General features: G+C 41.4%; 40 protein-coding genes and 2 pseudogenes (1 of these 42 only partly in view). 20 read left to right on the top strand and 22 right to left on the bottom strand.

The window, feature by feature from the left end; translation table 11 throughout:
- Positions 1 to 308 precede the first annotated feature (308 nt).
- From PR683_RS19135 to PR683_RS19100, 8 genes are all read right to left on the bottom strand, one after another.
- On the bottom strand, positions 309 to 1,535 hold the full coding sequence (locus PR683_RS19135; protein ID WP_115166486.1) for an SGNH/GDSL hydrolase family protein: 1,227 nt from the start codon (positions 1,533 to 1,535) through the stop codon (positions 309 to 311).
- The gene (locus PR683_RS19130; RefSeq protein WP_109912621.1) at positions 1,507 to 2,676 is read right to left on the bottom strand and encodes an SGNH/GDSL hydrolase family protein; all 1,170 of its coding nucleotides are present in this window, start codon (positions 2,674 to 2,676) and stop codon (positions 1,507 to 1,509) included. The genes PR683_RS19135 and PR683_RS19130 overlap by 29 nt, the downstream gene beginning before the upstream one ends.
- Positions 2,663 to 4,081 (bottom strand): MBOAT family O-acyltransferase, encoded by a 1,419-nt coding sequence (locus tag PR683_RS19125; protein ID WP_117163011.1) that lies wholly within the window; start codon positions 4,079 to 4,081, stop codon positions 2,663 to 2,665. The genes PR683_RS19130 and PR683_RS19125 overlap by 14 nt, the downstream gene beginning before the upstream one ends.
- 511 nt (positions 4,082 to 4,592) lie before the next feature.
- Positions 4,593 to 5,402 (bottom strand): protein bax, encoded by an 810-nt coding sequence (locus PR683_RS19120; protein WP_109912620.1) that lies wholly within the window; start codon positions 5,400 to 5,402, stop codon positions 4,593 to 4,595.
- 491 nt (positions 5,403 to 5,893) lie between these two features.
- A complete protein-coding gene (locus PR683_RS19115; RefSeq protein ID WP_109912619.1) occupies positions 5,894 to 7,039 on the bottom strand; it encodes a DUF4056 domain-containing protein in 1,146 nt (381 codons plus the stop codon).
- Positions 7,039 to 8,184, bottom strand: coding sequence for a BamA/TamA family outer membrane protein (locus tag PR683_RS19110; RefSeq protein ID WP_164528331.1), 1,146 nt, complete (start codon positions 8,182 to 8,184; stop codon positions 7,039 to 7,041). The genes PR683_RS19115 and PR683_RS19110 overlap by 1 nt, the downstream gene beginning before the upstream one ends.
- Positions 8,184 to 9,203, bottom strand: coding sequence for a hypothetical protein (locus PR683_RS19105; protein WP_109912617.1), 1,020 nt, complete (start codon positions 9,201 to 9,203; stop codon positions 8,184 to 8,186). Before PR683_RS19105 ends, PR683_RS19110 begins: the two co-directional genes overlap by 1 nt.
- 236 nt (positions 9,204 to 9,439) lie before the next feature.
- Entirely contained in the window at positions 9,440 to 9,622 is a 183-nt protein-coding gene (locus PR683_RS19100) for a hypothetical protein (protein ID WP_004915146.1), read from the bottom strand.
- Positions 9,623 to 9,875: 253 nt separating this feature from the next.
- On the opposite strand from PR683_RS19100, the gene PR683_RS19095 reads away from it, so the two are divergent.
- From PR683_RS19095 to arnT, 6 genes are all read left to right on the top strand, one after another.
- Entirely contained in the window at positions 9,876 to 11,333 is a 1,458-nt protein-coding gene (locus PR683_RS19095) for a DUF4026 domain-containing protein (protein WP_117163013.1), read from the top strand.
- A gap of 173 nt (positions 11,334 to 11,506) precedes the next feature.
- Positions 11,507 to 11,962 (top strand): regulatory protein RecX, encoded by a 456-nt coding sequence (locus tag PR683_RS19090; RefSeq protein ID WP_004915141.1) that lies wholly within the window; start codon positions 11,507 to 11,509, stop codon positions 11,960 to 11,962.
- A 252-nt stretch (positions 11,963 to 12,214) separates the two neighbouring features.
- Positions 12,215 to 13,573 carry an anaerobic C4-dicarboxylate transporter DcuC gene (dcuC, locus tag PR683_RS19085; protein WP_004915139.1) on the top strand — a complete coding sequence of 453 codons (1,359 nt, stop codon included), beginning with the start codon at positions 12,215 to 12,217 and terminating at the stop codon, positions 13,571 to 13,573.
- Between the two features lie 275 nt (positions 13,574 to 13,848).
- Entirely contained in the window at positions 13,849 to 15,108 is a 1,260-nt protein-coding gene (locus PR683_RS19080; RefSeq protein ID WP_004915136.1) for an aromatic amino acid transport family protein, read from the top strand.
- A 292-nt stretch (positions 15,109 to 15,400) separates the two neighbouring features.
- Positions 15,401 to 16,675 carry a bifunctional O-acetylhomoserine aminocarboxypropyltransferase/cysteine synthase gene (locus tag PR683_RS19075; RefSeq protein ID WP_109912614.1) on the top strand — a complete coding sequence of 425 codons (1,275 nt, stop codon included), beginning with the start codon at positions 15,401 to 15,403 and terminating at the stop codon, positions 16,673 to 16,675.
- A gap of 368 nt (positions 16,676 to 17,043) precedes the next feature.
- A complete protein-coding gene (arnT, locus tag PR683_RS19070; protein WP_109912613.1) occupies positions 17,044 to 18,687 on the top strand; it encodes a lipid IV(A) 4-amino-4-deoxy-L-arabinosyltransferase in 1,644 nt (547 codons plus the stop codon).
- A gap of 65 nt (positions 18,688 to 18,752) precedes the next feature.
- Here arnT and PR683_RS19065 read toward each other — a convergent pair whose 3' ends face one another.
- The 4 genes from PR683_RS19065 to PR683_RS19050 are packed head-to-tail and all read right to left on the bottom strand — an operon-like array spanning position 18,753 to position 23,591.
- Entirely contained in the window at positions 18,753 to 18,929 is a 177-nt protein-coding gene (locus tag PR683_RS19065; RefSeq protein ID WP_164528335.1) for a hypothetical protein, read from the bottom strand.
- Positions 18,926 to 22,030 carry a MexW/MexI family multidrug efflux RND transporter permease subunit gene (locus tag PR683_RS19060; protein ID WP_109912612.1) on the bottom strand — a complete coding sequence of 1,035 codons (3,105 nt, stop codon included), beginning with the start codon at positions 22,028 to 22,030 and terminating at the stop codon, positions 18,926 to 18,928. Before PR683_RS19060 ends, PR683_RS19065 begins: the two co-directional genes overlap by 4 nt.
- 10 nt (positions 22,031 to 22,040) lie before the next feature.
- Entirely contained in the window at positions 22,041 to 23,150 is a 1,110-nt protein-coding gene (locus PR683_RS19055) for an efflux RND transporter periplasmic adaptor subunit (protein WP_109912611.1), read from the bottom strand.
- A 12-nt stretch (positions 23,151 to 23,162) separates the two neighbouring features.
- The gene (locus PR683_RS19050) at positions 23,163 to 23,591 is read right to left on the bottom strand and encodes a DoxX family protein (protein WP_109912610.1); all 429 of its coding nucleotides are present in this window, start codon (positions 23,589 to 23,591) and stop codon (positions 23,163 to 23,165) included.
- Positions 23,592 to 23,690: 99 nt separating this feature from the next.
- Here PR683_RS19050 and soxR point away from each other — a divergent pair, with 99 nt between their 5' ends.
- The 5 genes and pseudogenes from soxR to PR683_RS19025 all read left to right on the top strand — a co-directional run.
- The gene (gene soxR, locus PR683_RS19045; RefSeq protein WP_226537987.1) at positions 23,691 to 24,188 is read left to right on the top strand and encodes a redox-sensitive transcriptional activator SoxR; all 498 of its coding nucleotides are present in this window, start codon (positions 23,691 to 23,693) and stop codon (positions 24,186 to 24,188) included.
- Positions 24,189 to 24,530: 342 nt separating this feature from the next.
- Positions 24,531 to 26,177, top strand: coding sequence for a Na+/H+ antiporter (locus tag PR683_RS19040; protein ID WP_004915075.1), 1,647 nt, complete (start codon positions 24,531 to 24,533; stop codon positions 26,175 to 26,177).
- A 378-nt stretch (positions 26,178 to 26,555) separates the two neighbouring features.
- On the top strand, positions 26,556 to 26,888 hold the full coding sequence (locus tag PR683_RS19035) for an AAA family ATPase (RefSeq protein WP_164528337.1): 333 nt from the start codon (positions 26,556 to 26,558) through the stop codon (positions 26,886 to 26,888).
- Positions 26,806 to 27,259, top strand: a pseudogene (locus tag PR683_RS19030) (fimbria/pilus outer membrane usher protein); the annotation flags it as partial. The gene PR683_RS19035 and the pseudogene PR683_RS19030, both read left to right, overlap by 83 nt.
- Positions 27,260 to 27,319: 60 nt before the next feature.
- Positions 27,320 to 27,655, top strand: a pseudogene (locus PR683_RS19025) (adhesin); the annotation flags it as partial.
- A 24-nt stretch (positions 27,656 to 27,679) separates the two neighbouring features.
- On the opposite strand, the gene PR683_RS19020 reads toward PR683_RS19025, so the two are convergent.
- Entirely contained in the window at positions 27,680 to 28,453 is a 774-nt protein-coding gene (locus PR683_RS19020; protein ID WP_272571697.1) for an AraC family transcriptional regulator, read from the bottom strand.
- 192 nt (positions 28,454 to 28,645) lie between these two features.
- Between PR683_RS19020 and PR683_RS19015 the strand changes: the two genes are divergently transcribed.
- The 5 genes from PR683_RS19015 to PR683_RS18995 all read left to right on the top strand — a co-directional run bounded on the left by PR683_RS19015 (position 28,646) and on the right by PR683_RS18995 (position 33,823).
- The gene (locus PR683_RS19015; RefSeq protein WP_196724033.1) at positions 28,646 to 31,063 is read left to right on the top strand and encodes a DMSO/selenate family reductase complex A subunit; all 2,418 of its coding nucleotides are present in this window, start codon (positions 28,646 to 28,648) and stop codon (positions 31,061 to 31,063) included.
- The gene (locus tag PR683_RS19010) at positions 31,060 to 31,698 is read left to right on the top strand and encodes a DMSO/selenate family reductase complex B subunit (protein WP_164528339.1); all 639 of its coding nucleotides are present in this window, start codon (positions 31,060 to 31,062) and stop codon (positions 31,696 to 31,698) included. Before PR683_RS19015 ends, PR683_RS19010 begins: the two co-directional genes overlap by 4 nt.
- Complete coding sequence (locus tag PR683_RS19005; RefSeq protein ID WP_123382763.1) at positions 31,695 to 32,594, top strand: dimethyl sulfoxide reductase anchor subunit family protein; 900 nt, start codon at positions 31,695 to 31,697, stop codon at positions 32,592 to 32,594. Before PR683_RS19010 ends, PR683_RS19005 begins: the two co-directional genes overlap by 4 nt.
- Positions 32,595 to 32,628: 34 nt before the next feature.
- Positions 32,629 to 33,195: a molecular chaperone TorD family protein gene (locus tag PR683_RS19000; RefSeq protein ID WP_004915053.1), complete on the top strand. Its 567-nt coding sequence runs from the start codon at positions 32,629 to 32,631 to the stop codon at positions 33,193 to 33,195.
- Positions 33,196 to 33,400: 205 nt separating this feature from the next.
- Positions 33,401 to 33,823 carry a DoxX family protein gene (locus PR683_RS18995; protein WP_004915049.1) on the top strand — a complete coding sequence of 141 codons (423 nt, stop codon included), beginning with the start codon at positions 33,401 to 33,403 and terminating at the stop codon, positions 33,821 to 33,823.
- An 86-nt stretch (positions 33,824 to 33,909) separates the two neighbouring features.
- Here PR683_RS18995 and PR683_RS18990 read toward each other — a convergent pair whose 3' ends face one another.
- From PR683_RS18990 to PR683_RS18980, 3 genes are read right to left on the bottom strand one after another with little or no spacing between them, the layout of a single operon-like run.
- Entirely contained in the window at positions 33,910 to 34,704 is a 795-nt protein-coding gene (locus tag PR683_RS18990; protein WP_164528341.1) for a nucleotidyltransferase domain-containing protein, read from the bottom strand.
- Between the two features lie 26 nt (positions 34,705 to 34,730).
- Positions 34,731 to 35,957, bottom strand: a complete 1,227-nt coding sequence (locus PR683_RS18985; protein ID WP_117163018.1) for an RtcB family protein — start codon at positions 35,955 to 35,957, stop codon at positions 34,731 to 34,733.
- 3 nt (positions 35,958 to 35,960) lie between these two features.
- Positions 35,961 to 37,079, bottom strand: a complete 1,119-nt coding sequence (locus PR683_RS18980) for a slipin family protein (protein ID WP_196719087.1) — start codon at positions 37,077 to 37,079, stop codon at positions 35,961 to 35,963.
- Between the two features lie 486 nt (positions 37,080 to 37,565).
- Between PR683_RS18980 and rtcR the strand changes: the two genes are divergently transcribed.
- Positions 37,566 to 39,149: an RNA repair transcriptional activator RtcR gene (rtcR, locus tag PR683_RS18975; RefSeq protein ID WP_196724031.1), complete on the top strand. Its 1,584-nt coding sequence runs from the start codon at positions 37,566 to 37,568 to the stop codon at positions 39,147 to 39,149.
- A gap of 60 nt (positions 39,150 to 39,209) precedes the next feature.
- Here rtcR and PR683_RS18970 read toward each other — a convergent pair whose 3' ends face one another.
- The 4 genes from PR683_RS18970 to PR683_RS18955 form a co-directional block, all read right to left on the bottom strand.
- Positions 39,210 to 42,965, bottom strand: a complete 3,756-nt coding sequence (locus PR683_RS18970) for an invasin domain 3-containing protein (protein WP_272571694.1) — start codon at positions 42,963 to 42,965, stop codon at positions 39,210 to 39,212.
- Positions 42,932 to 47,776: an inverse autotransporter beta domain-containing protein gene (locus PR683_RS18965; protein ID WP_272581941.1), complete on the bottom strand. Its 4,845-nt coding sequence runs from the start codon at positions 47,774 to 47,776 to the stop codon at positions 42,932 to 42,934. Before PR683_RS18965 ends, PR683_RS18970 begins: the two co-directional genes overlap by 34 nt.
- A 424-nt stretch (positions 47,777 to 48,200) precedes the next feature.
- The gene (locus PR683_RS18960) at positions 48,201 to 50,369 is read right to left on the bottom strand and encodes an inverse autotransporter beta domain-containing protein (RefSeq protein ID WP_240105832.1); all 2,169 of its coding nucleotides are present in this window, start codon (positions 50,367 to 50,369) and stop codon (positions 48,201 to 48,203) included.
- A gap of 194 nt (positions 50,370 to 50,563) precedes the next feature.
- A complete protein-coding gene (locus PR683_RS18955) occupies positions 50,564 to 52,846 on the bottom strand; it encodes an inverse autotransporter beta domain-containing protein (protein ID WP_196719091.1) in 2,283 nt (760 codons plus the stop codon).
- A 235-nt stretch (positions 52,847 to 53,081) separates the two neighbouring features.
- On the opposite strand from PR683_RS18955, the gene rnz reads away from it, so the two are divergent.
- A complete protein-coding gene (gene rnz / locus PR683_RS18950) occupies positions 53,082 to 53,996 on the top strand; it encodes a ribonuclease Z (protein ID WP_196724026.1) in 915 nt (304 codons plus the stop codon).
- Between the two features lie 42 nt (positions 53,997 to 54,038).
- Here rnz and deoR read toward each other — a convergent pair whose 3' ends face one another.
- Both deoR and deoC read right to left on the bottom strand, forming a co-directional pair.
- Positions 54,039 to 54,818: a DNA-binding transcriptional repressor DeoR gene (gene deoR, locus PR683_RS18945; protein WP_004915016.1), complete on the bottom strand. Its 780-nt coding sequence runs from the start codon at positions 54,816 to 54,818 to the stop codon at positions 54,039 to 54,041.
- A gap of 55 nt (positions 54,819 to 54,873) precedes the next feature.
- The gene (deoC, locus tag PR683_RS18940; protein WP_210782053.1) at positions 54,874 to 55,542 is read right to left on the bottom strand and encodes a deoxyribose-phosphate aldolase; all 669 of its coding nucleotides are present in this window, start codon (positions 55,540 to 55,542) and stop codon (positions 54,874 to 54,876) included.
- A gap of 168 nt (positions 55,543 to 55,710) precedes the next feature.
- On the opposite strand from deoC, the gene rbsK reads away from it, so the two are divergent.
- Together rbsK and fucP are read left to right on the top strand one after the other, a co-directional pair.
- Entirely contained in the window at positions 55,711 to 56,640 is a 930-nt protein-coding gene (rbsK, locus tag PR683_RS18935; protein WP_004915011.1) for a ribokinase, read from the top strand.
- Between the two features lie 108 nt (positions 56,641 to 56,748).
- Positions 56,749 to 57,671: the 5' portion of an L-fucose:H+ symporter permease gene (fucP, locus tag PR683_RS18930; protein ID WP_004915008.1), read on the top strand. Its footprint extends 385 nt past the window's final position; only the first 923 of its 1,308 coding nucleotides appear in the window; the start codon lies at positions 56,749 to 56,751; the stop codon falls past the right edge of the window.

Genomic DNA, 57,671 nt, shown 5'->3' with positions numbered 1-57,671 from the left:
TACTAATTTTATGCAGTGTATATTGATTTAATTAATGGTCACGATTTTTTATGTTTTTTAGAAGGAAAAATAAATTCGAAATTAGTCAGTAGTATTCCGAGAGTGACGTTTTTAATTTGTTGTTTTTATTTGAAATAATTATTTTAGCTTTAAAATTGGAATTGGATTTTTAGAGTGACAAAAAGATAAGTAAGAAAAAAGCTAAAGTGAAATAGCCACTATTAGGCGATAAATATTAAAAATAGTAGTCAATAAAAAGGCAGGGTACGTTGAAAATACCTCTGCCTTATCGTGCATTGAGTCAGTCATTAATTCAATATTTGGCTTAACTGACTATATAAACCTTGAGCACTCTTTTTGTACCCTTCAACAGAAAGGTGAACATTATCTGGGCGGGCTAAATCTTGCGCTGCCCATGTGCGAATTGAACAAGGGCCACCCATAAAGGCTTGCCAGTCCCAAAATAACGTATTTTCCTGAGCAGCAACCGTCTTTTGAATTTGAATCACACTCGTTAAATTTACTGGCATTTGTGCTTGGCAACTCGCTGCATTATTAAATTTAAGTGAATCATTCGGGCCGATAAGTAAAATAACGCTGTTGGGCATTTGTTGGCGAATTAAGCGGATTTTGGCACGTAAATTTTGCTCATAAGCGGCTAAATCTAACGTATCATTAAACGCTTCATTGGTTCCATAAGCTAGAATCACCATATCAGGCGACATTTGAGCTAAAGTTTCGCTCCACTGTGGCTGCCATTTATCAGCCATACTCAATGTTGCACCATTGAGCCCAAGCGCTGAAAGCATCACCCCTGGTTTTTGCGAACGCACTAACCACCCACCGATTTTTAACCCATTACCTTTATTAACAGTAACCTGAGCAGGAAGTTGGGTATTTACAGGGGATGAAAAGACCCACTGGTTCCCCGTGGCGGGTAATGCAACGCTGGGGGAAACAGCTGGAGCGACACGCATTTGTGAATCTCCTGCGCTTTGATAGAGAGTTTGTAGCTGGTAAGCCCCTAGCGCCGGCTGTAAAGGCTTAAGCACCACTTTGCTGTTGGCAGCTTGTGGTTCGGCAATTAGCCCACCAAGTGGGTAGTCAAAGCGCTCATCTTTACGGCTTGAAGCCAGAGACCACTCTTTCTTTTCACTCATACGGTTAATGGTTGCTGTACGTTGTCCCGGTACTGAAATAGGTGGAATGAAGCCTGGGCCCGCATCCCCATAGCGTTGCTGGAACAAGGTTCTCAAATTGCCACTGAAAAAGTCAGCAGCGGTGTGTGAATCACCAATTTGGACGATGTGCACTTGTTGGCTGCCTTGGCGTAGCTTTTTCGCCAGCAGTGGCAAATTAGGCTCTGCGTTATTGATCAACTGCCCTTGTGCAACCGCAGACTGGCCTTTGGGTAGGCTAGTCGTACGTGTTTTGTCTGATGTGTTCTGGCAAGACAATAAGCCCAGCGATAAAAGCGCAATCACGCTACCCGCCAATATTTTGGACTTAGCTTGACACAGTTTGTTCAGTTTCATGAGGTTCCTTTTCTTCCTCTTCTTCGAAATGAATGAGTGAGAATACTTTTTCAGCAATCAATTGTTGGCCTTTTCCGCTGAAATGGATCCCGTCACCACTTCGCAATTTAATTGTACTGCTTGCATCACCGATATAGTCAGAATAGGTATCGCCTTTATATTTAAAGACATCATTGACAGAAAAGTAAATTTCGCCGTTATCCTCAACTTCAGATTGGTAGAGGCTACTCAAGAATTTCATACCATCGGAGAGCGTATTTTTACGCATATTAGGGGGGCCAACCCAAATAACATCAACATTGTGCTGGCGAGCGGTCGATATTATATCACTAATCCGTTCACGGTACACTTTTTCCCAATCTTCACTTTTAAATTTGACGTATTTATAACCCGTTTGTGGTGGCATATCCCAAGGGTCATTAGGTCCTAAAAAAACGACGAGAACCTTAATGTTCGGGTTATCATTCAATGCCTTGGCAATGGTTTGTGGCCAATTGAAAAAGCGTGGATATGCTAATCCTGTACTTTGTTTGCTTAGATTAATGCTATCAATATTATATTTTTTCAAGAGCATGTTTTTAACATGTGGAGCAACACCTTGCATCATGGAGTCCCCCGCAAACAGGACTTGTTGGCCTTTTTCAATATTGGCTACATGTTTTGGCACGATAGGCTGATCTTTTTTGATAGTAAAACCACCAAAGTTAATTTTGGGGTTTTTCTCCCTAGCTTGTGGTCGTTTCAGGCGTTCAGGGAAGGTAATCGATAAGCTTTCAGCTGGATAAATATAGCCATTCACAAAATGAAGGCCAACTTGAAACTCGGTGGGAAAACTGAGTGTTTTGTCTTTATTGGCCAATGCGATTTCTGCCGCTTGCTTGTCTTCTTGCGCTTTTTGCCCTGATGCGTAGTAAGTAAATAGGCTTCCCGCTTCAAGTGCACCATCATGTAAATAAGCTCCATAATCCCAGATAGGATTCCCCGCCATTTTTGCCCATGGGGTATCTTGGTGATATTTCTGCTGCCAAAATCGTTCTAGTGAGCTTTGATTCAACCAAATTAATAATAGGCCGGCAACGAGGACAATAAATAAAATCTGCCCAACCTTGATGAGGGTATTTTTAAACTCAGAAGTTAGCATAAATAAACCCCGGCATACCTGAAGGAGAAAGCATAAACATAATGGTTAGAATAATCGCGAGCGGAATAGGGTAATAATACCAAGGAATAGTTTGGTATTTTTTCGCTACATAATGGTAGGCTTGTACAAAATAAGGGTAGGTAATCAGTAGTAGCCAAAATGCGACTAATAGCCCCAAGCTTGCATTAATAGAAGCGATAAAACCAGGGGCAATGATTTGATTGACCATTAACAGGGCATCATCAAATGAGGCGCTGCGAAAGAAGATCCAAGCAAAACAGACGAAATGGAAAGTAATAATACGCGACACCCAAACTGATAATGTTTTATTAGGGATCACTTGGGTCCATCCTAATTTTTCCATGCATAAATTCTTAAGATTGAGCAATACAATCCCTAATCCATGAATGGCCCCCCATACCACAAATGTCATTGCAGCACCGTGCCATAACCCTGAAATGACCATAGCAAGGAATACATTAGTGTTCATACGACTAAAACCTTTGCGGTTACCGCCAAGGGGAATATAAATGTAGTCGCGAATAAAGGTTGATAAGCTGATATGCCAGCGAGCCCAAAACTCTTTTAAATTTGCAGCTAAATAAGGCGCATTAAAGTTAACAGGAACTCTAAACCCTAATAATAACGCGATGCCTGTCACCAGATTGGTATAACCAGAGAAGTTAAAGTAAATATTCCAAGCATACGCATAGGTTGCTATTAGAATCTCTCCCGCACTGTAACCCACAGGGGCATCAAAGACAGGGTTTACAAAATTTTCAGATAAGTAAGAGCTAAATAAAAACAATTTCACCAGTGCTAATGAGATAAGCAATATGGCTTTTCGAGGATCTAAAACCTCACGGCTTTCAGCTTGTATTTGAGGAAGAAAGTTCTTCGCACGGTTGATTGGCCCCGCGACGATGCTGGGAAAAAATGCAAGATATAGTGTCACGTCAAAGAAATCGGCTTTGGGAATTTCTTTGCGACAAACCGATACCGTATAGCTTACCGAGTGGAATACATAAAATGAGAGGCCAAGAGGTGCGAGTATCTCCAATATAGGAAGACCAACACTAAAGCCAAATTTGTCGAGTGTTTGTTGGATAGTCTCTTGAAAGAATGAGTAATATTTAAAGGTGGTAAAGAAAACAATAATGACGGCGGTAAGAATACCGTATATCCATCGACTAGAGAGCCAATTAGTTGCCACATTGGTAAGCAAATAAATGATCAGTGTGTAGCTAAATAAAATATAAGCAAAGTCAGGGCTAAATGAATAAACAAAAAAATAGCTAGCAGTGATTAATAAGCCATTCTGTAGTTTTGCACTGGGCTGACAACCCCAATAAATAAGAAAAAAAATTAAGAAAGAGCCAAGAAACTCAAAAGAGAAGAAATTCATATTAGACTCAAAGATGTTAATTATTTTGTTAGAAGGTGAGGGTATATGATATTTGATCTCTTTTTCTATGCAATCAGAATATTGCTCGTCATATTTCGAGCGGTGACTTTGTTGGCTACGTTCAGCTACCCTAGTCACATACTTATGTATGCTCCTAGGGATAGCCTCTCTTGCCGCCTCGCCACCACTCGAACTATTTAGAGCAATAGCGCCAATCTAAAATAATGAATAAAAATCATCAAAAAACAAGTAATGCATTTGATTGGTAGTAGGGGCCCTCTCTTGCCGCCTCGCCACCATTCGAACTATTTAGAGCAATAGAGTCAATCTAAAATAACGAATAAAAACCATCAAAAAAACAAGTAATGCATTTAATTGGCTGTAGGGAGCCTCTCTTGCCACCTCGCCACCATTCGAACTATTTAGAGCAATAGAGTCAATCTAAAAAACAATAAAAAAATCCACTTAACGAAGTGGATTTTTTTTATGTCTTGTACCTGGTGATACAAAATTAAATGCGAGTGGCTGCTCTTTGTTGAGCTTGTGTAATCAATTCTTCATTACTCGCGTACATCTCTTGTAAATAGCGGTTATAGGTTGAACCTAACTCTGAGTACCCTTTCATATCATTGATTAGCTTTTTAGTATCTAGCTCATCTTTTGATAGGCGTTGCTTTGCTCGTGAAGTACGCAGTGACTCATAAGCATTATGGGTATTCATGTTCTTCATATAAGCAGTCACAGTATCTTCTACAGAAGTATAGGAAGAATAGCCTTTGACTTTACCTTTCTTAGTTTGGCAGCCGCTACCGCAGCGCATACCAAATAAATTACCGTTTTGCAGAGCAAGTTGTGAAGTACCCCAGCCAGACTCTGTTGCTGCTTGTGTTGCAACTAAGTGCGTTGGCATGATGTCGACACGACTCAATAGTTTGTCCCAATTTAAACGTTTTGGGTTACTACACTTCATACCATAACTATTACAGATTTGCTCAAGACGGCGCAATTCTTGGGCGCTCCATTTCTTGTTAGCTCGTACTGATAACAACCAAGTACGTTCAGCCATGATCTGCTTATTCACTTTTTCTATAACAGGGACAACCGTTTTCAAAAATGCTTTCTTTCGAGGTGTACCAGAAGGGTATTTACGTAAATCAGGGAGTGAGGTTTTAGCCTGACTTACATTCTGTTGCACAGTTTTATTAGTATACTCTTTATTGAGCATTGTGCTGGTACTGGTGGAGCCCATACTCAGGCTCGAAAATAAAAGTAAAAATAAGAAAGCGAAGACGGCGTTTGTCCTCATCGTTCGAGAGGGCATTTGCTTCTCCTAAGTATCTCTGAACAAAATTCGAGCGAATATTAGCAGATTAATTTTTTACGAGCTACATTTATCCGGGTGACATTAGGGAAATTTCTGTATTATTTTGTAGACTTTTTTATATTATTATGAATGAACTGATTTTAAATGGTGTAAAGTTTCTATTGGTATATTTTCATATGAAGAATAATAAATTAAACTGTTCATTTTTGTGGTGACTGAGCTTCGCTTAAGTTAAATTTGAGTAAAAAGCATACAGTTCATGTAGTTATTATAGGGTTATTTTGTCTGAAAAATAAGCAGTTGATAGGCTGTTTTTTAACCAAAATGAGATCTCCATCGTTTTATTAAAGCCTATCGAGGTGACAAAAGTGAAATAAAATTATTATCTGTAAATGAGTAAAAAGTGATATTTAGCTTAAATTTTAAGTACGGTAATGTCAGGGCAAAGATTTATTGAGTGATTAATATGGATATCATAAATAGGTCTTTTAAGGTTTTAAAATTTGTTGCAGTAAATCTTGTTGTTTCGCATCGTCCGCTAGCTGTTGAAAATCTGACACCGTCCAATAAGAAGTTGGTTTGGGGAGCAGTTTCATATCATCAGTAGGGAGCAAACGCAGTTGTGCGAGCAATGACAAATCATATTTGAGATAGCGATCAGGCAACGTTAAAAATAAGCCTTCAGACGGCATAATTTGTGGAGGCATCAGAGGGTAACGTTGGTCACTTGTTTGGTAATCTCTTGTTAAAACAAGAAATTTCTCCGGAACTCTACGGTAACTGTTCCACCATAAACCATCAACGCTATCAAATATTTTTCGCGTGGTTTTTCTATCTTTGCTACCGAGCTGGTGAAGTGCCAGTGGAAGAATATTTTCCATTGATTGAGAATAAGTGGCTAAAGAGTCTGCTCGGCCTTGTAGTATCAAAGTTAAAGCGAGGCGGGAACCCAGTAAATTTGAGTACAGGTCTTCAGGGGAAAATGCGGAAATCCCTTCGGAAAATCCTGGTACAGATTGATAACCATACCACTGGGCAATTTCATGCCATACCGCGAGCTGGAAAGCCAATTTTGCGGCTAAGTAGGCGCTTAGGGTATAACGTTGTTTGGCAGATTGTGGTGGTTCAAATGCACTGAAATGAATTTGTCTATCCGCTAACTCTTCACTAAGTGACAGCGACCATTGTTGACCAAGGCGTGGGTAAATTTGGCTAAATAAGTAAAAAGTATAATCTGCAGTATCTCTGACATGGGAAATATCAATAAACCCGCTTTTATCTGTATAGAGTAAGCCTATTTTTTCATTACTGAGCCCCATTAATGCAGCAGAGGCACCTAAAAAGCTGTCATTATAATGATGTTCACCGAGGCTATCTGCTTCAACGATATTATCGATAGTGTAAAACGGGACAGGTAATCCCCACAGTTCAGCTTGCAAGTTGTAGCCAAAAGCGCAGCAAGCGCGCAAACCTTGTGGAGGAGCTAAGGAAGCAACCACAGGCCAAGCTTGTGAGGCCGCTTCAAAAGTATAGGGGGTAATTACAGGCTCAATGGCAGGCAATTCCAGTTTGTCATGACTTTGGCAGGCGGCTAATAAAAGCGCAATCCCCATTGCCAGAACCCATTTGAACATTAAAATGCCTCCCCAACCTGAAAATACACCCCGGTACTGTTGCGGCCGACACCTAAATCCAAGCGAACATTCATTCTTGGTTTAAATTCAAAACGGTAGCCAACACCTACGGTGGGCAACCAATGCCCTTGACCTAATTCGGACGCAGTATCGCTCATGGTTCCTGTGCCTAACCAACCAACAACGCCATGGCGCCAATCGAGTTTATGGCGGAGTTCTATTTGGCTGGTGAATATATTGTTATCACGATAACGGCCTTCGTAATACCCGCGCATACGGTTGCCATTACCGAGTAATGATAGCTGGTTCCACGGTACATTTCCGCTTGAAAACCTTGCATAATTGTCGAATGCAATAACAGTCTCTTCGGCTAAGGTATGGTAATAGGCATATTGTAATTGGGTGGTTTGGAAGCGTGTATCGCTACCAAGGTTAGGTGTAAAATAAGTATAAACAGCCTCAAAAGTTTGCCCATGATAGGCATTGGGTAGAAAATCTCGTGTGTCATAGCTGTAATATGCACTGATGCCTGAATTTAACACCGAACGGCCCCCAATTGACTTGGAGAAATACTGTTTCGCACCATCATCAGGATCGCTGGCATTGATTGATGAGAAGTTCCAACCGAGCCCTACATAAGTAGAATCAGTCAGTTGGTATAAGGCTCTTGGAGTTATTTGGAACTCTTGAGAATGGTACTTTTCTTTATTGTGATCATTTTTCCCTGCAGAATATCCCTTACCCCAATAATAAGTGGGAATATTGTTAATGGTGCCGGAAACAAATAACCGCCACTGGTCGTTATCAATAAAATTATAATTGGTAAAATTTAAGCCAAATGCGCCGGTCGACGACGCAAAACCGCTTAAGCCAATAGAAGATGGCTGGGTTTGTTTATCTTCTTTATCTATTCGATATAAACCAACCAGTGCGGTGCCAATACCAATGCCCATTTCGGGGGTATAAAATGGCCCTGGTAATATGCCCCAATCTACAGTTTTACTTTCATCAAAGCTATTTTCCCCACCGAGATCGTTTAGCCAGCCATCGATTTGCTGGCGGTCAGGAAGAAAATCAGCTTTAGCAGGAAAAATAATAAAAAGGCTGAGCAAGACCAGCCTTTGAATAATTGCCGAATGCCACATTAAAAACGGAATTCCCCAGAAATATAAAAACTATTCCGGTTATTAAAACCGATTTCGGTTAACACATTAAAGTTTCGAGTGAGTTCAACCCGAGCACCGACAGTATTATTCCATTTATGGGCAAGATGCTGTTTAACATCGAATTTTGCATCGTCTGGTGCTAATGCCATTAACCCACTCAATTCAGGCGGTAAATCTAGTTTACTAATATCACCTTTGAATCGTTGGGTAATATCTTGATACATGGCACCAGTCCAAATTTGTAGTTTTGTATTACCTTGACCAGGGATCAAAGGTTCAAAGATAAATTCATAACCAACTCGAGGAGTTACAACAAAAGCAGTAATGTCACCGTCTAAGATATCAAGGCTTGTTCTGGTATAGTTAAAATCTAATGTACTAAAGAATTGGTTATACCCACCAGCGAAGGTAACACCACCACCATACGTTTTTCCTTTATAATCTAATTCAAAAGGCAGATTTTTACCGATATCAATTATATTCTCTTTGCCAAAAATTTTGACTCGAGCTTTTACGCTATCAAGATTTGTGGTTGATGTACCTTTGGTTTTTCCATAAACGCCATATACGTTCATAAATGGAAAGACCCAAGTATCGAGTTTTAGCATATGTGATTCATTCTTACTGCGTGTATGTCCTGTTTTAATCATTAAATCATCATTTAAATCGAATTTAACAAAAGGAATATTTACGCCCTTTTCTGATTTAAAGGCTATTTTATCAACTTTTATATCTTGACGTAGGTTCATATATCCATAGCCGATCCCAAAAGGTTCCGGTAAATCATACCCTCGAGCGCGGGCCTCATCGCCCCAAATCGGCAGTACTCGTGACTCTGTGGTAGAAGAACGAGTAATGCCGCCTTCGCTATTATTTTGTGGTACTCCAGACTCACTCACGGAGACCGAAAATAACGGACGATCACTATCGGCAAAGCTCACAGACATGCTCATAATAGAAGAAAGGATCAGTGCAGTACTGAATTGAATGCGTTTCATAAAATTGGCTCAATATTTGGACAATAAAGGAGTGTAATAGATAAATTGTTATTAGTCGTACAGTGATGATTAGAATTCTATCATTAGAAATTCATTTTTAGATGGCGCTTAATGCTTTTTTGTTGGTAAATTGAGCTAAATAAATGCGCGTTTATTATTCATTTAAAATGGTTGTATGAAAGGGATAGGGCAGGTGCCGATATAATAAACAATACCGGCACGGAGCAGGCAAAAGGCTATTTTTTAGTTTGCTGATGAAACTTAACACGCTCATGAAAATAGGCTTTCAAATGGTCTTCCATTTGGTGAATTTTTTCTTCTAAGGCGTTGACCAACACTTCATCGCTATTCATATCGAAAACGCGTTGCATTGCGAGATCATCGACATATTCTTTTTGTGCTTTGGTTAAATCAGCCATATTTGAATTACCTTTATTGAAATAGAACTTTTTGCTTCATCAATATAAAGCAAATTAAAGAAAGAGCATTATTGTGCCTCAGTCAATACCGTATGAAAAGTAGAATAACTGATTGTCGAATAATGATTATTTGTTAACTTAGTTGCAATACGAAGGATCAAATCACAATCTCAGTTTGTTAAGAATAATCACAATATTCTTAATGAATATAAGCTGATATCCTCGCCACAGTCACTTATTAATAGGTCTGAAAATGAATAATAAACAACACTACCTTGATACCGCAGCAGGTGAGGGCGAGAAAGAAGCATCAATGATGGTTGCTATTCCTGGTTCTGAGCTGACGTCTTTATTACTTGAGCAGCGTTTAGAAGAACAAACTTATTTCACCGAGGGTGAGATAGATTACATTCCAGAGGATGGCGGTTTTTTCTTTAGCTGTAAAAAAGATGAAGAAGAATTACGTTTTTATATCGCTTTAGTGGATAGCGACCCTGAATATACCATCAACCCTTATTTTGCCACTGACCCAATCAGCCCTGAGTTGTATGCAGAAGCAAGTGCAGCCCCTCAAGCGGTAATTGTTGAGTGCTTATTTCAAGGGCAACCATTAGTCAATTATCTGCAGCAGCTAAAGGTTATTCAAATCTTGGTGCCCGATCTATTACTGGGCTTGGATATTTCTGCCGCAGGGAAAGTGTTTACTCGTGAGTGGCTTAATTTCCAACTCATTGATGATTTGATGCCAAGCATTGATTCTTTGTATGTTGTTCATGCTATTTATGACCAAGAAGATAACGAAGACAAGCCGGAAGAAGAGCGTGCTCCGACTATGTATTGGTTCCACACGCACGGTTTGGCACGTTGTGGTTTGTCGGAAGCGGAAATTATTATACCGCACCCGATTGCTTCTTATTATGGTATTCCCGAACTGTTTTGGAGCTTCGTGAATAACAGCATTACTCACGGGAAAATCGTGTTTAATGAGCCCATTTTTATTGGACAAACCCAAACGGGCTATGAGTATTTAGTTGCAGTACCGTTTGAAGAAGGGCTGCTGCATGTAGGGAAATCAACCCCAATTGATGACTTAAAACCACTAGAAGAGATGAACTTCGAGTTTGGAGATACATCATCAGAGCGTTTTATGGGGGATTGGCATGATAGAGATGAATCTCATCAACACCCATCCGCTATGCTGTTCCGTGTGACACAAGAAAACCCAGTATTAGAAAGTTTCTTTGAAGGTTTTGAAGATCAAAACGCCATGATGTTTATGCGCACCGATGAAGAAACGGCAGATATGTCGCGTAAAGCTAAATTGCGTTGGGAATATTTCACCCATATGTTAGATAACTATGGACCAAAACAGGTCGCTCAGAAGAAAGGCTTTTTTGCCAAATTCCTTGGTAAAAACGAGGAAGCTGAAGATTCTGAATGGCGCTTTTTAGTGAAATGCGGTATTGGCTACCATGATGCGGAAGAAGATTTCGATGGTCATGAACATATGTGGTTTGAACCTGTTTCTTGGCATGGTGACCAATTTGAAGGGCGCTTAATAAACCATCCTTTTTATGTGCAAAATATGCAAGAAGGGGAAGTTTATCCATTAACACGTGATGATATTACGGACTGGACAATTTATTTCCAAGACGGCAGCTATACTCCGGATACGATATATAAACTGCTAAGTGGTACTCAAGTTCACTAACTCGTCATACTTCAAGCTGCATGGGTGTTGACTGCACTTAGCCAGCCGAATCACATACTTATGTATGCTCATCGGTTTGTCTTCGTTTGTCGCCTACATGCAACGTAGAGTACAAAGGTTTATGTTAGACTGGGCGCGCAATGCGCCCAATTTAATGATGAAAGTTTAACGCCATGAATGAATCCGAGCTTTACCAATATGCCTTATTTATGCTTTCCCGCCGTGATTACGGTAAAGCTGAGCTATTTGCCCGTATGAAACGGCGTATGTATGAAAAAAATGAAGGCATTATTGACGAGCCTTTAATTGAATTGGTGCTTGAGCGGTTAAGTGAGCAACATTTTCTTGATGATGACCGTGTTGCAGGGCTATTAATGCAAGGTTATCTGCGCAAGGGATACGGCCCATTGCGGATAAAACAAGAAATGCGGCAGAAAGGTTTTCCTGAAACGATTGTGGAAAAGCATTTTGCTACTTTAGATGTAGATTGGTTTGAAAAGGCTGCATGGGTGCGCAGTAAGAAGTTTGGGGATAGTATTCCTAAAGATTTTAAAGAAAAAAGTAAGCAAATTCGTTATCTGCAATATCGCGGTTTTTTTGGTGATATGATTTATGAGTTATTTAGTTAATCAATTTTCCTCTTTAATGTGAAAAACATTGCATAGCTAAACAAAGCTGATTTTCCTATTCTTTATTAATATTTGGGGCTATCAGCTGTAAATGGGTAGCTAAAATAGATTTTTTATTTATTTCTCTTGTGTTTTAACGCATTTCTATATTAAAAATCATCTGCTGACATGATCATTGTCAGTGAATTTTGCTTAATAATTAGGCAGAGTAATTTTTTTATAATTACAAAATAAGACAGGCAGGAGAAATAAATGATTGAGCTCTTAATCGGCGTTATTGTCGCCATTGGAGTTGGGCGTTATATCATAAAAGGATATTCCGCAACGGGAGTGTTAATGACCGGGGGTATTTTACTTCTGATCATTACCGCTATTATGGGAAAAAGTATTTTACCAGGTTCTGTTCCGACGACGGGGTGGCGTGTAACAGATATTTTGGAATACATAAAATTCCTATTAATGAGCCGTGGTGGCGACCTTGGGATGATGATCATGGTGCTATGTGGGTTTGCATCTTATATGACTCATATTGGGGCGAATGATGTCGTAGTGAAAATCGCATCTAAACCATTAAAAATGATCAATTCACCTTATTTGTTGATGGTTGCTGCTTATATTGTGGCATGTTTGATGTCGCTAGCCGTTTCCTCTGCAACTGGCCTTGGGGTATTACTGATGGCGACGCTATTCCCTGTCATGGTGAATGTCGGGATCAGTCGTGGTGCAGCTGCGGCAATCTGTGCGTCACCAGCGGCAATTATTTTAGCGCCAACGTCTGGTGATGTTATCTTAGCGGCAAAAGCAGCCGAAATGCCATTAATCGACTTTGCATTTAAAACAACTTTACCGATTTCTATCGCGGCAATTGTGGCCATGTCAATCGCCCACTTTTTCTGGCAGCGTTATCTCGACAGAAAAGAAAATGTCACAACTGAAATGTTAGATGTTAATGAAATTAAAACTCATGCACCTGCTTTCTACGCTATTTTACCTTTCACACCGATTATTGGTGTTTTAGTGTTTGATGGCAAATGGGCGCCTGAATTGCATATTGTTACTATTATTGTTGGCTGTATTATTTTGGCAGCAGTCATTGAATTTATTCGCAGTTTCAGCGCTAAACACGTCTATAGTGGCTTAGAAGTTTGTTATAAAGGCATGGCAGAAGCATTTGCAACGGTCGTGATGTTATTAGTGGCAGCAGGGGTGTTTGCACAAGGTTTAAGCACCATTGGCTTTATTAAAGGGCTAATTGACCTTGCTCAATCATTCGGTTCAGGCGCTATAGTGATGATGATCGCACTGGTGGTGATCACGATGTTAGCCGCGATGACAACGGGGTCGGGTAATGCACCATTCTATGCATTCGTTGAGCTAATTCCTCACTTAGCAAAACAAATGGGGGTCAATCCGGCTTACTTAGTGATCCCAATGCTGCAAGCCTCTAACTTAGGTCGGACTTTATCGCCTGTATCAGGGGTTGTCGTGGCCGTGTCTGGTATGGCTAAAATCTCTCCGTTCGAAGTGGTGAAAAGAACGTCCATTCCAGTATTAGTTGGATTGGTTGTGGTCGTGATTGCGACAGAAATATTAGTGCCTGTCTATCTGTAAAACTTCAGTTTCTCAGATAAAAAAAGGGCTGAATGAATCATTCAGCCCTTTCTCGAATTAAAAATTAAATACTTTATATCTAAAATTTACTCTTTTAATTAATTGCGAAATTATTTATTTACAGAATAATTACGTGGCATTTGTTTTTTTACGTTATTAACGAGATCTACACCAAAAAGTTGAAAAAAATAGCGTAATTAAATTAGGTACTACTGCTCATTTAATGCAAAATCTGCACATCTTATTTTAATAACGTTAATGATGAAGAACACAAGATGAGCACAATTGAAAAAGCAGTAGTCGCAGTAGATAAACCTGCCAGTAAGTGGACCTATAAGGATTTTACTTGGGTACTTTCTTTATTTGGAACCGCTGTTGGCGCAGGTGTTCTATTCCTGCCAATTAAAGCCGGTGCCGGGGGGTTTTGGCCATTAGTCGTATTGGCAATAATTGCCACTCCAATGATTTGGCTGGCCCATAAAGGGTTAGCTCGCTTTGTTTTATCTTCAAAAAATCCAAATGCGGATATTACCGACACGGTCGAAGAGCATTTTGGTAAAATAGGCGCAAATATTATTACCTTTGCCTATTTTTTTGCTATTTACCCTATCGTATTGATTTACGGTGTGGGTATTACAAATACGGTTGATTCGTTTCTTGTCAATCAACTAGGTATAGATCCACTACCACGATGGTTATTGTCTGGCGTGCTGATTGCTGCAATGACTGCTGGGGTGGTATTTGGTCGTGACCTGATGTTAAAGCTCACGTCTCTAATGGTTTACCCTTTGGTCTTCATTTTATTAGCTTTATCATTGTATTTAATTCCTGAATGGAATATGTCAATGCTAGAGGTGGCACCAGACTGGAGTTCAATGCCAGTGGTTGTTTGGATGGCGATCCCCCTTATCGTATTTTCATTTAACCATAGCCCAATCATCAGCCAATTCACCAAAGACCAGCGCCAACAATTCGGCAATAATGCTATTGTGAAAACAGATATGATCACTGGCGGGGCCGCATTAATGCTGACTGGCTTTGTGATGTTTTTTGTTTTCTCTGTGGTGCTATCATTAAGCCCAGCTGAACTTGCTGTTGCTAAAGAACAAAATATCAGTGTGTTATCACATATCGCAAATATCAATCCATCGCCAATCTTGTCTTATTTAGGGCCGATTGTTGCCTTTGCTGCGATTGTATCGAGTTACTTTGGCCACTTCTTAGGGGCTCACGAAGGTTTAGTTGGGTTAATTAAGTCTCGTTCTTCTTTTTCTGTAAAGAAAATTGAAATGGCATCCATGCTGTTTATTGTGATTACAACGTGGATTGTGACTATTCGTAACCCAAGTATTTTAGGCATGATTGAAACGATGGGGGCGCCAATGATTGCCGCTATTCTGTTTATTCTGCCTGTTGTGTCGATGAATATTGTTCCTGCGATGAAGAAATTTAGCACGTCAAAACCTGCACAAGTTTTCACCTTTATTTGTGGGTTAGCATCTATTACTTCTGTTATTTATGGCGCTTTCTTGTAGTTATAAATAAAGTTATATAAGAAACAAAGCCATGACCTGTATGGGTTGTGGCTTTTTTTATATCAATACGAAATAGGTTATAAGGATAGACATTGATATAACTAATTTTTAAGCTGAAAGGGTGATAATCACCATTGTCGTATCTATCTATGTGAAATAATTTCAAGTTCAATTAGTTGCTCGATATGACGTCTTAGGTAATATCTAGAGTTATCACAGCATCATAACAACATAATTATGAACCTCCTCTGGCAATTGCATTTTTTCCAGTGTGTCGTAACAAGGATAACGAATGAAATTAGAAACATTATCGATTCACGCGGGTTACTCTCCTGATCCTACAACCAAGTCTGTTGCCGTACCGATTTACCAAACGACTTCTTATGCTTTTGATGACACTCAGCACGGTGCTGATCTCTTCGATTTAAAAGTCGCGGGTAACATTTACACGCGAATTATGAACCCAACGAATGATGTTCTAGAGCAGCGTGTTGCTGCCCTTGAAGGCGGTGTGGCAGGGTTGGCTGTTGCTTCTGGAATGGCGGCAATTACTTATGCGATTCAAACAGTCGCACAAGCTGGGGACAACATTGTTTCCGTGGCAAAATTATATGGCGGAACATACAATTTACTTGCCCACGCTTTGCCACGCTTAGGAATTGAAACCCGTTTTGCAGAGCACGATGATTTAGCAGCGCTTGAAGCGCTTATTGATAACAAGACTCGAGCCGTATTCTGTGAGTCAATTTCAAACCCAGCGGGTTTTATTGTGGATATTGCTGCACTCGCTGAAGTTGCACATCGCCATGGTGTGCCTTTGATTGTCGATAATACCGTAGCGACCCCATATTTATGTCGCCCATTTGAACATGGGGCGGATATCGTGGTTCATTCATTGACTAAGTATATTGGCGGCCATGGTACATCACTGGGTGGAATGGTTATTGATTCAGGTAAATTCCCATGGGCAGAGTATCCAGACCGTTTTTCATTATTGATAGAGCCTGACGTGGCTTATCATGGTGTAAGCTATACTGAACATTTTGGCGCCGCTGCCTTTATTGCGCGTTGCCGTGTTGCCCCACTGCGCGGAACGGGTGCTGCATTGTCACCATTTAATGCGTTTTTAATTCTACAAGGGTTAGAAACTCTCGCGTTAAGAATGGATAGACATACTGAAAATGCACTAAAAGTTGCGAATTACCTCGAAAATCACCCTCAAGTGGAATGGGTGAAATATGCAGGGCTACCGAGCAACCCTGAACATCATTTAGCACAGAAATATATGAATGGCAAACCTGCCAGTATTATGTCGTTTGGTATTAAAGGTGGCCAAGAAGCAGGAGCTCGCTTTATTGATGCCTTGAAACTGATTGTGCGGTTGGTGAATATTGGTGATGCTAAATCACTAGCTTGCCACCCTGCATCAACGACGCATCGCCAGCTCAATGACGCAGAATTAGCACGAGCCGGGGTTTCCAGAGATATGATTCGTTTATCAATTGGCATAGAACATATCGATGATATTTTAGCCGACCTTGAACAAGCGTTATCTGCGGCCAAATAGCTTTACTTGGTATGAATAATAACCGGTTATGGTGAATACCCTGACCGGTTTTTGTTTATAAACTGCCGTACACTTTTTTGTATTAATGACTAATATTAAGAACGAATTAAATTTTCACCTTATTTTTAAATACTGAACTATTCTTTAAACACTCAGTCTTATTATTTGATTCTTATCTCTTTTTGTATATGAATTGTAGTATTCATTTATTGATTGTTTATATACAGTGACCTTTCTACCAACTAACGTTCGATTTGTTTAAATGAGGTTTAATTGCCATAACGATAATAGCTAAATAAAAAGAAAGTGTTTTTCAAATGAACTAAATAAAATTATTAAATATTAATAACAAGAATGGTTGAGATGAGATGATTATGGCAAACAATAAAGTTGCCTACCTTAAATGGTGCCTGTTATTCGGTTTTGTCCTAGTAACCTATTTTTTACCATTAAACGGTAGGTTATTGTGGCAACCGGATGAGCTGCGGTATGCAGAAATTAGTCGGGAATTAATTATTAGTTATAACTGGAGCGTTCCTGAACTTTTAGATATTCGTTATTTTGAGAAGCCTATTTTTGGTTATTGGGTAGGGGCTATTTTCCAAATGTTATTTGGTGAAAATAACATTTCTGTTCGCCTTGGCGTAGTATTTAGTACATTAGTCAGTGGGCTATTTGTGTATCTCAGTGCCAAAATGGCTTGGAAAAACTCACGTCTCGCTTTCAACGCGGTGTTTATTTATCTTTCAATGTTGATGGTCTTTACCATCGGCACCTACAATATTCTTGACCCCATCGTGACAGCATTTATCACTATGGTGATTTTCTTTTTTCAATGGGGGTTAACGACAAAATACTTCTCTCATAAATTATTCGCCTTCATGATGATGGGGGTAGCCTGTGGGTTAGGCGTATTAACAAAAGGCTTTCTTGTTTTAGTGCTGCCTTTACTGGTGTGTTCAGTAACTGCCATCTACTTTAAGCAATTCAAAGAAGTGTTTGTTTTCTCTTTTGTTTCGCTATTTACTGCTTTTGTCGTGTGCTTACCTTGGGCTTTTGTGATTGCCAGCCGTGAGCCTGATTTCTGGAACTATTTCTTCTGGGTTGAGCATATTCAACGTTTTATGGCGAATAATGCACAAAATAAGTCCCCATTTTGGTTTTATATCCCTATTTTACTCGCTGCGGTATTACCTTGGCTGGGGTACCTTTTTGGCGCACTACGCCACGCATGGCAGCAAAAAGGGTTACATATTTATTTTCTGATGTGGTTTATTGCGCCATTTGTGTTTTTCAGTATCACTAAAGGAAAATTACTGACCTACATTTTGCCTTGTATTGCACCTATTGCCATTCTTATGGCGGCCTACATTGAAAAAATTCTCACTGAGAGAAAAACACTGCCTATTCGCTTGAATGCATTGATTAACACACTAATTGGTGGCGCTATTGCTGGGGGAATTATTGTTTCTGCTTATTACCCTAAACTGAATGTGTTTCAGGCCGATGAAAGTGAAAAATTATGGTTAGCTGCGGGAGCCTTTATTTTTTGGTTATTGGTTGCCTTGGTCTCTTTCAAGCAACGGTTTTGGTATTTAGCCGCAGTGTGTACGGTGGCAATTAGCTTAACGGTAGGGCATGTGATCCCATCTCGTATTGCCAGTAATAATACTCCGCAAGAGGTGATTGCGAAATATCATCACCAATTAGCTGATAAATCTGTATTGTTAACCAATAATGTAGGGCTCGGTACCGCATTGGCATGGGTACTTAAACGTAGTGATATTACAATGCTTCACCAAACTGGGGAATTAGGCTACGGGCTCAAATACCCAGATGCCGCTAATCGGTTTTATAGCTTAAAACAGCTACCTGACTTATTAAAAAACTACCATTATAAAGATGTGGCGGTGGTCGTAGAAAGTTCTCAGCGTGAATTATTGGATGCATTACCCGGCAATCCAATTATTATTCGGGAAGGTAATCTTGTTTTAGCTTTTTACGAAGGCTAATAGAGTACTTTGTCATGTTGTTTGATAATAGCCGCCAAACCTAAATGGTTTGGCGGCTATTTACATTAGCGCGTAGGCTTACCTAATGTATTCGGGTACGAGGTGGCATGGTTTTTTTCCGGACCTGCGGGGAGACCATGATAAATTAATAGCATTGCCATGCTATTGCTCATCGTATTCACTTCCACTTCGTTGACTGTACGGTTGTTACGTTGATGACGGCTAGCTAACGTATTTCTCATTGGGACGTCTCCTCAGTTTCTTTGATTAGGCGATTCGCTTCGGCAAGCTCATAGCGCCTTGGGGTTAGTGCGGTTGCACTGTGATTACGGGCTAGTAAGGTATAAATGGTCGGTAAAACAAACAGGGTAAACAATGTGCCAACTAACATACCGGTGACTATCACTAAGCCTAAGCCAAAGCGACTATTCGCTCCTGCTCCAGTGGCGAATAGCAGCGGAACTAAACCAATCACCATTGCCGCAGTTGTCATTAATATTGGGCGTAAACGAATTTGTGCTGCTTTGAGAATGGCATGTCGTCTATCTAGTCCTTCATTGGCTTGTAATTCATTGGCAAACTCAACCATCAATATTCCGTGTTTACTGATTAAGCCAATTAATGTGACTAAGCCGATTTGGGTGTAAATATTCAATGTCGCATAGCCAAGTGCCAATGGAATCAACGCACCACAAATTGAAAGTGGAACAGTAATCAAGATAATCAATGGGTCGACTAAACTTTCATATTGTGCCGCTAAGACTAAGTAAATAATGATGAGCGCCGCCATAAAGGCAAAGGCGAGGGTGTTTCCTTCTTGTTTATATTGGCGCGAATCGGATTGCCAGTCATGGCTAAAACCGGCGGGTAGTTCATTGGCAATATCATCTAAATAGGCAACGGCTTGGCCTAACGTGACACCCGGGGCGGGTATTGCTTGGAAAATTGCTGCATTCTGCTGATTAAATTGCGTGAGTTTATTTGGTTCAACTTGGGTATTGATATCGACCACCGTTGACAGTGGGATCAGAGGTCCCGCTTCTGATTTCACATAATGGCGTGAAAGGGCTTCCGGTGTTAAGCGTTGGCTACGAATACTTTGAGGGATCACATCATAGGAGCGGCCATCCATCCCAAAGCGGTTAATATAGTTTTCTCCCACTAATAAGGTCAGTGATTCGCCGATATCTTGCATGCGAATGCCTAAGCTATTCGCTTTTGAACGGTTAATACGGACTTCTACTACAGGATTGTTATAGTCAAGGTCACTATCTACCACCATAAATAGGCCGCTTTCACGTGCTTGTTGCTTGATCTCTTCCATGGTTTTGTAGAGTACCGAATAATCCTGTGGGCTTCTGAGAACCATTTGGATTGGTAAGCCACCCGTTGAACCTGGTAAAGCGGGTAATTGGAAAACGAAAATACTGTTCCCCTCGACATCACCCACGCGTCCTTGTAAGTCCCCTTGGATCTCAGATGCGGCACGGTCACGCTGTTCCCATGACGTCAAGTTGGTTCCCCCAAAGCTGGCGGAAGGGCCATCGGTTCCGTTAATAATCCAAGTACTTTCCGTTTCCGGTAATTCCATGAAAACATCATGTAACTTACGCGAAAAGCGTTCTACATACTCGAGGTTAGCGTGTTGAGGAGATTTGATTGCCGTTAATACGCTGGATTGGTCTTCCACAGGAGCTAATTCACGAGGGGCAGATTGATAAAGCAGTGGTAAGCTAATGAAGACACCAATGGCAATAACACCTGTTAACCAACGGTTTTTCAAAGAGAAATTCAATACAATGGTATAGTAATGGGCTAAGGTAGAAAAGAAGGTTTCTGCCATACGCGCCATACGCCCTTCATTTTGTTTTGAGTTCAACATAAAAGAGCTCATCACAGGGGAAAGGGTTAATGCCACAATACCGGAAACAATAACTGCACCGGCCAAGGTGAGTGCGAACTCTTTAAATAAAGCTCCTGTTAAACCTGACATTAGCCCTATTGGCGCATAGACTGCAGCCAAGGTGATTGTCATTGCGATAACGGGCCCCGCTACTTCACGAGCCCCAATTAAAGCCGCTAAAACCGGTGATTTCCCTTCTTCAATATGGCGATGGACGTTTTCGACGACCACGATAGCATCATCGACAACCAGACCAATCGCTAATACCATGGCGAGTAATGTCAGTAAGTTAATACTAAACCCAAATGCCATCATCAGTGCGGCTGCACCTAACATTGATAGCGGAATAGCTAAAATTGGGATGATTACGCTGCGAATTGAACCTAAACACAGGTAAATAACAACGATAACAATCAATAGTGCTTCAATTAATGTGCTAATAACTTGGTCAATAGACGCTTTAATAAAGCGCGAAGTTTCAAATGCCATTTCCACTTTGACACCGGGCGGCAATGTTTTGGTGATGTCAGGCATCAATTGATTCATACCGTCAACGATTACCAGTGGGTTACCGGTTGGTGTGGCAAACAAACCAAGGTAAATCGCAGGCTCACCATTCATTAAACCACTGGTTTCTGTGGAAGCGGCTCCTAGCTCAATGGTTCCCACATCTTTTAAACGTACTAATCCATTGCCGTCGTTGCGGATCACTAAATCACGAAACTCATCGACATTAGTGAGGTCGGTATTAACATAAACATTAGAAATAACGAACTCGCCTTTGACTTTACCGGGAGCCGCCTGGTAGTTGTTTTGGCGAACCGCTTGCGCAACATCGGCAGCGGTTAGACCTCGGCCGGCTAATTTATCGGCATCAAGCCATAAACGCATCGCCAACTGTTGCCCACCAAAAACTTGAACTTTGGCGACGCCGTCAATTGAGGAATACATTGGCTCAATGACGCGTGAGATATAATCTGTCAGGGCAGGAATGGATAGATTGGTACTGGAAAAACCGATATAAGCAACCGCAGTGGATTCCCCAGAGGAAAGCTCAATCACAGGGTCATAAGCTTCTTTCGGTAATTTATAACGAACTTGGTTCACCTTCGCCATTACTTGCGCAAGGGCTTGAGTGGAGTCTCGGTTAAGTTCCATTCGTACAGTGACAAGGCTGCTTCCTTGCACAGAAGAAGAAGACAAATAGTCGACACCTTCTACAGAGGAAACCGCTTGTGCGATGGGTTGTGTCACAAAGCCTTGCATCAATTTAGCTGATGCGCCAGGGTATTGCGTGGTAATGGTGATCGTCGAGCTTTCAAGTTGTGGATATTGGCGAATAGGCAGCTTACTCAGCGCAAATAAACCAATTAACACAATCAAAGCACTGACTACGAGAGCCAGAACAGGTCGGCGAACAAAAATATCAGTAAATTTCATTACGCCTTCCTTATGAACCTTGAGCTGTGTTAGCGACGGGTTCAGACAATGTATCTTGGGCAACAGGGGTGACTGCAGAGCCGTCGTTTAAGCGTAATTGCCCAGACGTGACGACTTTATCGTTAGCACTTAAGCCGTGTTCTATTTCAATTTTGCCATCCCAACGTTGTCCCGTTTTTACGGACACTCGCTTAACGGTCATCGCATCGCCTTCACCTTGCGTAATAAACACAGTATCGCCATAGGCGGTATAAGTGACTGCGGTTTCTGGGATCGTAATGACTTCATTACTGGCTTGGCGTACCACATTCACGTTGGCGTACATTCCTGCTTTTAGGGTGCCATCACTATTTTCCAGTGTGGCTTGCAGGGCGATAGTGCGTGATTTTCCAATGAGTGGGTCAATGGCAGTAATACGGGCTGGAAATGTTTTATTGGGATAAGCATCAACTGTAATATCAACAATTTGGCCTTGATGCAGTTCCGGTGAGGCTTGTTCATCTAAAGAGAAATTGAGCTTTAAGGTTTGGGTATCCACCAAGCTGGCAATGGCTTCGCCGGGGTTTAAATATTGTCCTTCATGGACTTGGCGAATACCTATCGTTCCGTCGAATGGCGCTCGGATCGTTTTTTGTGCAATTAATGCTTGGGTTTGACGGATTAGGCCTTGGGCAATATCACGTTCAGCACGAGTGCTATCTACTTGAGCCTCTGCCACTAAATGTTGCGCAGATAATGAACGGGTTCTTTCGTATAAGCGAGCCGCATTGCGCAACTGTGCTTGGTAACGTGATAAATCCGCTTGTTCAACGGCATCATTGAGCTGCACTAATAATTGGCCTTTTTTGACTTGCTGGCCAGATTCAAATGCAATTTTCGTAATACGACCATTGGTTTCTGCCGCGACCAACACTTGGCTGCCAGCTTCTAACTCACCCACACCGTAAAAGGTACGAGGCGCAGTATCTAAGCTAACAGGAGCCAATGCCACTTTTACTGGTGGATATTGGTAAGCTGCTTGTTCGTCTTCCTCGTTTTGGGCATAGGTCGAATAAATCGCGCTACCCGCCCCAACAGCGATTAAAACGGAACAAAGTGTCATTATTGTTTTTTTATTCATTAAATTTTCCTTCTATTTCTGCGCTTTTAACGCGAAATAAAGACCTCGAAAATGCCCTGCAATGGCGATAGCAATTAAGCCCCCAATAACAGCGATATGCTCAATTGCCCAAAACATTGCAATTTGAGCTTGTTCCCCCGTGTAGCTCCAAAAGGTGTGGACAACCACAATTGTGAGGAACAAAAACACGGCTAGCGCCCCAGTTCCAAGCCATAAAAGACGGTTAAATAGCACAAGAACTGAGCCAATTAACATGACAGCAGCAGAAGCAATGTTGAAAAACCAATCTGGGTGAAGACCCGCGGCACGCATTTCGGCCAGACTATTTTCATAATCAAAAACTTTGGCTAAACCAGATGAAATAAATAAAACCAAGATGAGTAAGCGAGCAATAATCCATAAGCTATTGCTTTCTAACATTTTGGTAATCACCGATGGCATAAACCTATCCCCTTTTAAAAAGTAACCTCAATTGACAAACTAGCAGGGTGGCACTATAAAACCTTAAGTTAAGTTGAGGTCAAGCAAAGGTGAGATAAAATGGCGGACAAAGACACAAAAACGATAAAACCTCATAAAAGCGAGGGAAAAAAAATTGATTTTACGCGGGCACTAACGGTGGGCGAAGTGGCAAAACGCTCGGGAGTACCTGTTTCTACAGTCCATTTTTATGAATCAAAGGGACTCATTCAAAGTACTCGAACTCAAGGGAATCAGCGACGATTTCACTCTGTTGTACTGCGTTATATTGCCATTATTAAAGTCGCACAAAGTACAGGGATCCCATTACATGAAATTCAAGAGGCATTAGGGCGTTTTCCTGCAAATAGTGCGCTAACTTCAGAACAATGGCAGGAGATGTCGACACAATGGCGTAAATCTTTAGATAAGCGTATTCGGCAACTGACGCGTTTACGTAATGAATTGGATAACTGTATTGGTTGCGGCTGCTTATCATTAAGTGATTGCCCACTGCGTAACCCTGATGATGTCCTTGGTCGGAAAGGTCCTGGTGCCCGTATTTTAGAACGTCCATAAGCTCTTTTATTAAAACCCGCACTTTTCATTATTTGGATGGCCACTGTTTAACGTGGCTATTTATCTAGATATATCATTAAGTAATGATGGTTTAATTCTATTTTTAACGGTAAGGCATAACTTATTGTTGAGATGGAGTTTTAATCGTTATTTACCAAATTGATAAATAAATTTTTTATTGACAACTCAAGTAGATAGTATTTTTGTAACTTAATGATAGATAGGCTATTTCTTAAATTTATTGTTTTTGTATCAGATGATTAATTGCCACTTTACATTGATTCAATTTATCTATTTACTGCATAACTGGTAATTAATGATTAGCTAAATATGGAGCAATCAATGTCAGTAGTGACACTTGTACTCGTTTTTTTATTAGCCGTTGTTGTGAGCGTTTTTGTTTCACGACTGCTCAAAGATATTATTCCATTACCCCTAATACAGATAGCACTGGGGGCTGGCTTGTCTTTATACGGTTTTACGGTTGAATTTGAACCTCATTTATTTCTGTTTTTATTTATTCCACCTTTATTGTTTCTTGATGGCTGGCGTATTCCTAAAGAAGCCTTATTTCAAGAAATTAAACCAATCATGTCGTTAGCCATAGGTTTAGTGGTGGTTACGGTTATTGGTATGGGGTTCTTTATACATTGGTTAATTCCGGCCATTTCTTTAGCTGTTGCTTTTGCCTTGGCTGCTATTTTGTCGCCAACAGACCCTGTTTCGGTGTCTGCAATGACCGTCAATTCCCCATTACCATCGCGAATGGCGCATATTCTAGAAGGGGAGTCATTGCTGAATGATGCAACGGGTCTGGTGTGTTTCAGTTTTGCGGTGGTCGCTGCGCTAACAGGCACATTTTCCCTTGCTTCAGCGGCGGGGCAGTTTGTATTAGTGGCTTTTGGCGGAATTTTAATTGGTTTGCTGGTGGCTTGGGCAATTGGCTGGTTAAACCAATTGCTAGTTAAGCGCACTGGGGAAGAACCTGCTATTCAAATTATGATCAGTTTATTGATGCCATTTACGGCTTACTTATTAGCTGAACATTTACATGTTTCCGGTATTTTAGCCGCAGTGGTTGCCGGTATTGCCATGCACTATGAAAAAATTGCAGGGCGTATGCAAGCCGCAACACGTATGCAAAGTAAAGCGGTGTGGGATACTGTACAAACTGCGTTGAACGGGATGATTTTCATCTTGTTAGGCGAGCAGTTACCCGGTATGTGGACAAATATGCCTGCTGTAGCAGAGGCCGCGGGTGCAAGCCATCCTTGGATGCTATTTGTTTATGTGGCAATCATTACTGTGGCCTTGGCGGTTTTACGGTTTAGCTGGGTGTGGATCTCGATGACTCTAACGGTCTTCCATAAACGCCGTCGTGGTAAAGAAGCCGATGTTATGCATATTCGTATGATGGCAGTGATGGCGACAGCGGGAGTGCGTGGAGCGATTACGTTAGCGGGTATTTTAACATTACCTTTATTGATGCCAGATGGTTCATTATTTCCGAATCGTGACGTGGCTATTTTCTTAGCAATGGGGGTGATTTTATGTTCATTACTGATTGCCAGTATTGCACTGCCTATTTTAACTAAAGGACTGGTACAAGACTTACCTTATGATAATGACGAAATTCGAGCGCGTTTAGCCTTAAATGAAGCGGCAATGGCACATTTACGTGAATTGATGAACCACCCATCGGATGATATGGATGAAATTGCCATGCGTACTGAGGTTGGGGCACAATTGTTAGAAATTTATGGTAGACGACTCGATAACTCAGATGAAACTGAGTCAGATGTGTATGATTTACATAAGATGATTGATATGGAACGCGAGATGTCCAAGTCAGCATTAAAAGCAAAACGGGACGCGTTATATCAAATGCGTAAAAGTAAAAATATCAATGAAAGGGTGTATCACCGTTTACGTGATGAACTTGATTTAAAAGAAGAAACACTTAATCATCATAAAAATGGTAAACATTAATTAGTGAAATAAAAGGCCTGAATTTTATTCAGGCCTTTTATTTATGCCCATAATTCAACTAAGTTTGACAATTTGTATTGACCACTGATAGGTTGGTTATAATTCCATTTGGGAAATTTATATGTCACAGGGTGTCGTTAGCTTAAACATTATTATTACCATCACTTAGTGGTGGGGATATGCGACATCCTAAACCCGCCAGATAAGGCGGGTTTTTTGTTCTTATCTGGTTAACACTTCAGTAAGGAACGATTTATGACTTTAGTAGAAGCATCATCATTATTAGAAAATCAACCTCGTTTGCATTTTCTTTGTGGGAAAATCGCTTCAGAGAAATCGATATTAGCGAAACGACTGGCTAACTAGCCTCGGACTATTTTGCTTTGTGAAGATGAGTGGCTTGCTGCACTTTATCCTAATGAACTTACTGAATTAGTTTACTATATTGAGAAAAGTGCTTTAGTGAAGCAAGTATTAGAAGGTCATATCAAGCAATTGATACAGGCGGGAAATAATATTGTGATGGATTTTCCTGCTAATACACCATTGCAACGGCAATGGTTAAGATCATTGGCACAGTCATCTGATGTACCTTATGTATTTCATGTTTTGCAAGTAAGCAATTTGGGGAGCTTGGCGCTTACGTGGGGATTACAGTACATCTTATCAGAAGCAACGGGGGGATTACCCTCAAGAGAAACACAACTTTGATTTTACTCGTCTTTATGCATTTACTTCATTGAAAGATAGCGCTTCAATTTTTACCGTGGGAGAAAATTATCTTTATTCGGATATTTTTGAATCTTGGCAATATACTGGTTTTTCTTTAGAAAGTGATGACCGCATGCTACCGCCTAAATTAGCGGGGGTATGCACCTGAAATTATTGGTATGGCAAACACTAATGCAATTGTGATTGTTCGCAGTCAAGAATGTATTATTTCTGAAACAGCCGTTCCTCCAGAGCCATTTCGCATTCAAACACTCGATAGCGGCATCCGTGGTGTATTGGATGTGACGGTACGCGAAGAAAATGGCGAAGAGAGTAAATTTAGTATTAGTACCGCCTCGTTACCTCAGTTAAATGTAAAAGCGATGTGTTCCACGCAAACGAGCTCTGGATAGGCTAGCACGGTCAATTTACGGCATGGCCAATTAAGTCGTATTCATTATGATAGCTTGGTGAGTGAAAGCATCAGGTATACATGCAAATTTGCAACCTTAACGAAGGTAAGATTGCGGTTAGACTATGCCACCGATAGCGACCCGCAAAAGCGGTTGCCGATGAAAGATGCTTCAAATAAAACGATTTACAGTCAGTTAGAAATTGTGGATGAGCAAACTGGGGCGGCAGGCACAGACATTCGTGTGGGAATTCAGTCAGACCGTACGATTCAGATACGTAGTCGTATTCAAGGCGCTAATGCAGACGCAGGAAGTTATCAAGGGTCTGCATGGTTAATCGCCACATTTGATTAAATTGGGTTTCTGAATGGTTAGATATTATCCACCAATTCTCTGAATAAAACTGGATGGACTTTGCCCTAACCATTTTTTAAACATAGTCGAAAAAGACCCAACACTGCTGTAGCCTAAATCAAATGCAACCTCGGTAATGGATTTACCCGCAGAAATGTGGGTAATAGCACTTAATAAGCAAGCTTGCTGCCGCCAGTCTGAGAAAGATAGCCCCGTTTGAGCGCCAAAAAAACGGCTAAATGAACGCTCACTTTTATGTAATTTAGCGGCCCATTCCTGTGGTAATGAGGTGATTTGTGGGGCTTTTAGGAATTCCCGACACAACTGGGCTAAATGTTCATCTCGTGGGATGGGCGCGTAGAAAGGCAGGGGTTCTGCTTGTGCAATTTCATGCAAAATCAATTGGTACATTACCCCATCACGGCCATTTAAATCATATTCAATCGGGGTATCAACCGCTTCAAGCAATAATTGACGAAGTAAGGGAGAAACCCTGAGTACTTCGCACTTATTTCCTCTACGAGGAGCCGCTTTGGGCTCTATGTATAAACTACGTGTACTGACATTCAACATGCGGGTTTCATGGGGAGTATTACAGGGGATCCAAACCCCGCTATCAGGGGGGATGACCCACTCCCCATCTGCAGTACTGACTTCAATCAATCCTGTCGCACCATATAAAAACTGGGCGCGGCGGTGGACGTGAGAATCGAGTAACACGTTTGGTAGGTAATCAGTACCGATAGCTAACACATCACGTGGAGTGGCATCGACAGTTTTTAGAGGAATATTTCGCATAGGAATTTATCTTGGCTGAGATTCAAAAATTATTATCTATCTTCTGAATATAGGCAATTTTTATTGACATAACCACATGTTTTATATGGTTGGCTGAAATTCCAATGTGTTTGGCGGCTTTTCGAAAGTTGGCAAACCGGGAAATGATTACTCTAGCGCGGCAACCTAATGTATGCCAGAGGTAGAGTTATCATGGAAAATTATCACGATCGGGCAGATAGCAAGAGTCTGATTGAACCCTTAACCCGTCGTCGGTTTATTCAAGGCAGCTCTGCGCTCATGGCTGTCCCCTTTATTGCCACAAACACGGTCGCATCGACACCAGAAAACCCGAATATCATCCCAACGACAACGCTGCAAGATGAAGGTGAGAGAGTGGTTTCTACCTGTAGTAGTTTTGACTGTGGTGGCAAATGTGATATTCGAGCACATGTTAAAGAAGGGGTAGTAACCCGAATTAGTACCCGCCCAGATGCCGATTTAGATGAAGAAATGCCCATCATGCGTGCTTGCGTGCGCGGCCGCAGCTATCGGAAATTTGTTTATCACCCAAATCGACTGAAATACCCAATGAAACGAGTGGGCAAACGTGGAGAAGGGCGCTTCGAGCGAATTAGCTGGGAAGAAGCGACGACATTGATTGCCGACAATATGCAGCGTATCAACGAGCAATATGGCCCTGCCTCGCGCTTTGTTAGCCTCAGTACTGGAGTGACTGGAGGCATTTTCTCTGGTGCGAATATGCTACGCCGTCTATTTAATATCACGGGGGGCTTTCTGGAGAATTACCATTCAGTGAGTAACGGCAATACCATGGCGGTCACACCTTATACCTATGGCACATCAGCCAGTGGTAGCACCTTAGACACGCTCGAAGATACGCCATTGGTGATTCTGTGGGGGCATAATCCTAACGAAACCATTTTTGGTCATACGAATCATTATTTTCAAAAAATGAAGAAAAATGGCACTAAATTCATTGTTGTCGATCCGCGTTATTCAGATACCGCATCGTCATTAGCGGATCAGTGGATCCCTATTTTACCGACTACAGACAATGCGATGATGGATGCCATGATGTATGTGATCATCAGTGAGGGCCTGCATGATCAAACCTTTATCGATAAATTCACTGTTGGTTTTGATGAGCACCAGATGCCCGAAGGCATACCCGAAAATGAGTCATTGATGGCGTATTTGATGGGGAAAAAAGATGGAATAGTGAAAACTCCTGAATGGGCGGAACCCATTACCAAAGTACCCGCCGATACCATACGTCAATTGGCACGTGAATATGCCAACACCAAACCAGCGGTATTAATGCAAGGCTGGGGGCCTCAGCGTCATATCTGTGGTGAACGTTCTGCCCGAGGCGCGACCTTGTTGGCAACAATCACGGGTAATGTGGGTGTAAAAGGGGGATGGGCAGCAGGTTATGGCATGGCAGTCACGCCGGATCTCCGTAAAACTCTCGCGGGTCCTAGCTTATTTGACAACCCTGTGAAAGCGAAAATTAATATCACCAATTGGGTGCAGGCCTGTGAAAATAAAGATTTGGTAACGCCCAATAACGGTTTAAAAAACGCAGAAAAACTCGATACGGAAATCAAAATGATTTTTTCGTTAGCAGGTAACTATATGACCAACCAGAACCCCGATATTTTGCATGCCGCTAAAGTTCTGGAAGATGAAAGTAAAGTTGAGTTTATTGTTTACAGTGACTTATATATGACTCCCAGTGCCAAGTATGCCGATATTTTACTGCCTGAAACCAGTTTCTTAGAGCGTTGGAATGTGGGTGGCACATGGGGAACGGGTAATTATATTATTTTATCTGAAAAAGTCGTCGAGCCTGAATTTGAGCGCCGTAGTGACTATGAATGGTTACGCGACGTGGCTGAAAAACTCGGTGTTGGCGAAAAATTCAGTGAAGGCCGTACAGAAAAACAGTGGATTGAGTATTTAGTCAATGACGCTCATCAAAAACGCCCAGAAGATGGCATTCCAACTTTTGATGAGCTGCTGGTTAAGCGCCGCCATTTGTTAAAACACAAACCGCATGTGGGCCATGTCGCCTTCGAAAAAAATATTAACGATATCGAGAATAACCCGTTTGAAACACCATCCGGAAAAATTGAAATTTTTTCTCAGCGCCTTTATGAGCGTAATGACGTGGACATCCCTGCTTTATCTCATTATGTGCCTGCCATTGAGGGGCCGGAAGATGAACTAGCTTCCCGCTATCCATTGCAATTAATCACTTGGAAAGGTCGTAATCGTGCCAATTCAACGCAATTTGCTAACCCGTGGTTACAAGAAGTACAGCGCCAAGAGTTATGGATCAATCCTATCGATGCCAAAAGACGAAATATCACGGATGGGGAGCGGGTCAAAGTGAATAATGACCGCGGTATCACCATGGTACCGGTCAAAATCACCCAGCGCATTATGCCTGGTGTTGTTGCTTTACAGGCAGGAGCGTGGTGGCAACCTGATGAAAATGGCATTGACCAAGGCGGTTGTGCGAACGTTTTAACATCTTCCCGCAGTACAGCAATGGCACATGGAAATGCCCATCAAACCTTATTGGTGGAGGTAAGCAAAGCATGAGTAAATTTCAGGTTTATCCCGCGATTAGTGACAAACAGCTTGGCTTTTATATTGACTCTGCCCGTTGTTCCGGTTGTAAAGCCTGCCAAGTGGCGTGCAAAGATAAAAATAACCTCGACGTGGGTCGCAAATATCGTCGTGTATATGAAGTTGCTGGTGGTGAGTTTATTGAAAATGGCACAGGGGGGCTGATGAATAACGTCTTTGCCTATACGTTGTCCATTTCATGCAACCACTGTGCCGACCCAATGTGCGTGAAAAATTGCCCGACGACAGCCATGCACAAGCGTGAAGGGGATGGCATTGTGATGGTCAATACAGATAAGTGTGTGGGCTGTGGAACCTGTGCGTGGTCTTGCCCGTATGGTGCACCGCAAATGAACCCTGAAACCAAGCAAATGTCGAAATGTGATTTTTGTATTGATTTACAACTAAAAGGGGAGCAGCCCGTCTGCGTCGCCACTTGCCCACTAGGAGCCATTCAATTTGGCCCAATTGATGAATTACGACAACGTTATGGGGAGCTAGCGGATGTCCGAGGATTACCAGACTCATCGATTACCCACCCAAATTTAGTGATCCATCCACATCTTGGGGCGGGTCGTACACAAGACTCACAAGGAGAAGCCAAATGAATGAATGGCCACTGTTATTATTCACATTTTTAATGCAAACATCCATTGGGTTGAGTGTGATGTTAGCGCTTTTTGCAAACAAATTATCGGCGAATTTAACGGGCAAAACGCACGCACAGTTTTTGCTGTGGTATGTATTTGTCGCCTGCGTATTTGCGGGTATCGGTTTATTGTCCTCAATCACCCACTTAGGGGTTCCTTTAAATGCGCCTAACTCACTGCTGAATATTTTTTCATCGTGGTTAAGCCGTGAAGTGGTATTCACCGCTACCTATTTTGCTTTTCTCGGGCTGACTTTCCTATGGTTATGGCTCAAAAAGGAATTGTCATATTTGCTACTTGGCTTGGCCATTATTGCAGGGCTATGCGATGTGTATGCCATGGCTTCAATCTATCGTTATACATCAATGTTAACGTGGATGAATGATAATACGTATTTGATGTTCTACGGCACCATGTTTACTGCGGGAGCTGCTGGGTATTATTTATTAATCAATTTGTTATTGCGTTTTAACATCGGAGCCGTAGAGACTCAGATATCAACTCGTGGGTTATGGATGTTATGGGCGGTGATTGGGGTTAGTTTACTGGTTCGTTTAGCTTATCAGCCTACCTATGAAAGTTACTTGGTTCACACTAGCTATAATAATGAATCCATTACATTTCCTATCGACTCTATCCATGCTTACCAAGGGATTTGGTCACTGCGTATCACGAGTTGGGTAGTTGGAATATTGGCGGTGATGGTATTGGGATATGGGTTGTTTCGTCATATACGACAAACGGCGAATGGGGTTATGACTTCGAGCAGTAAAGGATATTTAGTGGTTGGTTGTACAGCGGCGATGGTTGCTGAGTTTATGCTGCGTTACTGTTTTTACACGATCCACATATAGATAACAGCGTATTGCTTAGGAAATTATCTTTTTTATGATCCATTTTTCACACTATGCAGCCGCGTTTAATATTTTAGGCACGTGCTATTTATTTTCACCGAATGACGATGCAAGTCATTATGCAATAAGCTTTTTCAAGTTAAATGACTTCGCATCTCAGTGGCCTTGTAAAATCAGTACTTCGCTTAGCGAACGGATCTCGGCATCGCTAAATATTGAGATTGCGGCACTGCATACTCAGTGGACGGATTTGTTTATTGGACCTGAAGCATTACCCGCCCCGCCATGGGGCTCGGTATATCTTGACCCAGAGGGTGTTTTGCAAGGTTCTTCCACGGTGGCATTGAGTGAGTTTTTAAAACGGGAGCGTTTAAAAATACAGACTCGTTATCCAGAGCCCTCTGACCATGTTGGTTTAATGTTATTTCAAGCGGCAGTTTTGGCTTCACAAGTCAGGGAAGCCGCATTAAAAGAATTGTTGAATGACCATTTGGGAAGTTGGCTACCACAATTTTCTCAGCAATTAAATCGAACAAGCTATAGCCCATTCTATAATGCATTAACTGAATTAGCTCTGGTGACTGTCAGGTCGTGCTTGTAATATTATTCAATATTTTTGATTTTTAAATGGTTAATTAAACGTAATATTTGAATAGGTGAAAGGTTAACAAATTTTAATTAAATGAAAATTGATTTAGTTATAAGAAATGCAAATTAAAATGATTCTTACTTTATCTTTCTAAGCCATAATGCATTTTTAAGCCATACTACTTAATGATGTTTTGGATATCCATAGGGGGTATAAAGTGGTCAATTTATTAAATCGTTTGTTGTCCCATGAAGATGCTGGCAGGTTGTTATTGCGTCTTTCTGTTGGTGGGCTCATGTTGTTTCATGGTATGAGCAAATTAATGACTGGTGCGAGTGGTATTAAAGCGCTGCTGGCTTCTTATGGTTTACCTGAATTTATTGCTTATGGAACAATTCTAGGTGAAGTGGTTGCGCCTATTTTCATTATTTTAGGGATTTTAACTCGTCCATCAGCTTTATTAGTGGCTTTCACCATGGTGGTTGCATGGTTAATGATTGGGCTAGATAAAACATTTGTATTGGATAAAACCGGTGCATGGGCCATCGAAAGCCTAGTGTATTTCTTCTTGAGTGGTATTGCATTGGCATTTTTAGGTGCGGGTAAATATTCCATTATTAAAAACCCGAACTGGCGATAAACCTGTTTTTCTTTTGTGTTTGACATTGCCTTTGAAAAAAGACCATCAAAAAATTTCTGATGGTCTATTTTTTTGAAAAATACCTGTTAATGATTCTCTAACACGGTTTTACGAAAAAATTCATCTAATAAACGGCTGTCACGACAAGCAGGCTCAGGAAATTGCATGCGTTCTGCATTGGCTATGACTTCCAGAACGAGCTTATCAATAGCTGGGCGCCTTGCACCATAATCACTTTCAACCGCTTGGTGCTTTATAACCAGCAATTCATCTATCTCTGCGAGCACCTTGCTATCGGTGACTGTGGCCGTGACTAATTCAGAAAATGCCATTGGTGGCATGCTCTTGCTTGTTTCTATCCAACGCAAAGCTAATACTGCGCGTAGTAAATAAAAATATTTTTTTAATTTAATACGCTCGCCTTTAAAGTCAGTATGTAAATTACGCTTACTGATTGATAAGTAATGATAACGTGATTTTAACGGTGAATAAAATTGCGCCGCCAATTGCTCCAGTTGAGCAAAAAATATCTCATCTTTAAAATACACACTCGGTGAGTGCAGCCACTCTATTAATGCAGGGTTGGAATTACGCATTAGTTTCAGAGCTTTAGATAATTCCCAACCCGATATATCCAGCTCATCATCAATTGGCTTTTCTATCACATCGCGTTTCTTATCCAGCGTTAGATACCAGTCAAGTTTATGAACATAGATAAATCGAACATCATAGTCGCTATCGCGGGAGGCAAAGCCCCAACCGCGACTGCCGGATTCACATGCAAACAGTATTTTAACGTGATGAGTTTCTTCTATTTCTTTGAGTGTTTTCTCTATCCGTTCTCTCATTAGCACGGATACACTTTCATGGTCAGTTTCCATGCTTTTTCTCCTGTAACGTTTTATCGTTAACCCTTAACACATACCACTTGGCGTAGGGTATGAACAATTTCTACCAGTGATGATTGTGCTGCCATTACCGCGTCGATGTCTTTGTAGGCCATCGGTATTTCGTCAATCACATCACTGTCTTTTCGGCACTCAACATGGGCAGTCGCCATTTTTTGGTCGCTAACTGAGAAACGCTTTTTGGCTTCAGTTCGGCTCATTACACGGCCTGCACCGTGGCTACAGGAACAGAAACTTTCTTCGTCTCCTAACCCGCGCACGATAAAGCTTTTCGCCCCCATAGACCCTGGAATGATCCCCATTTGGCCTTTTCGAGCGGATACCGCACCTTTTCGTGTCACTAAAACGTCTTCACCAAAGTGCTGCTCTTTTTGCACATAGTTATGATGGCAATTTACAGCTTCTTGCTCTGTAATAAACGGTTTTGGAATTTCACGCGATAGTGCTTCTAACACGCGGTGCATCATCACTTCACGGTTATGGCGGGCAAAGTCTTGCGCCCAACCCACTGCTTCCATATAGTCATTAAAATGTACGCTTCCTTCTTCGAAATACGCGAGGTCTCTATCAGGTAAATTAGCAATATGCTGTTGCATATCTTTTTGCGCGAGTGTGATAAACAAGTTACCAATCGCATTTCCCACTCCGCGTGACCCGCTATGTAGCATCACCCATACACGGTCTTGTTCGTCTAAACACAGCTCAATAAAGTGGTTTCCCGTTCCCAACGTCCCTAAATGGTTATAATGGTTAGTTTGGCGCAGTTTTGGGTACTTATCGCAGATACGCTTAAACTCTGCATCTAAATGTGCCCAGTGGCTATCGACAATATCCGGTGTACGATGCCAAGCCCCTTTATCACGCCCATGTCGATGGGTGGTTCGACCGTGTGGCACTGCCGCTTCAATGGCAAAACGGATATTTTGCAGGCTATCCGGCAAATCCGATGCCGTTAAGGACGTTTTTACGGCAATCATTCCACAACCAATATCCACTCCAACCGCCGCAGGAATAATGGCCCCTTTAGTTGGAATCACGCTTCCAATGGTTGAACCTTTCCCCACGTGTACATCAGGCATCACAGCAAGGTGCTTGAAAATAAACGGCATTTTGGCGGTATTTTGTAGTTGTGTAACTGCTTTCGGGTCAACAGGAACCCCATTGGTCCACATTTTTACCGGTACGCCATTTTCTTGAGTTAATTCGTTGAATTTATTATTTATCATTATTTATTCCTTAATTTTTACTAATCCGTTTAATACTTGGTCTAATCCACCGTAAACAGAAATTTGGTCGATGCGATGCGCAATATTTTCTAAGGTTTCGAGCTCTTTCAAACGCAAGGCAATGGGGTTGTTTTCCATCACTTTAGCGGTGTTTAGCAGTGAGCGAGTCGCCGCGGTTTCTTCACGTCGGCGGATCACGTTTGCTTGTGCCGATTTCTCGGCTTCGACTACTTGGGATAAAATCGTGCGCATATCTCCCGGTAAAATAATATCTTTAACACCAATGCTATCGATTTCTAGGCCAAACTCAGTGACGCATTGCGCCACTTGAGCCAACATCAGCTCATCAATTAGTTGCTTGTTTTCTAACAGTTCATCTAAGGTTCGAGTCCCCACGATTTCTCTTATTGAGAATTGTAATTCACGATATAAATGTTCTACAGGCTGACTCAATTTTGAAAATGTCAGCAAAACATCCTGATAGCGCCAATTAGCACACAGATTGACGCGCAATGTGACTTTATCTTTGGTTAAAATTTCTTGCCCGCTGACTTCAAGTGATTGCAAACGCGTATCAATGATTTCAACCTCAGGTTTGTGGTTGATTTTCCAATAGCCGTAAGTTCCTGGTTGTAATAAATCTTGTATCTCACCATCAATTTTTAGCATACCGACATGCCATGCAGGTACTTGGCTAATCAAGGCCAACTCATTGCCTTTAATGCGTTTTTTACCCATTAAGCGGGCAACTAAGGCGGAGTCAATAACACTATTTTCTAGTGATTGCAGTTCCACTTTTAAGCTATTGCCATTTTTCCAATACAACCGACGGGTTGCTGGTGGCAAGATTTCTGCCAAGCTATTGTGCAAGTAAATAAAACCAATCTCATCATCAGCTAAAATGATGTCAATACAGTGCTCATCAACCCAATCAGAGTGAAATTGGCGTAAGTGGTCGGCCAATTTTTCATCAATGGCCTCATTGTCGAGGGTGAACAATGACACTGTCAATCGATTGAACCAGTCGTTTAAATGGTGCTCACCCGCTGTTAGTAATTGTTTAAAATCCCCATTTTTAGCGGTCAATGCGATTTGTCCTTGAGCGATATTGATTTTTTTCATTATTTTTCCTTTTTTATGGTTTATCCACCACTGAAGAAAAAAGTGAAGTGGTGAGGGGAAAAGTAGAGTGCCCAGTACGGCTGTCTAAATTTCTGCTCATCACTCGGCAAGGTTCTCGAGTGGTGGTTTTAAGCTTAACTTCAACTTAGTTTTATACAGTTGGATTTGTATTTTTTTCAGGAGTCGAACCTGATAGCTAGGCTATTACCAAGGTATCTTACTGACGGCGGCATACAGACCATGTAGTGACTAACGCCACCATGTCTGCACCGGTTGAACGCGAAGTTCAGACAATTTTCGGCAGTGGATAAATAGATAATTGCCAGAAGCGTGCCAACTTTGATGAAAATATAATAAATATTTTTATGTCATTGAAAAATAACAAATAAATATTTTAATGAAATTTTACTAACATTGAATGATGAAATGAATTAGGCTATTTATTATATTTTTATCTCGTCTTTTATAAATTTATATAAACTCATTATGAATAAAAAACGCAAAGTTGTTATTGGCGTACTGGGCACGGTACTCGATAGGCGAGGTAAAAAAGCCAATCGCTGGACAAAATGGCGCCCAACGGTAGGCTTGTGCCAACAACCTGATTTGGATATCGGTCGCTTTGAACTGCTACATCAGGTCAATGACTATGGCATGGCGCATCGGGTGAAGGAGGATATTGAGCAAGCCTCTCCCAATACCGAAGTGGTGCTGCATGAGGTGGATATTGCCGACCCGTGGGATTTCGAAGAGGTGTATACCTCGTTATTGGATTTTTCTTCAAGTTATCAATTTGATACTGACGACGAAGAGTATCTGGTGCATATCACGACGGGCACCCATGTGGTACAAATCTGTTGGTTTTTATTAACCGAAGCTCATTATTTACCTGCCAAATTAATCCAAACCTCTCCCAGCCAAAAGGGGAGAGAAAAAGACCCAATCGGCATTCATACGGTGATTGACCTTGATTTAAGCCGTTATACCCACATCACCAGTCGCTTCCAAACAGAGCAGCAACAGCAGGTATCCTTCTTAAAATCCGGGATTGCCACGCGTAATGCTGCGTTTAACACCATGATTGAGCAAATCGAGCGGGTGGCTTTGCGCTCAAAAGCGCCGATTTTACTCAATGGCCCAACGGGGGCTGGGAAGTCGTTTTTGGCGCGACGCATTTACCAATTGCGGGAAAGCCGCCACCAAGTCAAGGGGCGTTTTGTGGAAGTGAACTGCGCCACTTTGCGCGGTGATAATGCCATGTCGACGCTATTTGGCCATGTCAAAGGGGCGTTTACTGGGGCACTAAATGCACGAGGCGGTTTGTTAAAAGAAGCCGATGGCGGCATTTTATTTTTAGATGAAATTGCAGAACTTGGCCTTGATGAACAAGCTATGTTACTCAAAGCCATTGAAGAAAAACGTTTTTTTCCTTTTGGCTCCGACAATGAAATCCACAGTGATTTCCAGCTGATAGCGGGAACCCACCGTAATCTTGCAAAGCAAGTGGAATCGGGTAAGTTTCGTGAAGACTTATACGCCCGTATCAATATGTGGACCTTTGCCCTACCGGGCTTGCGTGACCGTCGTGAAGATATTGAACCCAACATCGATTATGAGCTGGCGAAGTTTAGCCATGACCAACAAAACCAAATTCGCTTTGATAGTGAGGCTCGCAGCCTGTATGTGAAGTTTGCCTGTTCCCCTCAAGCCCAGTGGCGCGGCAATTTCCGTGAATTGGGTGCCTCCATTAGCCGAATGGCGACCTTTGCCGAGCGCGGGCGCATTACTAAAGTGGTTGCCGAGGAGGAAATTAGCCGTTTGCAGTCTCAATGGCAGCCAAAATCAACCAATACATTTCCAAAGCAAATTGGTGAGATTGATTTATTCGATAAGCAGCAACTGGCAACAGTACTTGAAGTTTGCCGCCGTTCATCTTCCCTTTCCGAGGCGGGGCGTGAGCTGTTTGCAGTATCACGGCAACACAAAAAACAGCCCAATGATGCGGACAGGCTGCGAAAATATCTCGCCAAATTTGAATTGGATTGGGATGGGGTGAAGGCGGGGTATTGAGGGACGCTATATTGCTAAATCGTAGAAAGAAAAATCCCCGCCGAAGCGGGGATGAGGGGGTTAATATTCGATAATACAAAGTGTTTTTAGACTATGGTCATACCATGAGGCCTGCATGGAAATAACCTTGTCGGCAGTAAGACTCGCAGAATCATTTCCTGTCCAGTACAATCCTAGAACATTATGATAAGTATCTATTTTTTTCTGAGGGTTTTGAAATAACATTGCTATTTCTGAGTTATAGGCAGGACGGCCTCCATCAATGCTGCACCCAGAATCATCCATATGACGCTCTCTCGTGTCCGTAGGGTAGAAATATGTATTTATTGTTATCGTTGCGCGTATAGCTTCAAGTTTATGGCTGTTTTTATTCGGCCTAGCGGTTAATTTGATGACATTTTTTTGACGACTTGGTTTATTCTCTATATAAGGGACCAACTTGGTACCAAAGCCTATCACACCGGGATGGCTATTCTCCCATGTATAATCAGTATAATCCTTTGTTATTGAATAGAAATGAAAATACTGTTTGTAAATCATTGCGGTGGCAGGGTAGTCAATATGTTGGAAAGAATAGAAATAGATATCAATTTCCTGTTCGGTACCCACATGACCAATTGAATTAGAGTCAAGGGTTACCATTACTTTCTCTGCTTTTAAGTTCGAGATAGATGCAGTATACACACCTGATGCTGCGGTTTCTTTCATAACAGCGTTACTTAGGACTCCACTACTTGAAGTGATCTTTGGTTTTTTACCTGAGATAAGTACTCCATTTTTATTGATAAGCTTTAAGGTTATTATCGCCTTGTCTTTGCCATTACCTTCAACTGAATCGGTATCAACAGAGAATTCACTTTTCCCGCTGTCAAAAATAGGGGCGTCTGTTTGGATATTAATCTCTTTTTTTCCTGTTATTTTGGCTGGATTATTGATAATAACCGTTAATGTATGCTTTCCTTCAGTGTCAAACTTAACATTGGTTGAATAGTTTCCAAGTTTATCATCACTCCATACTAATGAAGATAAAGGTTGCTTATTACTCGATAAAGTAATGTCACTTGGACTGATATCAATAACACCGTTACCATTTTTATCTCGTAATTGGAGTGTCACTTTAACGGTATCTCCAGTTTCTGCGGTGTCTAAAGTGTTTATGTGAATAACTTCAACACTGTTTGCGCCTTGCGGAGCCATAAATTCGATCTCGATAGGTTTTATCAAACGGTTAGTATTAACTACCACATCTAATTGATGTTTACCGACTTTCGTCGATTGCCAATTTGTGGTGTATTGCCCATTAGAGTCTTCGGTCCAAGTGATACTTTTTTCTTTGCCATTATGTGTTAATTGAATATCTTGATTAGCAACATTAATAACACCATTACCGAACCTATCTTTGAGTTGTAATGTCAGTGGAGTATCCACACCTAATTTGGCCGTTGCTGGCGTAGTTAATTCAACTTTCGCGATATTTTTAGCGCCTTTCAGTGGTTTCACATCAATGTTGATTTTTTTTATCTGACCATTTACCTCAACCGATAAAGTGTGTTGTTTAACTTTCTCTAAGGTTATCTGAGCGGTATAGACACTATCGTGTAATGGTGTTTTCACCCACGATGCTTTCGTGATAATAGTATTATCGCTATTTTCGAGTTTCATGTCTTTCGGGGCAACATCTGCCACTTCATTGCCATATTTATCAAGCATGGTGAGGGTTAATTTAGTGCTCTCACCTGCACTCATTGAAGTTACTGCAGGAGTTGATTTAATCTCATTAACATTGCTAGCCCCTTTCAAGGCTTTCACCGTGACTTCCTTAGTATTGGCATCTTGTTTATTCACCGTCGCGGTTAATGTGTGTTTACCGACTTTGGTTAATGGTAAGGTGGCTTTATACACGCCTGTCGATACCTCATGCCAAGCAATACTGCGGCTATCAATAATTTCTGCGCTATTATTATCGGTTAACACAATATCAGCCCCTGTGACGTCAGTCACCAAATTGCCATATTGGTCTTGTAGTTTTAACGTTAAGTCAACTTTTTTACCAGCATCAAGCGTGTTGGTGTTGGTGGAAAGTGCTGCGGTTTTCACCACATCTTTGCCACTTGGGTCAGTTGCTTCTACGGTTTGAATGCGGCTTGGTTGCTTATTGACAGTGGCTTTAAACTGGTAATTATCGACAGTTTTTAACTGTTGTTTAGTGGTATAGACGCCATCTTGTAGGCTATCCCATTTTACGTTAACTGGATTATCATTTTTGGTGAGCTGAATATCACTTGCATTGATACCAATAACACCATTATCAACACTGTCTGTTAGCGCTAATATTAAGGTCACCTCTTTCCCAGCTTCAAGAGTACCTACATCGGTTTCAAGAGTGGTTTTATGGACGTTATTTACACCTTTGGCTGGGGCAACGGTTAGCTCAAGTTTATCGCTGATCATGTTATCTACGGCAACTTGAATAGGCTGCGAGTGTAACTTGTTCATAGTGAGTTCTTGAGAGTAAAAACCATCTTTAAGTTCTTTCCATATGGAGGTCGATTGCAAGTCAGTTAATAACTTCAATTTCGATGATGCCCCAGTCAGCTTGTTACCAAACTTATCTTTTAGTCCGACTTTTAGGGTGATTTTATCGCCTGAATTTACTGTATTATTTTTTGCGTTGTGGGTGATAGACATGGTGTCTAATGAGCCACGCAAACAATCTTTATCATAAGAGTTAATCAAAATTTCTTTTGGTGCTTTGACGTTCCAATACACCGTTTTTGACTTGCCGTTGACGCCGATACTGATTTTATAGTTACTCGCTTTAGCCGCAGGGAGCTGAGCGATATATCTATCTATGTTGTTTTTTTCCATAAATATAATATTTTGCTCTTTATCATCAATTTTCATTTTGATATCGCTACTGCTAATATTTTTAACTGGGTTGCCATATTGGTCAGTTAAACTAATGGATAATGATGATGGTTGTCCTGCGTCACTGTCGGATATCGGTGAGATAGTGATTGTTTTTACAGCATCTTTACCAGTTGGTGAATTGACCGTGACAGTGGTTGTATCTGTAAATTTACCAATACCCGCACTGAGAGTATGCATTTTAACGTCACTGAGCATGATGGTGGTGGTATAGATACCTAAGCCATGGTTATCTTCATCCCAGACAGCGGATATTTTATTATTACTGTCAGTGAGTGTGATCGTATTATTATTGAGGTGAATAACTGGGTTGTTATCTCTATCAGTGACTTTTAAAGATAACGTAACGTTATCGCCTGCCGTTATGGTGCTCAAGTTTGTTGTTAGCTGAACCTTATTGATCTGGCTTTGGTTAGTCGATGGCTGGGCGTTAATCAATACCTTTTTACTTTGTATTAGGTTAACAGTTGCTTTTAGGGGGTGAATTCCTGCAATTGCGACCGTTGTTGACGCAGTATAGGTTCCATTCCCTTTTGATAGCCAATTTAAACCTGTGAGGTTTTTCTTAATATGCGCATCATTTATGGTGATATCTTTCGCCGTGACCCCTTCAACACCATTACCCCATTGGTCGGTTAATTGAAGTGTCAGTTCCGTTTGACTTCCTACGGTCAGTTGATTGGTGCTGGCTTTGAGCTCAACAGTTTTCACTTGTGTTGGGTCAGTTAATGCGCTGACATTAATCACCAGTGGGGCATTTGCTTGGTGGTTAACGCGACTGACAAAGGTGTTTTTCCCTTGTTTATATAATGGAAGCACGGAGGTATAAACACCTGCTCCGTTTTCTTTCCAAACTAGCTTTGAAGCAAACGTATGGTTGTGCTCCAATTGAATATCATTGGCTTGTACTTTTTCAATACCGTTTGCATGGCTGGCAGTGTGACGTCATATATCCCCGGTTTCCTTTCTTTCGCAGGCAATGTGTGCTGTTTGTTATCAATATTAACGATAATTTCAGTTTCGCTGACCACTGGGTTGCCGTTTTTGTCTGTTAATGCGACAGTCAAGGTGCTATGAGAGCCCGCATCCACTTTTTCTATTTTAGTTATTTCAACTTTGCTGACTTTATCTTTCCCTGCGGCGTTGCTAGTTTGAATTTGTTTTACGGAGGTTTTATGGCTGTTAATTGACGCAATTAAATCTTTCGAGTCAAGTTCAGTTAATGTGATAGTGGTCGTGTAAGTACCGTTGCCTTTATCTGTCCAGACTGGCTTGCCGTTAAATCCGCCAAGGGTAATTGTATTCGTATTGAGCCCAGTTAAACCGTTATTAAAGGCATCGGTGACGGTGACGGTGATCTCAAGTTGATCGCCAGACTGTAAGTTGTTGGTATTGCCCGTTGTCATGGTAATACTATTAACCACGCCTTTTTCTCCCGGCTTACCTGTGTTATTGGGTTTAATTGGCGTTGGTGGGGTAACCACTAAAGTTGTATCAGTTGAGCCCTTACCATTCACACTCGCGCTAATGTTGTGATTTCCTGCTTGTAGTGCGGGTAGTGTCACTTCGTAAATACCGGGGTTACCTTCTTTGGCAGGACGTTTATGGGTTTGCCCATCAATATTGAGGGTAATTTCTGTTGCGCCAACCACGGGGTTGCCATGTTTATCGGTTAACGCGATAGTGACGGTACTGTTTGTGCCTGCTGCCGGTTTTTCTGTTTTGATGATGTTGACTTTATCAACATGGGATGCCCCTGTGGCATTATTGACCTGAACTTCGGTGTGTGGGCTGTGGCTACCATTGACGGAGGCAGTTAAATCATTGCTACCAACGTCGGTTAAGGTCAAGGTGGTGGTGTAAGAGCCATCGCCATTATCTACCCAGTTTAAGGTATTCCCTTTGTGTTTACCGATATCGATATTATCGGTATTTAAACCCGCCAAACCGTTACCAAAGGCATCCGTTACTGTTACCGTGATTTCAAGAGGATTATCGGATTCAAAACGGTGAGTGTGATCAAGTGCGATCGTCACCTTATCAATAACACCTTTCTCACCTTGCTGGCCTGTGCCGTTTGAGTTATTCGGGAAAATCGGTTTTGGCTGCTCAACTAGTAAGCTTTCTTTGATTGATACAGTATTATTTACACTCGTATGGATATCATGTTTGCCCGCTTGCAGTGCTGGCAGCGTGATTTCATAGATACCCGGTTTCCCTTCTTTCGCGGGTAAAGTGTGTGGGTTGTTATCAATATTAACGATAATTTCAGTTTCACCGACTACTGGGTTGCCGTTGCTATCGGTTAATTGCACAGTCAGAGTGCTGTTTGAGCCTGCAGCAGGTTGCTCTGTTTTGATAATGGCAACTTTGCTGACTTTATCTTTCCCTGCGGCATTGCTAACTTGAATTTGTTTTTGTGGACTTGCAGTGCCATTGATGGAAACAGTGAGGTCATTATTACCGACTTCGGGGAGTGGCAAGGTGGTAGTGTAAGAGCCATCACCGTTGTCAACCCATGTCAATGTATCGCCTTTATGTTTACCAATATCGATATTATTGGTGTTCAAGCCTGATAAGCCGTTATTAAAGGCATCGGTGACTGTGACGGTGATCTCGAGCTTATCGCCAGATTGCAGGCCGACTGTGTTACCTGTTTTGATCTCGATTTTATCGACAACGCCTTGTTCACCTTTTTGCCCTGTACCGTTTGGATTTTGGGGTTTAACAGGTTGTGGCTGCTCAACAATTAGCAATTCATTTGGTGATTCTTTCCCGTTAACAATAGCGGAAATATCATGGTTGCCCGTGAGTTGCCCAGCAATAATAGCTTCATAAATACCCGGAGAGATTTCTGTTACTGGCAAAGTGTGTGGCTGATCATTTATATTGACAGTAACTTCAGTTTCACCAACCACTGGGTTGCCATGTTTGTCGGTTAATTCGAGGGTAATGGTGCTATCTATACCTGCCGCTGGTTTTTCTGTTTTGATGATTTTGACTTTATCAATATGAACAGTTCCGCTGGCATTATTGACGAGAACGTCAGTTTTTGAACTCGTAGTACCATTGATGGTGGCGGTCAGGTCATTGTTGCCGACTTCAGTTAATGGCAAGGTGGTGGTGTACGAGCCGTCACCATTGTCCGTCCATGTCAGCGTATCGCCTTTATGTTTACCGATATCGATATTATCGGTATTTAAGCCTGATAGCCCATTACCAAAGGTATCGGTGATGGTAACGGTAACCTCAAGAGTATCCCCTGATTGTAAACCATGGGTTTTGTTTGGGGTGGTGACGATATTATCAATAACGCCTTTTTCCCCTTTTTGGCCTGTACCGTCCGTATTGTTTGGTGAAATGGTTTTTGGTTGCTCAACAATCAGCGTCTCAGGGGGAGAGGTTTGCCCATCAACAGTGACGGTGATATTTGGTGTACCGCTATGCTGTCCTGGTAATTTCCCTGTATAAACTCCGCTACCCGGAAAGGTTTCACTAATTATTATTGGGGTAGGTTTACCATCGATATTGACCGTGACAGTACCATCAGCCCCCGAGACGGCATTGCCATGTGTATCAGTTAATGAAATTTTGATGTTGCTGTCTGTACCAGCCTCGGCTTGTGAGAGATCTAAAATGGTGACATGGGCTAGTTGGCCAAACACGAAATGCGTTTCTACCGTTACATTTTGTTCATTCAGTGTTGCTGTTACTTTAACAGGCCCTGCGACTTGGCTTGTTACCTCAACGTCAGTATTGCCTTGTTCATCGGTCGGGCTCAATTGTGTGGCATTGGCATTTATCGCATCAAGTTGCAGCATGGCACCTTGAATTGGGTGTGAGTGATTGTCGGTGATATGGAATTGAATTTTATTTTTAGATTTTCCATCGGCAACCGCATTATCACTAAGAACATTGAAATGATTAATATGTGCTTGTTGCGTATCGGCAATAAAGAAAAAAGCGGTTTCAATTGGTACGCCGCCATTTGCAACGGCTTGAACTCGGTGTTCACCCATGGTCAAAGAGGTGAATTGAACCGAAGCTTCTCCTTTTATATTGGTGATAACTTTATATTTTTGTTTATCCGTTGATTTAGCGGCCTGCATTTTTTTATACAGGTTCTTGAAAGCCATACTTGAAGATGTGGCTTTTTGTGTGACCAGCTTTAGTTCAGTCGGTAAGGTAAAGGTTACGGTTGAATCCGGTGCTATATTGCCTAAAACATCTCTGGCAGTAACTGTTAATACATTGATATCTTGTCCATTGGCGAGAGAGTTTCCTTTTTTAATGACCTCGTTATGCTTAATCGATAGTACCCCTGAGTTGGTTACTTCAACGAAGGTTGAGGCTTGTGGTGTAATGCTTCCCTTGCTATCAGATGCCGTTACCGTGAATCGGTAAAGGTTGTTTTTTTTCCTTTCCTGCTCAGTCATAGCGACTTTGTAGGAAGGGAGTTTGATTTTTGTCAGAGCGCCATCAAGGATGATTTCTCCTCCCGCCATTAAAAATTCGGGGGCATGAATGGTCAGTTTGTCTAACGGATATTTGGTATTGAGGGCATTGATTAAAGGTATCTCATCCCCAGTTTTCCCTTGGATAATCGCAGGTAGTGATAGAGTTATCAGCGTTTTCTTTTGGTATTCCAGTATGATGTTATTATTACGATTAACAAAATCATAGCGGCTACCTAATAGGCGACGAGAGTCACCAACCTTAGTCGGGTCAAGTTGCTCTGCGAGGCTCTTACCTAGTGCCCAAGTGAACTCTAATTTGGCATTAGTTTCACTTAATCCACCACTGATTTTTTGTTCTGCGCTTAAAGTTACCAGTGAGAACGGGGTCCAGTTCACCCCAATTGTGGTGGCGAGTGGGTCTTTTTGGCGCTTATCTTTACCGAATAGAGCAACATCGTCGCCAAAATACTGCTCAAATTTAAGATTTCCGCCAATATTGGGGTAAGAAGGCAACCAGCCCTCAGCCTGTAAATCCCATCCATTAGCAGGGCGGGCATTGTAGTCATTATTTAATTCAGAAGCACTACGCCATTCTGATGCACGTAAATAGGTATTGGCGCTTAGTTTTAAGAAATCTTGTGCGTACTCGGCTCCGAAACCTAGGCGAGAGTGGTAGCGAGATAAGTCATGATCAAAAAAGGCATTGACGCCCATCATGCTCTTAGGTGTAAAGCGACGAACCCCAATACCATTATTGGTCTGTAGCCTGCCATCAGTGCGATGAATATTATGTTGGGTAAACAATAATAAATCGGTACTGTCATACCAAGGCACTAACCAATCTAATTGGGTATTTTTAATGGATAATTTTTTATCTACGTCAACACTGAATTTGGCATTACCGGTTTTAGATAACCAACGATTTATTTCATCTGTTGCTGCGTTTGTGACCTTACTGCGAGCGAAGTCCTGCGCCATATCTGCAAGATCCGCTGCTTTTTTCTTATCAGAGATAAAACGCGCGGCGCTTTGGCTATATTCAGCAATAAGCTTCTCTGTTTTATCATCATTGGTTAGTACTGGGTCACTCCCCAGAGTCGGTAGGTCATCAGGTGTTAGCATTTTTGCATAACTTGGCATAACCGGCATGATGGCCGAAGACCATATTGCAGTTAAGAGGACAAAGCCATTTGAGATTTTATGTCTCAGTGTTTGCTTTATAGTTGACGTAGCGGAGTTCATTCAATTTATTCCTAGTTTTATTAACTTGGCTATTGTTGAATGCTTATACAGGTAAGAGCTTGTGAATTAGTTTGACTTAAACAGAAGCGAAAATTACAAGGTGGAAAATCGTAGTATGGGCGGTTTTTATTGATAACGCTGAAAAATAACCTCCTTGCCTATATAAAGGTGTTTTTTATCGGCTGAGAATAAATCTTACTTGAATAAAAACAATTGATTAGCTTATGAAAATACAAAATACTAACATTAGAATATGGCTTTTAAAGGTTTGTTAAAGTGCAATATTTGGTGAGTATGATAGTAAATTTAGTCGCGATTCAATAAAGCAATAAGCTAGATTAATTGAACTAAAAATGCCCCTGTTAAGGGGCAAATTTTAACACTGAAAGAGCAGCTAGATTCAGTCTATTTTATACGGAAAGTATTATCCTATTTTTTGAAATAACTGCCTTAGCAAACTTAACGGCGTGCGTGTAGGACTGTTTTGCTCATTTATTGGGGATTTGAAAAGAGTTCCTGTGCTTGGCTGAATATTTATCGCAGATCCATTCCTTTGAAAGTTAACTTGTATTGTTCTACTATCGCCATTTAGGGTTGCAATGATATCTATAGAACCTTCAACTAAGCTACTAACTTCTAATTCCGTATTGCCATGTTCATCAGTCAGCTTAGCTGGTGAGATAATGCCATTTGGCGCTTCAAAATGAACAAGCGCGCCAGCAATGCTTTGTCGGCTGTTATTCACAATATGCAGTTTAATTTTGTTTTTACTGATCCCGTCTGCCATTACATTGTTTTGAATGATATCAATGCTACCAATAAATGATTGGTTAATATCAGGTTTAAAGTTATACATCTCATTTATTTCTGTACCATGCTCAGTCTTTGCTTTTATTGCATAACTTCCTGATATAAAAGAGGTGAACTGAATAGAAGCTTCACCTTTACTATTGGTAACGATGCTATACGGCTGTTCAGAAACGGATTTCGCCGCTTGGGCTTTCCACATAAAGTGATTTAGTAGGGAATCGTATCCTGTATTTTTTTGATCAATAGATTTAAGACCTGCAGGTAATATAAAGTTTACTTTCGCATTGGGTACAGGGTGGCCAAGAGCATCTTTAATTACTACGGCGAATGTATTTGCATCTTTACCATCAGCAACGGCATTGTTTCTTTTGGCGGTATTTGCATGGCTGATGGTGAGAGTGCCTGTGTTAGTCACTTCAATTAACGTTTCCGCTTGCGGGGAAACATTTCCGTTGGTGTCATAAGCCGTCACGGTTAAACGGTAAAGGTTGAGTTGTTGATTTTTAATGGTGTCGTTGGCAATTTTATATGACGGTAGTTTGACTGAACTTTCTATGCCATTAAGGTGGATTTCTCCTCCTGCTGCAACCAATTCAGGCGCTTCTATAACAACTTTGTCTAAAGGGTATTTAGTGGTTAAGTTGCGGATAATAGAGAGCTCTTCTCCTGTTATTCCTTGAATAACTTTCGGTAATGATAATGAAATTAAGGTTTTCTTTTGGTACTCCAACACAATATTGTTATTACGATTAACGAAATCATAGCGGTTGCTAGGAATATGGCGGGTAGCTTCTATCGCTGAAGCATCAAGATGTTGCGCTAAGCTTTTCCCTAACAACCAATTGAATGCAATTTTTGCACTTGTTTCATTTGCGCCACTACTGCCCATTTTATGTTCTGCATTTAGCGCGAGGAGGGGGAATGGAGACCAATTGATGCCGACAGTCGCCGCCATAGGGTCTTTCTGGCGCTCATTTTTACCAAATAAAGCCACGTCATCGCCATAATATTGCTCCAATTTTAGGCTCGCCCCTAAATTAGAATAAGTGGGCAACCAGCCTTCAAATTGAATATCCCAGCCGTTAGCAGGGCGCGCGTTATAATCATAAGCTAATTCGGATGCACTTCGCCAAGTCGATAGCCCCAAATAGCTGTTCACACTCATTCTGGCGTAATCTTGTGCATATTCTACACCAAACCCTAATCGTGAATGGTAATGGGATAAATCATGATCAAAAAAAGCATTCACCCCGACCATGCTATTTTGCTGGAAATGACGTAATCCAATACCTGTATTGGTTTGTAACCGACCATCAGTGCGATGAATGCTGTGCTGAGAAAATAGCAATAAATCTGGTTGGTCATACCAAGGTATTAACCAATCTAATTGGGTATTTTTAATTGATAATTTTTTATCAAGGTTAAGATTGAATCTAGCATTACCTGCTTTCGATAACCAATGTGTTATTTCATCAGTCGCGATATTTGCGGCTTTATGGCGTGCATAGTCTTGCGCCATCTCTGCCAAATTTTTGCTGTTTTTTTCTGTAGCAGCAAAATTTGCGGCATTTTGCCCATATTCTGCTAAAAAACGTTCAGTAGTATCTTCTGGTTGGCTTTCTTCAAATTGAATGGCATGACTACCGAGTGTCGGCAAATCGTCCAAATGAGGGATTTGGGCATAACTTGGTGCGACAGGCACAATAGCTATTGAGCACATAGCCGTAGAGAGTACCAAACGGTTCGGTAGCTTGGGTTTCAATTTTGACGAAGGGGCATTCATCGGACATATTCCTGATATCAATATTAACGTTACAATTGTCAGGGCTGATAGCAAGATGTGCTTGTGAATTTATTGGACTTAAAAGGAAGCGAAATTTTTACGGTGGACATTTTTGGAATGGTAGGTTTATTGCTTGATGAATCCTATTTTTTTAGACTCCCTCCGAGCCGGAGGGAGTACGCTAAAGGACGTGTTTAAGGCGTGACTAAAATAGTTATTGTCTGGCTTGGATGCCCATTGATTGAAGCTATAATGTCAAGGTTACCAGTGGCCGGTAATGTTAAGTAGGTAGAATAATCTCCATCACTGTCTTCATACCAGCCAAGGATATTAGTGTTATAGCGACCAAGGTCGATATTTTTAGGGTTTATCCCCTCAAGTGTGTTACCAAAGGCATCGCTGAGTGTGACTGTGATAAGTACGTCATCGCCTATTTTCACGTTATTCGTGGTACTTGTTGTGATTTCGACTTTATCAATAACGCCAAGTTGGCCATGAGGGCCGCTGCCATCAGAGTTAATCGCATTAATTGTCAGTGGTGGATTCACCGTGAACGTATGCTGAGGTGACGTTTTTCCATGTAAAGAAGCGCTAATGGTGTAATCCCCGGACATTTGGCCTGCAAGTAACCCGCTATACTCACCTAAATTAACCGAACTCTCTTCAATCTCGACAGGAACTTGTTTATTGCCAATATTGACCATGATGATCCCATCAGCGCCAGAAACTGGATTGTTATTTTCATCGATTAGCTTGAGTACAATAGCTGTCTCTTTACCTGCATAGGTCGATTGAGTATTTAAGATCTCAATTTTTTTCAAGCTTCCACTAATAAAATAGACAGCAACGGTTTCACTGTTGCCATTTACGGTAGCGGTAATCTCACTGATACCACTTGTCATACTGGTGAGTGGCATCTCAATAATTCCTTTTTGATTTGTCACCCCTTGAGCGCTAATTTTTCCACGAGTCGCACTAAAATTGACTGTTTCTCCTGATATGGGGTTACCCTTTGAGTCAGTGATATAGGCTGAAACCATATTGGCTGTTTTACCATCAGCCAATGCTGCTGTTTGAACGACTCTCAAACTTTGTATTTGTGCTTGGCTAGTCGTTGCAGTATTCGTGCTGGTCACATCAATCAGTGTTTCACTTGTCGGTGATGCATTACCGTGAATATCATAGGCAATACCACTTAAGCGATAACGATTCAATTTCTCACGTTCTGAAGGTGTTGATGCCGTTTTATAAGTGGGTAATTTTACGGTAGCATTTTGACCCGATGAGCTAATAACACCACCGGCAGCGAGTAATTCAGGTGCATTCCAGACAATTTTTTTCAGTGGGTGTGGGGTTATCATCGATTGTACGAGCGGTAGCTCTTGTCCAGCTTTACCTTGAATTTTTGCCACGAGCTTCAATTGAATTTCAGTTTTCTTTTGATAATCAAGAACAATATTGTTATTGCGATTGACGAAATCAAGGCGGTTACCCGAAACACGTCGTGATTCACCGACTTTAGCAGGGTCAATTTGCTCAATAAAATTCTTATCAAATACCCAGTTAAATTGCACTTTGGCACTGGTATCTTGTAATCCGCTACTTATTTTGTGATCGGCGCTAAAGGTGACAAGAGTGAAAGGGGTCCAATTCATACCGATAGTCGCGGCAGCAGGGTCTTCTTGAAGTTTATTTTTCCCCATTAAAGCCACATTATGGCCGACATACTGTTCAAACTTAAGGCTACCTCCCAGTTGCGGGTAATCTGGTAGCCATCCTTGTGCTTGTACATCCCACCCACGAGCAGGACGCGCATCATAAGCGCGAGTTAGCTCAGATGAGCTGCGCCATGACGAAACGGGAAAATAGGTATTCGCGCTGAGTTTTAAGTAATCTTGCCAGTATTCAGCCCCAACGCCTAACCGGGAATGATAATGTGAAAGGTCATGATCAAAGAATGCATTGACACCCACGGTGCTCTGCTCGTTGAAATGACGCAAACCAATCCCATTATTGCTTTGCAACCGGCCATCTGTATTGTGAATACTGTGCTGGGTAAATAACAACATATTAGCTTGTTGATACCAAGGGATGAGCCAATCAAAATGACTGTTTTTAAGCGATAGTTGCTTATCAAAATTCAGGCTGACTTTCACATTACCCGCTTTTGAGAGCCAATGAGTAATTTCCTCTATTGCGGCGTTAGCTGCTTGATTACTGAGATAACTTTGTGCCATTTGTGAGATTTCATGGCTATTTTTTTGTTCTACAAGCCATGTTGCGGCTGTTTTACTGTATTGCGCTAAGTTACGTTCACCATCGTTACTTTCTAGTTTTGGGATAGGACTCCCTAAAAGCGGGAGTTCATCCGGTGTTAGCATTTTTGCATCGCTGGGCAATGTTGACATAATAGCTAATGAGCCGGTCGCCACCAATAAGGCCAAAGGGGCCGGAAATTTCTTTTTAGAGCAAAGCATTAAATATATTCCTAGATTAGATATTCACTTTTAGTATTGTGGAATATGCGGTGTAAAAAACACTTGGGAATTAATTGGACTAATACAGAAAAGGGATTTGTATATTGGAAGAAATTAGGAATAGCCGATTTTTATTTATAATTGGAACATATTGAATAATAGACGAATAAAATAAAGAAATTTTCAATTGGAAAAAATCTTACCATAATAAAAACAAAAGATTAGATGAGGTATTATGGAATTAACATTTCTAGGAACTAGTGCTGGCGTGCCGACAAAAGAGCGTAATGTCACCAGTATGATATTAAATTTAGTCGGTATCCGTAAAAGCTACTTGTTATTTGATTGTGGTGAAGGGACACAGCATCGCATTTTAAATAGCCCATTTAAAACACCAAAAATTGAAAAAATTTTTATTACTCATTTGCATGGAGACCATATTTTTGGTTTACCCGGGTTGTTATGCAGCCGCTCAATGGGGGGAGCAACAGACCCATTGATTGTTTATGGACCGAAAGGGTTAAAACAGGTTATTGAAACGGTACTCACCGTGAGCGTGTCTTATATGACATATCCACTGGAGATAGTGGAAATCGAAGCTGGCCAATTATTTGACGATGGAGAACTGATTGTGACGGCCTATGCCCTTGACCATCGTGTTGAGTGTTATGGCTATCGTATTGAAGAACATCCGAAACGTGGCGCATTAGATGCAGTGAAATTAGCTAATGACAATATTCCTCGTGGCCCTTGGATGCAAGCGCTTAAAGCGGGGGAAACGATAGTTCTTGATGATGGACGAACAGTGAATGGAGCTGATTACCTCGGTGAACCGATCCCCGGAAAGATTATTGCGATTTTTGGCGATACGCAACCGACAGAGCAAGCGCTGGAACTTGCGAGAAATGCCGATGTGATGATCCATGAAACGACCCTAGAAGCGGAGTTTGCACAAAAAGCCAATGAAAGAGGGCACTCGACTACGGTACAGGCGGCTGAGCTAGCTCGTGCGGCAGGGGTTAAACGGTTTATTGCCACTCACTTGAGTGGTCGTTATACGAGTGAGGATATCCCAAAGTTACTCGCGGAATGCCAAGCTGTGTTCCCCGCGAGCGAAATCGCAGAAGACTATTTGACAGTGAAGATCTAATGTAAGCGGGCAAGATATTGTCCGCTTAATCTATTGATGATTTTAGTAAATTACTTTCACAAAGCCATTACGACAATATGTCTCATATTCATCAGAAAGTTGCCTATTTGTGACTATCACATCAAATTGTGATAATTCCCCCATATTGGCGGTCGCGACTTCATCAAACAGGTTATAAGGGGCGAGTAAAATCTTACGGATAGATTTTTCCATCGCTTTTTTCTTCATGGGTAAATCATCGAGATTATAGCAAGTTACGCCAAAATTCCCATGCACACCAGCTGCTGAAATAAAGGCTTTTTTCGGGTTGATTGAATCAAGTAATGAGGGGAGTGATGGGTTGTAAAAAGAATCACTTTTAGGGCGATATTCCCCGCCACATAATAGCGCAGTGGCATTTTTTTTCTGGCTAAGGGCGAGGAAAACGTTATGTGAGTAACAAATACCGGTGAAATTAATTTCTTCTGGGATGAGTGAAATCAAGGTGGCCATTTCAATGCCATTATCAAAGAAGATCACATCATCTTCTGTCACCATGCTAGCGGCAAGGTTTGGGATATATAATTCTTCCGTTTGATCGGGGGTGAAAATGTCGGCTTGTGCTTCTTGGGTCAGTAAATTAGCAGGTTGAGTAACAGAAACTATGTAGCCACCGAGGAGTGACATGGGGATGGGGCCTTCCGTATCTGCGCTCAGGTCTCGACGAATAGTCATCTCTGAAACTTCGAGTATTCTAGCAGCTTCTTTAAGATGAATGCGTCCTGAGCGTTTTAAACATTCACTTAAACGGCGAAGGCGTTCTTTTTGTTTAGTTTCTATCACCCTACAATCCTTTTTCAATACACAAAATTGGCGCGGTTAGACCGCGCCCCATCACTTAATAGTCACTTGGTTTGGTGTTATTGCCTGTGACAATGGCAACGCTTGCACTTGCACCGACACGGTTTGCACCCGCTTCAATCATTTTAATTGCGGTTTCACGGTCACGCACACCACCGGAGGCTTTTACACCGACTTCATCGCCAATCACTTTACGCATCAGTGCCACGTGGTGTTCTGTTGCGCCCATTGTACTGAAACCTGTTGAAGTTTTCACAAAACCGACTTTAATTGTGCGGCAAATTTCACAAACTTGAGTAATTTCTTCATCAGTTAACAGGCAATTTTCTAAAATAACTTTTAATGTTGCTTTACCACAGGCAGCAAATACCGCTTCAATGTCTTTGCGAACAAAGTCTAAGTCGCCACTTTTGAGCATGCCAATGTTGATAACCATATCCACTTCATCAGCACCACGACGCACGGCTTCTGCTGCTTCAAACGCTTTCGCTTCCGTTAAGCAAGCGCCTAATGGAAAGCCTACCACACAGCAAACTTTAACGTCGCTGTTTTTTAAAAGCTCGCTGGCTAAAGGAACATAACCTGTGTTTACGCACACCGATGCAAAATGGTGTTCTGCCGCTTCGGCACATAATGTTTTAATATCACTAACAGTAGCATTAGCAGCAAGTAAAGTGTGATCAATATATTTTGCTAAGTCTTGCATTTTCAACTTTCCTATATAAATGTGGGATAGACAACAAAGAATGAGGAAATGTGGTAGATATAACACTTGATCATTCGTTATTCGAGATCCTAATCACAAATGATATTTTTGCAACATGATAATGTTACTATCATATCATTATGTGATTTATTTAACACGAGGGACATTATGGATATAGCAGTTATTGGTTCAAACATGGTTGATTTGATCACTTACATCGATCAAATGCCAAAAGAAGGCGAAACTTTAGAAGCGCCAGCTTTCAAAATTGGTTGCGGTGGTAAAGGTGCGAACCAAGCGGTTGCTGCTGCTAAGTTGAATTCAAAAGTGATCATGTTAACCAAAGTGGGGGATGACATTTTTGCGGATAATACGATCCGTAACTTGGAGTCTTACGGTATTAACACTCGTTATGTGGAAAAAGTGCCTTGTACCTCAAGTGGCGTCGCACCTATTTTTGTTAATCAAAATTCATCAAACAGTATTTTGATCGTCAAAGGGGCGAATAAATTTTTATCACCTGAAGATATCGATCGTGCAGCGGAAGATCTGAAAAAATGTAAGTTGATCGTTCTGCAATTAGAAGTCCAGCTTGAAACGGTTTATCACGCGATTTCATTTGGCAATAAACATGGGATCCCAGTGTTACTGAACCCAGCCCCTGCACAACGTACGCTCGATCTCGATTTTGCCTGCCGATGTGATTTCTTTGTCCCTAATGAAACGGAACTTGAAATTTTAACCAATATGCCAGTCGACACGATGGATAACATTCGTCGTGCTGCGCAGTCTTTATTGGATAAAGGGTTAAAAAACGTCATCGTAACATTAGGGGAAAAAGGGGCGTTATGGATGACTCGCGACAGCGAGTTACATATACCCGCAATTAAAGTGAATGCGATTGACACCAGTGGTGCAGGGGATGCCTTTATCGGCTGCTTCTCGCATTACTATGTCCATACGGGGAATATTGAAGAAGCACTGAAAAAAGCCGTTCTGTTTTCGGCTTTCAGTGTGACAGGGAAAGGAACTCAATCTTCTTATCCAAGTGTTGAACAATTTAATGAATTTGTGCAAATCAACACCGCTAATGAATAGCTAAATAATAATAGTCCAACGTAGCTATATACCCTTTGAATAATTAAGTGGTCATCAGAGCCACATAGCCACTCATCGGGTATAAATTATAAAAATATAAGGGTTACTATGAACATTAAGAACATCACTCAGTTACCGGATGGCTACCTGAGTAAGACACCTCTATTCCAATTTATCCTACTATCGTGCCTGTTCCCATTATGGGGATGTGCCGCAGCATTAAATGATATTTTAATCACACAGTTTAAAAGTGTCTTTGAACTCAGTAACTTCGCCTCGGCTTTAGTACAAAGCGCATTCTATGGTGGTTATTTCTTAATCGCCATTCCGGCGTCGTTAGTGATCAAAAAAACCAGTTATAAATATGCCATTATGGTGGGGCTGATCCTGTATATCGCGGGTTGCAGTATGTTCTTCCCTGCATCTCATATGGCGACCTATACCATGTTCTTGGCGGCTATTTTCGCCATTGCGATAGGTTTAAGCTTTCTCGAAACCGCCGCGAATACCTATAGTTCAATGATAGGTCCTAAACAATACGCCACATTGCGTTTAAATATTAGCCAAACCTTCTACCCAATTGGTGCCGCAGGCGGGATCTTACTGGGCAAGTATCTGGTATTTTCCGAAGGGGATAGCTTACAAAACCAAATGGCGGGAATGAATGCGGAGCAAATCCATGAATTCCGTTTAGCCATGTTGGAAAATACCCTCGAACCTTATCGTTACATGATTATGGTATTGGTTGTGGTAATGATCTTATTCCTTATTACTAAGTTTCCTAAATGTAAAGTGGCAGAAACGCAAGATCATAAGCGTCCTACTGCATTAGAAACCTTAAAATATTTAGCGAAAAATAGTCGCTTTAGAAAAGGAATTATTGCCCAGTTTTTATATGTCGGAATGCAAGTGGCAGTATGGTCATTTACTATTCGTCTCGCATTAGAAATGGGGGATATTAACGAACGTGATGCCTCGAATTTCATGGTGTATAGCTTCGCTTGTTTCTTTATTGGTAAGTTTGTTGCCAA

This window comes from Providencia sp. PROV269 (assembly GCF_028477785.1).
GTDB lineage: Bacteria > Pseudomonadota > Gammaproteobacteria > Enterobacterales > Enterobacteriaceae > Providencia > Providencia rettgeri.
Note: the sequence above shows the minus strand (reverse complement) of the source record. Positions and strands in the feature narration are given on the sequence as shown.

Excerpts from the sequence above, each read along its gene's own strand:
- soxR (WP_226537987.1), top strand. The coding sequence starts at position 23,691 with ATGGCGGACAAAGACACAAAAACGATAAAACCTCATAAAAGCGAGGGA.
- PR683_RS19055 (WP_109912611.1), bottom strand. The coding sequence starts at position 23,150 with ATGAATAAAAAAACAATAATGACACTTTGTTCCGTTTTAATCGCTGTT.
- PR683_RS19040 (WP_004915075.1), top strand. The coding sequence starts at position 24,531 with ATGTCAGTAGTGACACTTGTACTCGTTTTTTTATTAGCCGTTGTTGTG.
- PR683_RS19090 (WP_004915141.1), top strand. The coding sequence starts at position 11,507 with ATGAATGAATCCGAGCTTTACCAATATGCCTTATTTATGCTTTCCCGC.
- PR683_RS19000 (WP_004915053.1), top strand. The coding sequence starts at position 32,629 with ATGATCCATTTTTCACACTATGCAGCCGCGTTTAATATTTTAGGCACG.
- rtcR (WP_196724031.1), top strand. The coding sequence starts at position 37,566 with ATGAATAAAAAACGCAAAGTTGTTATTGGCGTACTGGGCACGGTACTC.
- PR683_RS19135 (WP_115166486.1), bottom strand. The coding sequence starts at position 1,535 with ATGAAACTGAACAAACTGTGTCAAGCTAAGTCCAAAATATTGGCGGGT.
- PR683_RS19120 (WP_109912620.1), bottom strand. The coding sequence starts at position 5,402 with ATGCCCTCTCGAACGATGAGGACAAACGCCGTCTTCGCTTTCTTATTT.
- PR683_RS19105 (WP_109912617.1), bottom strand. The coding sequence starts at position 9,203 with ATGAAACGCATTCAATTCAGTACTGCACTGATCCTTTCTTCTATTATG.
- PR683_RS19100 (WP_004915146.1), bottom strand. The coding sequence starts at position 9,622 with ATGGCTGATTTAACCAAAGCACAAAAAGAATATGTCGATGATCTCGCA.
- dcuC (WP_004915139.1), top strand. The coding sequence starts at position 12,215 with ATGATTGAGCTCTTAATCGGCGTTATTGTCGCCATTGGAGTTGGGCGT.
- PR683_RS19020 (WP_272571697.1), bottom strand. The coding sequence starts at position 28,453 with ATGCGAAATATTCCTCTAAAAACTGTCGATGCCACTCCACGTGATGTG.
- PR683_RS19005 (WP_123382763.1), top strand. The coding sequence starts at position 31,695 with ATGAATGAATGGCCACTGTTATTATTCACATTTTTAATGCAAACATCC.
- PR683_RS19130 (WP_109912621.1), bottom strand. The coding sequence starts at position 2,676 with ATGCTAACTTCTGAGTTTAAAAATACCCTCATCAAGGTTGGGCAGATT.
- PR683_RS18955 (WP_196719091.1), bottom strand. The coding sequence starts at position 52,846 with ATGCTTTGCTCTAAAAAGAAATTTCCGGCCCCTTTGGCCTTATTGGTG.
- PR683_RS19115 (WP_109912619.1), bottom strand. The coding sequence starts at position 7,039 with ATGTTCAAATGGGTTCTGGCAATGGGGATTGCGCTTTTATTAGCCGCC.
- PR683_RS18985 (WP_117163018.1), bottom strand. The coding sequence starts at position 35,957 with ATGATAAATAATAAATTCAACGAATTAACTCAAGAAAATGGCGTACCG.
- PR683_RS19095 (WP_117163013.1), top strand. The coding sequence starts at position 9,876 with ATGAATAATAAACAACACTACCTTGATACCGCAGCAGGTGAGGGCGAG.
- PR683_RS19015 (WP_196724033.1), top strand. The coding sequence starts at position 28,646 with ATGGAAAATTATCACGATCGGGCAGATAGCAAGAGTCTGATTGAACCC.
- arnT (WP_109912613.1), top strand. The coding sequence starts at position 17,044 with ATGATTATGGCAAACAATAAAGTTGCCTACCTTAAATGGTGCCTGTTA.
- rbsK (WP_004915011.1), top strand. The coding sequence starts at position 55,711 with ATGGATATAGCAGTTATTGGTTCAAACATGGTTGATTTGATCACTTAC.
- PR683_RS19075 (WP_109912614.1), top strand. The coding sequence starts at position 15,401 with ATGAAATTAGAAACATTATCGATTCACGCGGGTTACTCTCCTGATCCT.
- rnz (WP_196724026.1), top strand. The coding sequence starts at position 53,082 with ATGGAATTAACATTTCTAGGAACTAGTGCTGGCGTGCCGACAAAAGAG.
- PR683_RS19080 (WP_004915136.1), top strand. The coding sequence starts at position 13,849 with ATGAGCACAATTGAAAAAGCAGTAGTCGCAGTAGATAAACCTGCCAGT.
- PR683_RS19060 (WP_109912612.1), bottom strand. The coding sequence starts at position 22,030 with ATGAAATTTACTGATATTTTTGTTCGCCGACCTGTTCTGGCTCTCGTA.
- PR683_RS19065 (WP_164528335.1), bottom strand. The coding sequence starts at position 18,929 with ATGAGAAATACGTTAGCTAGCCGTCATCAACGTAACAACCGTACAGTC.
- PR683_RS19050 (WP_109912610.1), bottom strand. The coding sequence starts at position 23,591 with ATGCCATCGGTGATTACCAAAATGTTAGAAAGCAATAGCTTATGGATT.
- deoC (WP_210782053.1), bottom strand. The coding sequence starts at position 55,542 with ATGCAAGACTTAGCAAAATATATTGATCACACTTTACTTGCTGCTAAT.
- PR683_RS19125 (WP_117163011.1), bottom strand. The coding sequence starts at position 4,081 with ATGAATTTCTTCTCTTTTGAGTTTCTTGGCTCTTTCTTAATTTTTTTT.
- PR683_RS18960 (WP_240105832.1), bottom strand. The coding sequence starts at position 50,369 with ATGAATGCCCCTTCGTCAAAATTGAAACCCAAGCTACCGAACCGTTTG.
- PR683_RS18990 (WP_164528341.1), bottom strand. The coding sequence starts at position 34,704 with ATGGAAACTGACCATGAAAGTGTATCCGTGCTAATGAGAGAACGGATA.
- PR683_RS19010 (WP_164528339.1), top strand. The coding sequence starts at position 31,060 with ATGAGTAAATTTCAGGTTTATCCCGCGATTAGTGACAAACAGCTTGGC.
- PR683_RS19110 (WP_164528331.1), bottom strand. The coding sequence starts at position 8,184 with ATGTGGCATTCGGCAATTATTCAAAGGCTGGTCTTGCTCAGCCTTTTT.
- PR683_RS18965 (WP_272581941.1), bottom strand. The coding sequence starts at position 47,776 with ATGAACTCCGCTACGTCAACTATAAAGCAAACACTGAGACATAAAATC.
- PR683_RS18980 (WP_196719087.1), bottom strand. The coding sequence starts at position 37,079 with ATGAAAAAAATCAATATCGCTCAAGGACAAATCGCATTGACCGCTAAA.